The 48,868-nt window shown below is 40.3% G+C and carries 59 protein-coding genes (1 of these 59 running past the window's edge); 8 read left to right on the forward strand and 51 right to left on the reverse strand.

The genetic code is table 11. The features are described 5' to 3' along the window. From dapF to V7654_RS11275, 8 genes are all read right to left on the reverse strand, one after another. On the reverse strand, positions 1 to 296 hold the 5' portion of the coding sequence (dapF, locus tag V7654_RS11240) for a diaminopimelate epimerase (protein WP_335430418.1). The gene continues 685 nt to the left of window position 1, outside the view; the window shows 296 of its 981 coding nt (coding positions 1-296); its start codon is at positions 294 to 296; the stop codon falls past the left edge of the window. 131 nt (positions 297 to 427) lie between these two features. Then, positions 428 to 709, reverse strand: a complete 282-nt coding sequence (locus V7654_RS11245) for a four-helix bundle copper-binding protein (protein WP_335430482.1) — start codon at positions 707 to 709, stop codon at positions 428 to 430. 134 nt (positions 710 to 843) lie between these two features. Next, positions 844 to 1,659 (reverse strand): hypothetical protein, encoded by an 816-nt coding sequence (locus tag V7654_RS11250; RefSeq protein ID WP_335430419.1) that lies wholly within the window; start codon positions 1,657 to 1,659, stop codon positions 844 to 846. An 89-nt stretch (positions 1,660 to 1,748) separates the two neighbouring features. Next, positions 1,749 to 3,137: a S8 family peptidase gene (locus tag V7654_RS11255; protein ID WP_335430420.1), complete on the reverse strand. Its 1,389-nt coding sequence runs from the start codon at positions 3,135 to 3,137 to the stop codon at positions 1,749 to 1,751. Positions 3,138 to 3,421: 284 nt separating this feature from the next. Further along, positions 3,422 to 4,201 carry an ABC transporter permease gene (locus V7654_RS11260; RefSeq protein WP_335430421.1) on the reverse strand — a complete coding sequence of 260 codons (780 nt, stop codon included), beginning with the start codon at positions 4,199 to 4,201 and terminating at the stop codon, positions 3,422 to 3,424. After that, on the reverse strand, positions 4,198 to 5,106 hold the full coding sequence (locus tag V7654_RS11265) for an ABC transporter ATP-binding protein (RefSeq protein WP_335430422.1): 909 nt from the start codon (positions 5,104 to 5,106) through the stop codon (positions 4,198 to 4,200). Before V7654_RS11265 ends, V7654_RS11260 begins: the two co-directional genes overlap by 4 nt. After that, positions 5,106 to 5,306: a PLD nuclease N-terminal domain-containing protein gene (locus V7654_RS11270; protein WP_335430423.1), complete on the reverse strand. Its 201-nt coding sequence runs from the start codon at positions 5,304 to 5,306 to the stop codon at positions 5,106 to 5,108. The genes V7654_RS11265 and V7654_RS11270 overlap by 1 nt, the downstream gene beginning before the upstream one ends. Positions 5,307 to 5,404: 98 nt before the next feature. After that, positions 5,405 to 5,725, reverse strand: coding sequence for a DUF4870 domain-containing protein (locus V7654_RS11275; protein WP_335430424.1), 321 nt, complete (start codon positions 5,723 to 5,725; stop codon positions 5,405 to 5,407). A 187-nt stretch (positions 5,726 to 5,912) separates the two neighbouring features. On the opposite strand from V7654_RS11275, the gene V7654_RS11280 reads away from it, so the two are divergent. After that, positions 5,913 to 7,037, forward strand: a complete 1,125-nt coding sequence (locus tag V7654_RS11280) for an amidohydrolase (protein WP_335430425.1) — start codon at positions 5,913 to 5,915, stop codon at positions 7,035 to 7,037. A 291-nt stretch (positions 7,038 to 7,328) separates the two neighbouring features. Then, the gene (locus V7654_RS11285) at positions 7,329 to 7,889 is read left to right on the forward strand and encodes a GNAT family N-acetyltransferase (RefSeq protein ID WP_335430426.1); all 561 of its coding nucleotides are present in this window, start codon (positions 7,329 to 7,331) and stop codon (positions 7,887 to 7,889) included. A 39-nt stretch (positions 7,890 to 7,928) separates the two neighbouring features. Here the strand turns inward: V7654_RS11285 and V7654_RS11290 are convergent, their stop codons facing one another. From V7654_RS11290 to V7654_RS11300, 3 genes are all read right to left on the reverse strand, one after another. Then, positions 7,929 to 8,093: a hypothetical protein gene (locus V7654_RS11290; protein ID WP_335430427.1), complete on the reverse strand. Its 165-nt coding sequence runs from the start codon at positions 8,091 to 8,093 to the stop codon at positions 7,929 to 7,931. Positions 8,094 to 8,407: 314 nt separating this feature from the next. Continuing rightward, a complete protein-coding gene (locus tag V7654_RS11295) occupies positions 8,408 to 8,551 on the reverse strand; it encodes a DUF2639 domain-containing protein (RefSeq protein WP_335430428.1) in 144 nt (47 codons plus the stop codon). Positions 8,552 to 8,686: 135 nt separating this feature from the next. Continuing rightward, positions 8,687 to 9,463, reverse strand: a complete 777-nt coding sequence (locus tag V7654_RS11300; protein ID WP_335430429.1) for an SDR family oxidoreductase — start codon at positions 9,461 to 9,463, stop codon at positions 8,687 to 8,689. A 177-nt stretch (positions 9,464 to 9,640) separates the two neighbouring features. Here V7654_RS11300 and V7654_RS11305 point away from each other — a divergent pair, with 177 nt between their 5' ends. Continuing rightward, entirely contained in the window at positions 9,641 to 10,108 is a 468-nt protein-coding gene (locus V7654_RS11305) for an Hsp20/alpha crystallin family protein (protein ID WP_335430430.1), read from the forward strand. A 150-nt stretch (positions 10,109 to 10,258) separates the two neighbouring features. On the opposite strand, the gene V7654_RS11310 is transcribed toward V7654_RS11305, so the two are convergent. The 11 genes from V7654_RS11310 to V7654_RS11360 form a co-directional block, all read right to left on the reverse strand. After that, on the reverse strand, positions 10,259 to 10,975 hold the full coding sequence (locus V7654_RS11310; RefSeq protein ID WP_335430431.1) for a CAP domain-containing protein: 717 nt from the start codon (positions 10,973 to 10,975) through the stop codon (positions 10,259 to 10,261). A 423-nt stretch (positions 10,976 to 11,398) separates the two neighbouring features. Then, the gene (locus tag V7654_RS11315) at positions 11,399 to 11,863 is read right to left on the reverse strand and encodes a FixH family protein (RefSeq protein WP_335430432.1); all 465 of its coding nucleotides are present in this window, start codon (positions 11,861 to 11,863) and stop codon (positions 11,399 to 11,401) included. Positions 11,864 to 12,001: 138 nt separating this feature from the next. Then, positions 12,002 to 13,405, reverse strand: a complete 1,404-nt coding sequence (locus V7654_RS11320; RefSeq protein ID WP_335430433.1) for a sensor histidine kinase — start codon at positions 13,403 to 13,405, stop codon at positions 12,002 to 12,004. Beyond that, complete coding sequence (locus V7654_RS11325; protein ID WP_335430434.1) at positions 13,402 to 14,082, reverse strand: response regulator transcription factor; 681 nt, start codon at positions 14,080 to 14,082, stop codon at positions 13,402 to 13,404. The genes V7654_RS11320 and V7654_RS11325 overlap by 4 nt, the downstream gene beginning before the upstream one ends. A 3-nt stretch (positions 14,083 to 14,085) precedes the next feature. After that, entirely contained in the window at positions 14,086 to 15,057 is a 972-nt protein-coding gene (locus tag V7654_RS11330; RefSeq protein ID WP_335430435.1) for a YncE family protein, read from the reverse strand. A gap of 149 nt (positions 15,058 to 15,206) precedes the next feature. Then, positions 15,207 to 15,491, reverse strand: coding sequence for a hypothetical protein (locus V7654_RS11335; protein ID WP_335430436.1), 285 nt, complete (start codon positions 15,489 to 15,491; stop codon positions 15,207 to 15,209). A gap of 314 nt (positions 15,492 to 15,805) precedes the next feature. Beyond that, on the reverse strand, positions 15,806 to 16,099 hold the full coding sequence (locus tag V7654_RS11340; RefSeq protein WP_335430437.1) for a rhodanese-like domain-containing protein: 294 nt from the start codon (positions 16,097 to 16,099) through the stop codon (positions 15,806 to 15,808). Between the two features lie 21 nt (positions 16,100 to 16,120). Next, positions 16,121 to 16,486, reverse strand: a complete 366-nt coding sequence (locus V7654_RS11345; protein WP_335430438.1) for a rhodanese-like domain-containing protein — start codon at positions 16,484 to 16,486, stop codon at positions 16,121 to 16,123. Positions 16,487 to 16,604: 118 nt separating this feature from the next. Beyond that, on the reverse strand, positions 16,605 to 16,868 hold the full coding sequence (locus tag V7654_RS11350; protein WP_335430439.1) for a metal-sensitive transcriptional regulator: 264 nt from the start codon (positions 16,866 to 16,868) through the stop codon (positions 16,605 to 16,607). Between the two features lie 11 nt (positions 16,869 to 16,879). Next, positions 16,880 to 17,206 carry a sulfurtransferase gene (locus tag V7654_RS11355; protein ID WP_335430440.1) on the reverse strand — a complete coding sequence of 109 codons (327 nt, stop codon included), beginning with the start codon at positions 17,204 to 17,206 and terminating at the stop codon, positions 16,880 to 16,882. 190 nt (positions 17,207 to 17,396) lie between these two features. Beyond that, positions 17,397 to 17,678: a hypothetical protein gene (locus V7654_RS11360; RefSeq protein ID WP_335430441.1), complete on the reverse strand. Its 282-nt coding sequence runs from the start codon at positions 17,676 to 17,678 to the stop codon at positions 17,397 to 17,399. Positions 17,679 to 17,788: 110 nt separating this feature from the next. On the opposite strand from V7654_RS11360, the gene V7654_RS11365 reads away from it, so the two are divergent. Continuing rightward, on the forward strand, positions 17,789 to 18,028 hold the full coding sequence (locus V7654_RS11365) for a DNA alkylation repair protein (protein WP_335430442.1): 240 nt from the start codon (positions 17,789 to 17,791) through the stop codon (positions 18,026 to 18,028). Positions 18,029 to 18,180: 152 nt separating this feature from the next. Here the strand turns inward: V7654_RS11365 and V7654_RS11370 are convergent, their stop codons facing one another. The 8 genes from V7654_RS11370 to deoD form a co-directional block, all read right to left on the reverse strand. After that, a complete protein-coding gene (locus V7654_RS11370; protein ID WP_335430443.1) occupies positions 18,181 to 18,984 on the reverse strand; it encodes a hypothetical protein in 804 nt (267 codons plus the stop codon). Positions 18,985 to 19,420: 436 nt separating this feature from the next. Further along, the gene (locus V7654_RS11375; RefSeq protein WP_335430444.1) at positions 19,421 to 19,600 is read right to left on the reverse strand and encodes a hypothetical protein; all 180 of its coding nucleotides are present in this window, start codon (positions 19,598 to 19,600) and stop codon (positions 19,421 to 19,423) included. Positions 19,601 to 19,662: 62 nt separating this feature from the next. Further along, positions 19,663 to 20,577, reverse strand: coding sequence for a CobW family GTP-binding protein (locus V7654_RS11380; RefSeq protein ID WP_335430445.1), 915 nt, complete (start codon positions 20,575 to 20,577; stop codon positions 19,663 to 19,665). A gap of 88 nt (positions 20,578 to 20,665) precedes the next feature. Next, positions 20,666 to 22,168, reverse strand: a complete 1,503-nt coding sequence (locus V7654_RS11385; protein ID WP_438825286.1) for a S41 family peptidase — start codon at positions 22,166 to 22,168, stop codon at positions 20,666 to 20,668. Positions 22,169 to 22,306: 138 nt separating this feature from the next. Then, positions 22,307 to 22,513, reverse strand: a complete 207-nt coding sequence (locus V7654_RS11390; protein WP_335430446.1) for a cation transporter — start codon at positions 22,511 to 22,513, stop codon at positions 22,307 to 22,309. A gap of 25 nt (positions 22,514 to 22,538) precedes the next feature. Next, positions 22,539 to 24,935, reverse strand: a complete 2,397-nt coding sequence (locus tag V7654_RS11395) for a heavy metal translocating P-type ATPase (RefSeq protein ID WP_335430447.1) — start codon at positions 24,933 to 24,935, stop codon at positions 22,539 to 22,541. 440 nt (positions 24,936 to 25,375) lie between these two features. Beyond that, positions 25,376 to 26,236 carry a M15 family metallopeptidase gene (locus V7654_RS11400; RefSeq protein WP_335430448.1) on the reverse strand — a complete coding sequence of 287 codons (861 nt, stop codon included), beginning with the start codon at positions 26,234 to 26,236 and terminating at the stop codon, positions 25,376 to 25,378. 175 nt (positions 26,237 to 26,411) lie between these two features. Beyond that, the gene (gene deoD / locus V7654_RS11405; protein ID WP_335430449.1) at positions 26,412 to 27,116 is read right to left on the reverse strand and encodes a purine-nucleoside phosphorylase; all 705 of its coding nucleotides are present in this window, start codon (positions 27,114 to 27,116) and stop codon (positions 26,412 to 26,414) included. Positions 27,117 to 27,300: 184 nt separating this feature from the next. Between deoD and V7654_RS11410 the strand changes: the two genes are divergently transcribed. Then, positions 27,301 to 27,432, forward strand: coding sequence for a hypothetical protein (locus V7654_RS11410; protein WP_335430450.1), 132 nt, complete (start codon positions 27,301 to 27,303; stop codon positions 27,430 to 27,432). A 59-nt stretch (positions 27,433 to 27,491) separates the two neighbouring features. On the opposite strand, the gene V7654_RS11415 is transcribed toward V7654_RS11410, so the two are convergent. After that, entirely contained in the window at positions 27,492 to 28,262 is a 771-nt protein-coding gene (locus tag V7654_RS11415; RefSeq protein WP_335430451.1) for a sporulation protein, read from the reverse strand. Between the two features lie 159 nt (positions 28,263 to 28,421). Next, complete coding sequence (locus V7654_RS11420; RefSeq protein ID WP_125480955.1) at positions 28,422 to 28,595, reverse strand: YozD family protein; 174 nt, start codon at positions 28,593 to 28,595, stop codon at positions 28,422 to 28,424. A gap of 134 nt (positions 28,596 to 28,729) precedes the next feature. Here V7654_RS11420 and V7654_RS11425 point away from each other — a divergent pair, with 134 nt between their 5' ends. Next, entirely contained in the window at positions 28,730 to 28,900 is a 171-nt protein-coding gene (locus tag V7654_RS11425; protein WP_335430452.1) for a hypothetical protein, read from the forward strand. Here the strand turns inward: V7654_RS11425 and V7654_RS11430 are convergent. The 16 genes from V7654_RS11430 to V7654_RS11505 all read right to left on the reverse strand — a co-directional run bounded on the left by V7654_RS11430 (position 28,897) and on the right by V7654_RS11505 (position 45,065). Beyond that, complete coding sequence (locus V7654_RS11430; RefSeq protein WP_335430453.1) at positions 28,897 to 29,595, reverse strand: hypothetical protein; 699 nt, start codon at positions 29,593 to 29,595, stop codon at positions 28,897 to 28,899. The two genes, V7654_RS11425 and V7654_RS11430, sit on opposite strands and share 4 nt — an antisense overlap. Positions 29,596 to 29,852: 257 nt before the next feature. Beyond that, positions 29,853 to 30,074 (reverse strand): YozE family protein, encoded by a 222-nt coding sequence (locus tag V7654_RS11435; RefSeq protein WP_335430454.1) that lies wholly within the window; start codon positions 30,072 to 30,074, stop codon positions 29,853 to 29,855. Positions 30,075 to 30,465: 391 nt separating this feature from the next. Beyond that, positions 30,466 to 30,657, reverse strand: coding sequence for a hypothetical protein (locus tag V7654_RS11440; RefSeq protein WP_251480598.1), 192 nt, complete (start codon positions 30,655 to 30,657; stop codon positions 30,466 to 30,468). 176 nt (positions 30,658 to 30,833) lie between these two features. Further along, entirely contained in the window at positions 30,834 to 31,115 is a 282-nt protein-coding gene (locus V7654_RS11445; RefSeq protein WP_335430455.1) for a YokU family protein, read from the reverse strand. Between the two features lie 11 nt (positions 31,116 to 31,126). Continuing rightward, positions 31,127 to 32,557 (reverse strand): lysine 2,3-aminomutase, encoded by a 1,431-nt coding sequence (gene ablA, locus V7654_RS11450; RefSeq protein ID WP_335430456.1) that lies wholly within the window; start codon positions 32,555 to 32,557, stop codon positions 31,127 to 31,129. A 216-nt stretch (positions 32,558 to 32,773) separates the two neighbouring features. Continuing rightward, positions 32,774 to 34,171 (reverse strand): sigma-54 interaction domain-containing protein, encoded by a 1,398-nt coding sequence (locus V7654_RS11455; RefSeq protein WP_335430457.1) that lies wholly within the window; start codon positions 34,169 to 34,171, stop codon positions 32,774 to 32,776. A 53-nt stretch (positions 34,172 to 34,224) separates the two neighbouring features. Beyond that, the gene (gene ablB / locus V7654_RS11460; RefSeq protein ID WP_335430458.1) at positions 34,225 to 35,091 is read right to left on the reverse strand and encodes a putative beta-lysine N-acetyltransferase; all 867 of its coding nucleotides are present in this window, start codon (positions 35,089 to 35,091) and stop codon (positions 34,225 to 34,227) included. Positions 35,092 to 35,159: 68 nt separating this feature from the next. Then, on the reverse strand, positions 35,160 to 36,581 hold the full coding sequence (locus V7654_RS11465) for an aldehyde dehydrogenase family protein (RefSeq protein ID WP_335430459.1): 1,422 nt from the start codon (positions 36,579 to 36,581) through the stop codon (positions 35,160 to 35,162). Between the two features lie 11 nt (positions 36,582 to 36,592). Continuing rightward, positions 36,593 to 37,921, reverse strand: a complete 1,329-nt coding sequence (gene gabT / locus V7654_RS11470; RefSeq protein ID WP_335430460.1) for a 4-aminobutyrate--2-oxoglutarate transaminase — start codon at positions 37,919 to 37,921, stop codon at positions 36,593 to 36,595. 14 nt (positions 37,922 to 37,935) lie between these two features. Beyond that, positions 37,936 to 39,210, reverse strand: a complete 1,275-nt coding sequence (locus V7654_RS11475) for a peptidase (protein WP_335430461.1) — start codon at positions 39,208 to 39,210, stop codon at positions 37,936 to 37,938. A 14-nt stretch (positions 39,211 to 39,224) separates the two neighbouring features. After that, positions 39,225 to 39,890, reverse strand: a complete 666-nt coding sequence (locus V7654_RS11480; protein ID WP_335430462.1) for a 3-oxoacid CoA-transferase subunit B — start codon at positions 39,888 to 39,890, stop codon at positions 39,225 to 39,227. Beyond that, positions 39,875 to 40,585: a CoA transferase subunit A gene (locus tag V7654_RS11485; protein ID WP_335430463.1), complete on the reverse strand. Its 711-nt coding sequence runs from the start codon at positions 40,583 to 40,585 to the stop codon at positions 39,875 to 39,877. The genes V7654_RS11480 and V7654_RS11485 overlap by 16 nt, the downstream gene beginning before the upstream one ends. Next, positions 40,569 to 41,930, reverse strand: a complete 1,362-nt coding sequence (locus V7654_RS11490) for an aspartate aminotransferase family protein (RefSeq protein ID WP_335430464.1) — start codon at positions 41,928 to 41,930, stop codon at positions 40,569 to 40,571. The genes V7654_RS11485 and V7654_RS11490 overlap by 17 nt, the downstream gene beginning before the upstream one ends. A 228-nt stretch (positions 41,931 to 42,158) precedes the next feature. Then, on the reverse strand, positions 42,159 to 43,139 hold the full coding sequence (locus V7654_RS11495; RefSeq protein ID WP_335430465.1) for a S66 family peptidase: 981 nt from the start codon (positions 43,137 to 43,139) through the stop codon (positions 42,159 to 42,161). 66 nt (positions 43,140 to 43,205) lie between these two features. Next, complete coding sequence (locus V7654_RS11500) at positions 43,206 to 44,672, reverse strand: NAD(P)/FAD-dependent oxidoreductase (protein WP_335430466.1); 1,467 nt, start codon at positions 44,670 to 44,672, stop codon at positions 43,206 to 43,208. Between the two features lie 228 nt (positions 44,673 to 44,900). Then, positions 44,901 to 45,065 (reverse strand): YjcZ family sporulation protein, encoded by a 165-nt coding sequence (locus tag V7654_RS11505; protein ID WP_335430484.1) that lies wholly within the window; start codon positions 45,063 to 45,065, stop codon positions 44,901 to 44,903. Between the two features lie 215 nt (positions 45,066 to 45,280). Between V7654_RS11505 and V7654_RS11510 the strand changes: the two genes are divergently transcribed. After that, the gene (locus tag V7654_RS11510) at positions 45,281 to 46,372 is read left to right on the forward strand and encodes a GDSL-type esterase/lipase family protein (RefSeq protein ID WP_335430467.1); all 1,092 of its coding nucleotides are present in this window, start codon (positions 45,281 to 45,283) and stop codon (positions 46,370 to 46,372) included. A gap of 74 nt (positions 46,373 to 46,446) precedes the next feature. Beyond that, positions 46,447 to 47,052, forward strand: coding sequence for a DUF502 domain-containing protein (locus V7654_RS11515; protein WP_335430468.1), 606 nt, complete (start codon positions 46,447 to 46,449; stop codon positions 47,050 to 47,052). Positions 47,053 to 47,098: 46 nt separating this feature from the next. Here the strand turns inward: V7654_RS11515 and V7654_RS11520 are convergent, their stop codons facing one another. From V7654_RS11520 to msrA, 3 genes are read right to left on the reverse strand one after another with little or no spacing between them, the layout of a single operon-like run. Continuing rightward, positions 47,099 to 47,599, reverse strand: coding sequence for a PTS sugar transporter subunit IIA (locus V7654_RS11520; RefSeq protein WP_335430469.1), 501 nt, complete (start codon positions 47,597 to 47,599; stop codon positions 47,099 to 47,101). 21 nt (positions 47,600 to 47,620) lie between these two features. Beyond that, positions 47,621 to 48,064: a peptide-methionine (R)-S-oxide reductase MsrB gene (gene msrB / locus V7654_RS11525; RefSeq protein WP_335430470.1), complete on the reverse strand. Its 444-nt coding sequence runs from the start codon at positions 48,062 to 48,064 to the stop codon at positions 47,621 to 47,623. 5 nt (positions 48,065 to 48,069) lie between these two features. Then, positions 48,070 to 48,603 carry a peptide-methionine (S)-S-oxide reductase MsrA gene (msrA, locus tag V7654_RS11530; protein ID WP_335430471.1) on the reverse strand — a complete coding sequence of 178 codons (534 nt, stop codon included), beginning with the start codon at positions 48,601 to 48,603 and terminating at the stop codon, positions 48,070 to 48,072. Positions 48,604 to 48,868: the final 265 nt, after the last annotated feature.

Below are 48,868 nucleotides of genomic sequence, written 5' to 3' on the forward strand. Positions count from 1 at the left end.
ATTATTGCTTCATCTTTACCGAGCTTTTCACAAACATATCTTCCGGCACAGCGAAGACCGTTCCCACACATTGAGGCCTCGGTACCATCTGAATTAAAAATGCGGTATTGAGCGTCTGCTACGTTGCTGTTACGAATAAACAAAATGCCATCGGCACCGAGTGAAGTATTTCTGTCACAAAGCGCCAAAGCCAAATCCCGTCTTTTAAAATCGTCCAGTTTATAGTTTCCTTCGGTCTCGTCTATAAGTAAAAAATCATTATTAGAACCATGGCATTTTATCAAATCGATTAACATATTCCTGCCCCCAAATTCCATCTTTATATTACAAGATGCCACAAATGATGGATTTGTTCAATAAGGAACTCTATTTTTAAAGACAAATAAAAAGACCAGCATACGCTGCTGGTCCTGTAACATGATATTTTTTAAGAAACCATATTCCTGCACGCCTCTGCACATTTGAAGCATGTATCCGCACACCTTTGACAATGTTCATGGTCATGCTGCTTGCATTCATTTCCGCATGTCTCACAAATTTCTGAGCACAATCCACAAATCTGTTTGACGAAATGGCTGTTTGTCTGCATCGCTGTTACAGCCAAGCCACAAATTTCAGCACACTCTCTGTCTAATCTGATACACTCAGCCATCATTTTCACATTCTCTTCTTTCAAGCAAGAATCAAAACATACATTACAAGCTTCAATTCACTCTATGCATGCCTGAATACAATCTTGATATTGCTGATTCAACATAAAAACATTACCTCCTTGAGTATCCTACTTATTTGTTAACCTAAATACTCGGAGATAAACGGCTATATCAAAAATGGATAAATATTCTAATGATTATAGTATTCGTAATAATGCGCCACTGCCGCAAATACAGCAAGCCGTTCGGAAGTCGATAAACTATAATCAAACGTCAAAACCGGGGTATTGGCATCAATAAAAAATTGTGACCACTCCAGCGGCATCCACCCTTTTTGAAGCTTAAAAGCCTCTCTGCCATTCGCATTCATGAAAAATAAATCGGAACTCAACCCTTTTGACCCCTCTAGTTTTAATTTTTTTCCACCCTCTACTATAGCAGTACCTGATTTCTTTTGTGGATAAAAGAAACCATCGATCTCACCTTTATCGTTAACCAGCTTTGTTTTTTTAGGATCACTTAGCAGCCGTCCAATCAGCTGCCCATGCGCATCATAAATCCCAAGCTGTTTCGCCATCCTTTTATCGATAAAATAAGGTATTATCCAGCGCCATAGCTTTATTTCAATCTCTTTCAATTCACCTGCCAGCATGCCATCAGGTGTAAAAAATAAAAGCCTTATTGCAGGGGCAGGCGCAAAGGCGATCATTAAGTGATTTTGCGATAAAAGATTCTTTTCGTCGTAAAGACTTATCGATTCCTTGCTTTCTTCTGATCTGTTTCGATATAAAAGATAGCTATTATATTGAAAAAAACATACAGACAAAAACGGAACTGCAACAACCAGAAACGGGATATCCCAGGAAAGCAGGAGGCTGACAGTAAAAATAATGGAGAGCATTCCTGCGGAAACAATAGAACCGTTTAATCTGATATTAGCTGCCTGCTGATAATATTGCTGGATATTCATATCTATTATCTCCTTGAAGAAAATCTGTTTCGTCATATAAAGTCTATTAAACAAGGAGCAAATTCATTCTATTTTTTCGACAGAATGAAAAGACGGACAGGATGTTCCTGTCCGTCTCCTAACTATTATTTCAAGTTCAACGCATTAACTGCATTAATCAATCCATGGCCAGCCTTTTCGTCGTAGCCAGGCTGGAATACATCCTCAGCAGATTGTTGGATAATCGCTTTTACCTGTGCCGGTGAAATATTATCCTTTCCGTGTTTCGCGATGATTACCCCAGCTAGAGCAGCAGTTTTCGGGGCAACCATTGATGTTCCGCCCTTTCCACCATATCCGTGTCCAATCACTTCTTTTGTTTTGGGATCTAGTAATGGAACTGTACTCCATGCAAGATAGCTATTATCTCTGCCTGCACCAGTAGCTGGGTCGTAGTTAGGTCCTAAATCTCCACCAGGAGCCATTACATCAATTTTACCAACACCGTAGTTAGAGTAAAATGCTAGATTTTTCAATGCTCCTCCGGCGGAGACTCTGATCATTGTCTGGCTGCTTGGGCTTCTATGTGTTGCACCCTTATCCTCACCGGACAGTTTTCCGGGGCTGCTCAAGTCCAGCGCATTGTTTCCAGCTGAACCAACAACAGTAACTCCCTTTTGAATTGCATACTGGATCGCGCGGTTGAACAAATGTACATCTGCCACGATATCTTTTGTCGCATAATCTGGATTTTGGAACCAGTCATATCCGCCAAGTGACATATTTACAACATCGACATTATCATCTGCTGCCGTCATTAAAGCATCAGCGATATGTGCGGTTTCCGCTCCGCCTGTTGGACCAAATACACGATATGAAGCAACCTTCAAATCAGGACCCACTCCGAGGGCTTTACCTTTCGCAGCAATCGAGCCTGCAACATGTGTTCCATGGCTATTCTGATCGATTGGATCATTAAACCCGGGAACAAACGACTTCCCGCCTGCGTAGTTATCTTTTAAATCTGGATGGTTATAATCAATTCCTGTATCTATGACACCAACAACGATGTCATCTCCAGATAGCGGTTTTCCAGTACCTCCAGGTAGATTCCATGACGCTCCGTCATTTGTTACTTGTTTAATGTCCCACATATATTGGTTGTAAAAATCAGCACCTTCTGTAAGTTCTTCTGCTGCAACAGTCTCTGCTTCAATTGTTTGTTCAGGGTAAACAATATTCTCTGCACCAGCCTCTAAAACTAGCGAGGACTTCTTGACTTCATTCAAGAAGTTAGCATTTTTAGAAGTTACCTCCACAGCACCAAGCTTGTCCAATTTATCTTCTATTAGTCCGCCAGCCTTTTTGATTGCATCTGCATATCCGTCAGGAAGACCCTGTTGATCCTTAAATATGACTAGATATTTATTTCCAGAAGTTTCTGCTTCACCTTTGGTAATTCCGGCATTAAAAATGGTAGCAGCACCTAAAAGTACAGCTAGCGTACCTGCATAAAGTTTTTTTCTCTTCGACATAATAACCCTCCTTTTTTCTTAATTTTCATTATATTTAAAATTTTAATTTTCTCAATATAGTTTTATCGACACTTCAACTGCTGATATAGCAACAAATTTAGGTATATTTTATTATTAAATTTGAAATATTCTCCCTGGCGATAAACTAGCAATAAGGTGAAAGAATCATTTATCGATTCAAAAAAATAAATATTTCGACAATTCATGATTTAAAAACAGTTCTTACATCCTATCAAAATATTAAAAAACCTGATCCAAAAAGGACCAGGTGCAGAGAAAGAAATTTAACCCGCAAGTTCCTTGCTTTTAAAAACAGTAACTGCAGAAGCTAGCAACAAAATGATCAACAAGAACGTAATCCCAGTGGCAAGCCAGATTTCATCTGGCCAGGCATCCAAGACAAGTACTTCAGAAGCGTACTGCAGCAGCTGTGTTGGACTCCACTGCATCAAATGTGAAAAGGTACTTCCAATCAGATTGATTATGATAATAATAGCAAGGGAAACGGCTCCCGCAGCTCCAGGTTGAATAAAAATCGAACTAAAGAAGATAACGATCGTCACAACGAACGCAATCCAGAGACCATATAAACTAAAAGCTGACATAAAATCACCAAATGGAATGAAATCATATAAAACTCCTGTATAATACCAGCTAGCCAATAAACCTAAAAACAAGGAGAGCAACATTATTAAAAGGGCACTGGCCCATTTAGAAGAAATGTAGGAGATATGCGAAACTGGTTTAACGAGAATCAATTGAGCTACTCCGCTTTTCCTTTCGCCAGCAACCATTCCCATGGTAGATAACGCAATGATTAAAATACCGAATGTCTGATATTCTCCCAAACTCATGGTAAATACTTCATTGGCAGAGGGTTTAGGAATTTCAATGACTGCTCCCTCTGGTAAACCTCCTACAGAATCCAGTATTTGAGGCATATAAAATGTCGTCAACGGGTCGATGACTCCAAGCAAAATAAAGGATACCGAGATCCAGATCCATTTATAATTTCTTGCCATCTCCAGTAATTCTTTATTTATAAGGGTAAACCACTGATTCATTTTCCCACCACCTTCATAAAAACATCCTCCAGACTGATCGAACTGATTTCATATTTATACAACGGCCAATCATTTTGCACTGCCATGTTCAGGACCAGCCCTTTTACTGCATTGAGATCATTCACAAAAATACTCGCTTTATTACCTTCTATTTGTATGGAGATTACTTCAGGATGATCAGTTAAAGTACTTAAGTGAACCTCTGGGCTTACTTGGAATACAAGGTCAATTTTTGACTGCTGGTATTTCTCTCTAAATTCGTCCATCGTCCCGGATTCTATGATTTCACCTTTATGCAAGAATAAAATGCTCTCACACACTTCCTCTGCGTCATTAAGGATATGAGTGGAAAATAAAACGGTTGCTTCCTGTTTTAGCTTTTCCAGCAGCTCGAGTATTTCTCTTCTTCCGAAAGGATCGAGGGCAGAAACAGGTTCATCGAGCATAATTAATTTGGGTCTGTGAATAACCGCTTGTGCGATCCCCAGACGCTGCTTCATCCCGCCTGAGTACTTGCTTATTCTTCTGTTCCTCGCATCTGTAATACCTACCAGCTCAAGAAGCTCATATGAACGTTGTTTAGCTTCCCTGGTGCTTAATCCTGATAATTTACCAGTGTATTCCAAAAATTCACTCGCTGTCATCCACTCATAAAACACTGGGTGCTGCGGAAGATAGCCAATCAACTTCCTGATGTCATCTCTCTTCTTCTCACCTTCGAAACAAATCCTGCCATGCGAGGGCTTTAATAATCCTGATAGCATCTTAAGAGTGGTTGTTTTGCCAGCACCATTGGCACCAATCAACGCTACGCATTTTCCCGCTTCAAGTTCAAAGTTGAGTCCTTTTATCACCTTAGTATCTTTAAAGCTTTTCTCCAAATTCTCCACATGGATTAATGCCATTAATGATTTCTCCTTCCAAATACGAAATACAGGATTGGTCCGATGATATTGACCAGCAGTATGACGATTGCCCAAATCCATTTAGGTCCATTGGTTTTTTCTACTTTTATTAAATCAACCAGTGCAACGATTAATAAAATTGCCTGTATGACAAGAATAGGAGCGATCAAAGCCCAGTTCATCGTTTCTAATAATTCCATAATGAATTCCCTCCCCGTTTGATCCTATCCATTAGACGCACAAGGATAAAAAACGTTCACAAAAAAAATCCGGCACTTGTATGCCGGACTTCCTTGCTTTATAAAAGCCTAAAAATAAAGGGAATTCTGTACTCCTGACCTTCATAGGCCTTAATCGCTCCAACAACGGTGAATACTGCTCCAAGCACTCCTACTATCCACAGCATGAATACTCCAATCAGAAAGATAACGAGAATTCCACTCACAATTCCATAAACAGTATAAGAAATAAAAAAGTTCATATATTCTCTTCCATGGTAATCAATATAGCTGGAATCGTCCTTCTTAAGTAGCCAAATTATCAGCGGTCCCAAGAATGCAGTAAAAAAACTAATAACATAAATCCCGGCAGCCAGAAGCCGTTCATCATTTTTGGGCATATTCATTTCCCCTTCCAAATTCTTATATCTAACTTTACGGAACATAACGAAAAAAGTTTCATAAAATTCACGTTTTCATCTTAAAGAAGGTGGATTGGGCACGAGCCTATAAAATTTTTCTGCAATGGTGTCAAAAACACGCAAAACTGATAAAATGATAAAAAAACTTCATAGGATAGGATATAAAATGAACCGAATTTTACTTAAGAATGCAAATGTAATACCAATAACTACTGATCCAAAGTCTAAATGTGATGTCCTCATACAGGAAGGAAAAATCTCGAAGATTGGATATGACATTGCTATGGAAGCAGGAGATAAGGTCATTGACTGTACTCATGGTTATTTGCTTCCCGGTTTTATAGATGTCCATACCCATTTAGGGCTTTATGATGAGGGAACTGGTTGGGCAGGTAATGACGCAAACGAAACAATTGAACCGATGAGCCCTCATGTAAGGGCAATCGACGGTGTCTATCCGCTTGATCCTGCATTTGGGGATGCGATTAAATATGGAATTACCACCGCGCATGTCATGCCCGGAAGTGCAAATGTCATTGGTGGAACTACTTCAGTCATAAAAACGGCAGGTAAAAATATCAAAAATATGATCATTCAAGAGACTGCAGGATTAAAAATTGCGCTTGGAGAAAATCCAAAGAGAATCCATAGTATGGGAAACAAGGATTCAATTACTCGGATGGGAATTATGGGCATGCTCAGGGAAGCTTTCTATGAGGCAATGAAGTCAGATAACCCTGACTCTCTTAGGGTACAGCCATTATTAAAGGCTTTAAAAAGGGAAATACCTGTCAGGATTCATGCACATCGTGCAGATGACATCATGTCAGCCATCAGATTTGCACAAGAATTCAATTTGGATATACGGATTGAACACTGTACAGAAGGTCATCTCATTGCCGAAGAACTAGAAGGATTAAATTTAAAAGTATCTGTCGGTCCAACGCTTACCCGCCGATCTAAAGTGGAGCTCAAGAACAAGAGCTGGAAAACCTATCAGGAATTGACAAATCATGGAGTCGAAGTATCTGTAACGACAGACCATCCATACACCCCAATCCAATACTTGAATGTCTGTGCCTCAATCGCTGTACGTGAAGGATTATCGGAACAAAAAGCGCTTGAAGGCATTACAATTTTTCCGGCTAGGAATCTCCGTATTGAAGAGCGTGTAGGCAGTATAGAGTCTGGAAAAGACGCTGATTTAGTTTTGTGGAGCCATCATCCATTTCATTTCAGTGCCAAACCAATATGGACAATGATAGAAGGCCAATTCGTTTATCGAGAATAGTCGAAAAGCCTCAAAACACGTGTAGATTTTTGGCAAAAAAACGCAAAAAAAAATGGTGAAAAACCTATTTTCTTTTTCATTTTTTTTTAGTATGATACTCTTTGGAAACAAGATATTAAATAATTTAATAAATGATAGTGATTAGGGAAGGCAAATGGTGCGCCACCAGTATCCTGGTTCTAGTGGGTTCGATTCCCACCCCGAAATTTTTTAGCAATACAAAAAATTTCGAGGGTGGCCGTGTTGTTACATTCGCACGGGATAAGACTGCCCTGCTTTGGAGGGATACAAATGCTCAAAAGACGTGATGTTCATGATAGTCATGAACTATTTGAGCTAATGGTGCATCCGGAGGTCTTCCCTTTTGTGCGCCAAAAAGCTTATTCTTATGATGAGTTTGTTTTTATTACAAAACAGACAATTGAAGCTGAAGAAAGAGGCGAGCTGATTTCTCGCACCATATTGGACGAATGGGGAACCCCTATTGGGACAATTAATCTTTTTGATGTTCAGGAAGGTGCTGGCTTTTTAGGTACATGGCTAGGTAAGCCCTACCATGGGAAGGGTTATAACAACTTGGCGAAGGATGCATTTTTTCAGGAACTTTTTTATGAGCTTGGGTTGGAAACGATTTTCATGCGCATAAGAAAAGTAAATATCAGGTCTATTAAAGCTGCTGAAAAACTTCCATATGTAGTAAAGGCTAATGAAACTCGACAGGCAATCTACGAACAGCTTAATGCTAATGGAGATATTTATGACCTTTATGAAATTCCTAAAGACCAATATACCTTGTATTTAAAAAGAACGGTACCGCACGAAGAAGAGAATGTACAATTGCTTGAAGCTTAATAATAAATCTAGAAACCGCCCTGTCCATCAGGGCGGTTTTTAGTTCATTGGGTCCTGAAGATTCAATTCAACCCGGTCTGATAATGAAGCTTCCGATAAAAATACTTCAAGTTCGTCATCTGTTAAGGTTTCATACCTTCCGTCTTCAAAGAAAATCTGTGTCTGGTTTGGATTGATCCTATTCAAATTAAATCCTGTTCCCATCTTTATCACTCCTCGCTTAAAAACGCAGCTAGATTTCCGGGTGGCATTTAACAAAATCATAACAATTATTAGATAATTTATTGGGGTATTTTTTATTTGATACTATTTTGCCCATCATTTCTGCCATTATTCTTTTTTATTTATTCATTTATAACTTGCCTGTTGCTTCAGTCTCAATGGCATCGCTTAGCAATTCAGAAGAGTATCGCTGCCTTTTGCTCCAATCAACAGGTGCTAAAAATCAACAATGACCTTTAACACAGACTAAAAAATATATACTGAAAAGAAATAAGTTTACATAATAATATTATTATCTATTTCTTTGATAGTTCGAAATATAAGCTTCGGACTACAAACGTCTTATATAATTCAAGTTTCCGTTTTTCAATTGGATGCTTAGTGATTCCCATTTTCTTCAATTCCTTAATATACCATCCTTTTGACCCTTCATAAGCCATGTTTGAGCCCTCCTAAAATGGTTTTTCTACCCATTTATATGCAGCACAGGAACGAAGATTGACGGTCTCAATTTGGTAATGGACCTCAGAAATGGGAGAAATCAAAAAAACGCCTGAAAATGGCGTTTTTAATTGTCATATTCCCCTATAAATTTTTCCGAGTACGTCTTTGCCACCCGTTACTGGAATAACGCTGCCTGTGATAAAGCTGGAATTTTCATCTGCAAGGAAACTGATTACTCTTGAAACATCTTCTCCAGTACCTGGCCTGCCAACTGGTACTGAATCATCCTTTTCTTTTAAGGATTCAATAATTTCCCTTTCCTTCCATTCTCCAATAATATCACCTGGACACACCATATTAGCGGTAATGCCATACTCTGCCTCCTCTAGCGCGATTGTTTTCGTTAAAGATGCAAGGCCTGATTTTGCAGCAGCAAAGGCTGATCTGTATATCCATCCGGGGGCAGATTCAACACGGTCAAAACCTACGGTAATAATCCTTCCCCATTTCTGTTCACGCATATAAGGAATAAGCAGGTTTGATAGATAGAAAACCGCATTTAGATTCCCATTGATTAAGTAATCCCACTCCTTGATCTCATAATCCGCCATTTTTTTTCTTTCAGAAATATATGGACCTGCGTTATGGACGACAATATCAATGGACTTGAATACCTTAAGGGCTTCCGAAACAAGATTTTCGCAATCCTCATACAGGGTGATATCACCTTTAATACATATATTTTTTGTACGGTATCGACTAGTTAATTCAACGGCAAGATCTTCTGCTTCATTCTTGCTGCTCCGAAAATTAATGATTAAGTTAATCCCTTCGGCCGCAAGCTGCATTGCTGTACGTCTACCTATACCGGTTGCACCTCCGGTAATTAGAGCAGTTTTATTTTCCACAACCTGTACCCCTCAATTTATTAGATTCACTTATCCCTATACTAAAAAGAAGCTAGCAGATTTGCAACTTTTAGCTAATTTACAGACAGTTTAATTCATTCACCATTATTAACAGCTGGGCATGTGCTTGCATAGGATATCAATATCGAAGTTGGTCTGCTGGAAAGGCGGGATAATATGTTTCCGTGGAATTTATTACCATTTGATCAGAAATCACAGAAAAAGTTTATGGAAATGAAGCCGGATGAAATTGAAAAATATGTACAGCAAATGATGGGAAAGGTATTTCAGCCCAACATGAGCGGAGCGCTCAAGCCTGAAGAATGGATAATGGAGATGGAAAGAAACACAAAGGATCCTGTGAAATCCCCAAACCGTCTACAGGCAGAAATATTCGAAACACATGATTTCATTTTCATCAGACTGCCACTTAAAGAAGAAGCCTGGAAGACGCAAATGAAATTGTATTATACCTCAAACCAAGTCATCATAGAACATATACCAGAGGTATCTGATAAACACACATTGATTTTGCCAGCTACCGTGAAGAGAAAAGGGGCATCCGCAACACACCGGGATGGAGTTCTGGAGCTAAGATTGCCGAAAAATGTGGATTTGCAGTTTTCCGAAATAGATATTCTGTGAATATGCAGGTCAATTACGTGCATGCTAATAAAAGGATGTTTTCGCTTAAATAGTTATTTCCTATTTGGGTTTGTTCATGAAGCACACAAAAACCCCCAATATAAAGAAAAACAGCCCTAATCTAGGGCTGTTCTCCTATTTGAGTAATTATTATTTACTGATGAACATTTGAGTCCAATAGTTGCCTGATGCAACATGTCCTACACCGATATGAGTATAACCTGAGTTAAGAATGTTTGCACGGTGGCCTGCACTATTCATCCAAGCTTTTACTACTGCTTCTGGAGTTGGCTGGCCCATAGCGATGTTTTCACCAGCTGAACGATAAGTGATACCAAACTTCTTCATCATGTCAAAAGGTGAACCGTAAGTTGGACTTGTATGGCTGAAGTAGCCTTTGCTTTGCATGTCTCTAGACTTTTCTCTTGCTACTTTGCTCAATGCTGTGTCAAGGGCAAGCGGTTTCAAACCGTTTTTAGCTCTCTCTTGATTCGTTAATTCAACCACTTTTTGTTCATATGCACTTACAGCTGTATTTGTTGGTGCAGCTGCTGGCTGTTGTGCAGGTGCTTTAGCTGGCTGTTGTGCAGGTGCTGTTGATGGTGCCTTTGCTGGCTGCTGAACAGTTGTTGGTGCAGGAGCTTTAGCAGGCTGTTGAACAGTTGTTTGAGCAGGTTGCTTCCAAGTAAATTGGTAGTTGTTCAAATATTTTTGAAGAATACTATTAATTTGTTCATTACTTAAATTTCCACTTTGATAATAGTAAACTTTTGATTGAACTGTCGCTGCATCTGCTTTATTCATTACAGGATTTGCTGCTAGTAAGGCTGCAGCTGCCGCAATTGATAGGATCATTTTTTTCTTCATTCTCGAATTCCTCCCGAAAATTTAGTTTGTCTCTCTCTTGCATCCTAATGATAACACGGCTTTTTTGTAATAAACCTGGATGTTATTGGGAAAACTACTATTATCCTAATATCAATAACAGGAAAAAATTGAAAGCAGATAGAAAGCTAGATTTTTCAAGGGATTGAGAGCAATTTAATGTCTTCCACTATATTTGATGGATTTTCCAACTTATTAGTGCCTTAACCAGCTATACCAGAAATGGGTAAAAAGTCGTGATTGACAGCTTTTATAACGCCCTTGTAATATTACAATCTTTACTCTAGCATGACAAAAACTAAGTAATATTACACAAAAAAAGCGGCCTAGGCCGCTTTCAATAATGAATTTTCACAAAACAGATCTTTTTTATTCACAAGTAACAAAGAATTCGAAAAAACTTGACTAATGTCCACTACGTTCTTCCTCTTCCTTAGAATCCATTTCCATATCTGCTGAATTATTATCTTCTTCAGGTTCACTAGGATTTCCTACTATAAATTCTATTTTTGGCATATTGTGCATGCTTCTCGCGGATACATGAGAAATAATATAGTAAGTTCCCTCTTCTATGAAGGATTTTTTAAGTCTGTAGATGCCATTTTCACTATGTACTGCCAAGATTTTTTCATGATTTTCATCTTGAGATCGCCAAATTTCAAACTTTACTTCGTCTGCATCCTTCACTTCTTCGGATCCATATGTGACTTTTGCCTCGAAGGTTATTTCTTCATTTACCTCTGCTTTCTCCGGAGTAGCTGTCAGCTGCACATCAAGAAATTGAGGCTCTTCTTCCACACCTTGCTGAGAACAGGCAACTGAAATAATACCTGCAAATATAATGATCAGTATCATCCAAATTTTTTTCATTTAAGTTATATACTCCTTATTTATGTTTAATCATATATTTTGAATGTCTTGGCTGTGTTAAACTTGACTGTTGATTTTTGCTTCAACTACGAAAAACTTTAACACAGCCAATGTGTTAGAAATCGAATTAGCCCTTATTTATATAAGTACAATAGGGAAATAAATCTTTACCGTTGTTCCTTCACCCAGTTTGCTGACGATTTCCATTTTCCCCTCATGCAATTGTACTATTTTATCAGCAATGGCTAGTCCCAGGCCGGTTCCTCCGTCTGCCCTGGACCTTCCTTTGTTGACTCTGTAGAAACGGTTCGTGAGGTTTTTAATGTCCTCTTCTGGAATGCCAATCCCAGTATCTTTTATTTCCAACAGGCAGCCATACGAGTGCTTTGAAAGTCTAATGCAGATTTCGCCTTCACAATCTGTATAACGGATTGAATTGTCGATGAGGTTTTGGAAGATCTGCTCCATCCTTCCCTCATCGCCATTGATTATAATATCCGGATCCAGTTCAAGGGATAAGGCTATCTTTTTTTCGCCAAGAGCAGGACCATATTTGATAATAAAGTCCTCTATTAACTGAGCGAGAGAGAAAGGGCTTTTAACAAGTTTATATTCATCCGCATCCAGTCTGGATAAATCAAGGAGATCAGCGACTATTTTCACCATCCTGCCCGCTTCTCTGTTGATAAGCTTCAAATACTTCTGTTGTTCAACTGAGTTTGTAATCATTCCCGTTTCAAGAGCCTCGCTATATCCTTTTATATAACTAATTGGTGTCCTAAGTTCATGTGAAACATCCGCAAGAAATTCTCTCTTTTTTTCATCTTCTTTTTGTATGGATTCAGACATATGATTAAACGCTCTAGCCAGCTGGCCAATTTCATCTTTCGATTGGATGTCTACCCTTGCTGAATAATCTCCTATAGATACCCTTTCGGCCGCCTCCTTCATAGCAGCAAGAGGCCTCGTAAGCTTGTGGAGCATCTTGAACCCAAGAAAGGCAGCTATTACGATGAATGTCACTCCTCCTATTAGCCAGAGAAACGAGAAATCTACCGTCAATTCTGATATTTTGGCCAGAGGGACATATAAGTAGATAATTCCTTCAAGCCTGCTATTATCAAGAAGAGGAATTGCCACCGAAAGGATTTTTCTGCCAAACCTCTCTTCAAAGCCTGATTTAAACACAGGCTCCCCGTTCAAGAGCTGTTCACGCTCTTCCTTGCCAATCAAAGTTGAGTAATCAATAGCGTAGGGCAAACAGGCGCTGAGCTCCTTGGGATTGCTTACCAGGAAGACTTCAGATTCAGATTTCTCGTTATACCATTCAATCCTTTCTTTGAGCTCATTCGTCAATGGCCCCCCAGAATAATCACCAGCCAGCCTGTTTCCTTCCTCAATAAGGGATTTCTCAACTATATCTACATAAAGCTTTTCATAAAAGAGATATGATAATAAAAATGAGTACAACACTGTAACTAAGATAGTAGCAGTAACCGTCAGCCATAGTTTTTTAAACAGGCTATCCGAAAAAGAAGTCATGATTCCGGCACCTCAAATTTATAGCCCACACCCCAGATTGTTTGGATATAGTCCCCAGTTCCCAGCTTCATTCGAAGAGTTTTTATATGGGTATCAACCGTTCTTAAACTCCCTTGATAATCCATACCCCATACGAATTCCAACAGTTGTTCCCTGCTTAAAGCATGCCCCTGGTGCTGGACAAGAAATACAAGTAATTCGAATTCTTTCAGTGTAAGAGCAATTGCATCACCTTCAACACTAACGCTTCTGCCTTTTTTATCAATCGTTATTTTTCCAAGACTCACTCTTTCTTCATCATATTTGGCATGGGCAGTCCGTCTTAGTACTGCATTAATTCTTGCAACAAGTTCACCTGGGCTGAAGGGTTTTACGATATAGTCATCGCCGCCAAGCTGCAGCGCTCTCACTTTATCCCATTCTTCCCCTTTTGCAGATAAAAAAATGATTGGAACCTGCGAGAACGCTCTAATCTTGCTGCCAACGACATATCCGTCTTCAAAAGGCATCATGATATCCAAAATCACCAAATCAAAATTCTTTTCCCGCATGCTTTTTAAGGCCTCTGAGCCATTTGAGGAGTGAACACAGCGGAAACCCGAATTTTCAAGATACATTTGAACAAGATTGCGCATATCTTCTTCATCGTCAATTATCAGAACATGAATGGGATTCACTTTTTATCTCTCCCTTGTAACTATTTGAAACGGTCCTTTTCCAACACTAACCGTTTTTTCGATTTTTAAATTGTCCGGATTCACAATATATAAATCATTGCTGTCATAGCCAGCAATGAATAGCTTATTATCAAATAACTCAATTTCGAATGGATTTGCCCCTACTTTTATTGAAGCCTTTATTTCTCCATTCTCTCCTAATTGATATAACATGTTAGATCCATGGCTTAGCACGTATATGCTGAGCTTATTCTTAATAAAATTGACTGGCATAGCAGCCGCAGCAATTTCTTTCTTCAATTTACCGCTCTTTAGGTCATAAACGTGGATACGTTCTTCCACCGTTGTACCTTTTCCATGGCCGCCAATCCATAATTCGCCTTTTTGCTGGTTCAGTAGTCCGCCGGCTGCTGCAGCGTGAATCTCAAAGCCTGGCAGCTTTTCTTTATTCTCCAAGTCAATAATGCTCAACATTTTATGATTGAAACTCATTACGTACAGTTTTTGCTCATCCTCAGCCTCAAGTATTGTCAAAGGATCTCTTTCCGTTTTGATCTCTTTTATTTCTTTCCCTTCTAGGCTGTAAAATCGGATACTATCTCTTTCCTGATCAGCAAAAGCGATTTCCGAACCATTATGAACTAACATTCCGTTTACGATTCCTTTACCAGTTTCCCAGGACTCGATTTTCTTCCCTTTGCTTAATGAATACAAATCTACAGATTCCAGCGTATTTCCATAAAGCAGCAAAGTATCTTTATTAGGAAAGATCATGCCACCTACATATGGCCTGTCTACTTTCCAATCAGGAAGCATCATATCCTTGTCCAAATCGTAAAAAGATATTGTCATGTCTTTTATGTTGACTGTAGAAATAAAAGTCGATTTACTCGGAATAGGCTCAAAAGTATCAAACGAACAGGCTGATAAAAATATAGTGAAAGCTGCTGTGACCAGCATGAAAATTTTCTTCATATTTTACTTCCTTTCTTTCACTAGTATCTCATAAAATTATATCTGTAATTTGTGATAAATCTATGAAATCGAATCCCAGTGACCTCTAACTTTCTGCGCATAAATAAAAATGCTTGCCATTTAAAACGGCAAGCTTCAAATATGTATCATTATTTTACCAGACTAGGCTTTTTAACTGCGATTTCTTTTAATTCTTCAGTAAGTACCTCCAGCTCCCATGGACTGTCTGACTCAATAATCAATTGGCCAAACATTAACATAATCTTAAAAAAAGAATCATGGAAGCCACCTTTAAACTGAATGGTATCAACTGATACCAAGCAATTAAGATCATTTTCTTCAATCCAGCATCCTTTAACGAGAACATTAAAGATTCTGTCGAAAGATACTTCTTTTTGCACAAGTTCTAACTCCACGCGGCTAAAAGCTGACATCAGAATTCCTCCTTGCTGCTAATTGTCGAAATCTTCTTTCCTTTATTTAACCATTAGCTTATGAGGCTTGCAACAAATTTATATAAATGTGGATTTTTTAATAGAATGTCTTTAGATAGGCTCTGTTAACCATAACTGTTGATTTCCGCTCCAGGCACTAGCTTTCCGCGGGGCGTCAGATGAGCCCGCAGGAGTCTTCGCGCCTTCCACTACAATCAACAGGTTTTAAAAACAACATTGACCATTAACAAAACCTTTAGAAAAGAGCAAAAAAATAGAGACAGTCTGGCTGCCTCTATCGACTGTAATTCTTTTTATTGTGTAGGACCCTGCCAGGACATCATACCGCCCTGCATGTTAATGACATCAAAACCTTGGTAATCAAGGAACTGGGTTGCTCTTGAACTGCGGCCGCCTGAACGGCAAACGATAACGTAGGTTTTATTCTTATCAAGTTCATTCATTCTGAACTCAAGAAGACCAAGTGGAATATGTATAGCTCCCGGAATGATCCCTTCTGCTACTTCACTTACTTCGCGAACGTCTACTACTTCAAATTCATTTTTTCCTAATCCATTTTGAACTTCTACAGGTGTCATTTGACGCATTTTTACTTCCCCCTTAAGTTTTTACCAGGCGCTCATGCCGCCCTTTACATTTGTGATATTTTTAAAACCGGCTTTCTTTAACAACTTGCTGGCCTGGCTGCTGCGCATACCGCTCTGGCAAATCACTACAACATCTTTATCCTTTGATAACTCGCCAGTTCTGTTGCCTAATTGTTGAAGTGGTACGTTTTTGAAGCCTTTGATATGGTTGCCTTTGTATTCTCCAGGAGTTCTCACATCTATGAATTGTGTTCCAGCCTGCTTTGTTTTCATCATATCGCGCAGCTGATCTGTTGTGATATTATTAACTCCCTTGGTTGGTGCCAGCCTGCTCCAAAGAAACGCTGCTGCGAGAATTACAATCAAAACGTTAATTACTACATCCATTCTTACGCACCTCTTTATTTGAGTTTTTATTTTCCAAAGAATTCTTTACAAGTGTAAATCTAATACCCATACTGGTATTTTAAATTACAAAAATGAACTTCTCAAGAAAAGACATAGATTATTTTCTGCTCTTGACAAGTAGTTCTACTGCTTCATTTACTGCCTGGGAAGTTTCCCTGCCTTCATGCAAATCGTTAATTAGGCATTGCTCAAGATTTCTGCTGACAATTAAAGCAATAGCCCGGTCAACTGCTGAACGAATTGCTGAGAGCTGAGTGACTACAGATTTACATTCATCCTGCTCTTCAATCAGGCGAATACTTCCTCTTACTTGACCTTCAATCCTTTTTAAACGATTTAAAATCTCTTTATTGTACTCCATTTTGCCACCTCCTATTGTGATGGGCCTGTAATCGTATATCCTTTTACATTGAAACCATATTTTTTTAGGAGTCTTGCACCAAAATTCTTTTCGACTTCGTTGGAGGCAATGATGACAATCTGCTGGTCGGGTATTTCTTTTCTATATCTTTTTAAATATCCGCAAGGAATATTGATGGCTCCAATGAAAGGATTATTTGCTGAGTCTTGATAATCACGAAGATCAACAAAAACAGCATCCTTTTCCTTAGGATCAATAGCAGGCACATTTCTTACTGGAACATATCGGTTGAAATATAAAGTAACTAAAAAGAGACTGATGATAAAACTTGTGAGCAACTACTTTTCACCTCTTATAATATCTTGTTCATTAGTGAACTTATAACAACTATAATATACCATAAGGGGTATAAATGCAATAGAAATACACTATTATTTTATATATATTCTTTAAAATTCCGATGAAATAAAAAGGAGGAAAAATATCAGCTTCCCCCTATTACCTAGTAACATTTTTCTTTCTATATTCTTATTCTAAGCTGTTTTTAATTTCTTCTGCCTGCATTATGTGCAATTGAATAAGCAAAATTTTACTTTCATTAGATAAAGCTGATTCAACGATTCTCTTTGTTGCGAGAAAATATTTTTCCATTAACGTCCTTCTTGCTCTTGGGTGTGAGTTTTCATCTCTTAAATCTCTCGCAATTGCTTCTTTAAGAATAAAGTCTGGACTTTCCTCTGCCTCCAATCTCCGGTTATTCCATATTTCCCTGTATTCCTTCAATAATTTATCATATAGTTCTGTTTGCATAGTTTCGCCTCCTGCTTCAAATGGCGGTACAAACCCACTCTAGTATATTTACATAAATCTGCTTTACTTTGCAAAAAATAAAACTAAATTACAAAAAAGGAGAATGCATAATGAGTACCCCATACAGATGTCCTAATTGCAAAACAAACCGTACAAGATTCAATATGATTACACAAGTACCACAAGCAGTTAAATTAAACCCACAATCTGGAGAAGTTGTGGAACAATACTCTAATGACCAGCTTGAACCTTTCCATCTCCCTTATCGGGGGCCAGAATTAAAAATACAATGTGCTGCTTGTGGATTGATAGAAGATGAAAAAACCTTCGCAAAGTTTGGCGAGCATTAATCTCTTTAAATGATTCTTTTTTAAATATGAGTACGTTTTTGAAATCAATCTCCATTTCCATTATGATACAAAGTTACTATACAAGGAATGCTTTTGTGGTTGGTTTAATTTAGGAAAACAAAAAAAGCTTGAGTTTTTTCTCAAGCTTTTTTTCATTTTGCAGCTTTAATTCCATTATCTTTAAGAAACTGTACAGAATCTATCTTCCATTGCTCGTTGGGCATAAATCGTACAAGTTTTATTTGGCCCGTAAAATTCTTGCCGCCCCCCCCTTTTATTTGCCAGTTAATTTCAACTGGGACAGAAAGTGTTAGCTCGTCCGTTAAATCCTCATGGGGCAATATTTCCATTCGGGATATTCTTATATTATCAATCGTTGGAAGTATGGTATCCCAGTCCTGCTCCTGTAGGGTTATATAGGAAATAATTTTTGGATCCTGCTGTTTGATTCCTGCAATAAAGGCGTTAACCAAGTCATATGGATCAGTTTGTTCCAGGTACAATTCAAGCTTACCGCCTGCCTTTAAAATCATTAACTTATGGGAGAGGTCCATAAAATTCGTTCTATGAGTAGTACTTCCGTAAAAATGGATGCAAAAATGACCCGGAAAGTTATTTTTCAACGCCCCTCCGCCATGAGGCATACCGTGCATGGAAGCAGCTATTTTCATTTGTTCTTCTGAAATGACAATGATTGCTCGCCGCTTCCAGCTCCATTGACCATTATAGATTTTCTTCATGATTGCCGTATCTTCAGAAGTGAGTGGCTGTACATCCGCATGATTGCTCCCCGCTCTCCGCTGGACACGAAATTTCATACCCGTTTCCAAATCGACAACCGTGAACTTGCTGTATTTTGGAAGAATTTCATTGACTTCTTTCCATTGGCTCATATGAATCTCATGATTAGCTGATTGCTTTTTGGCTTCAATGCCATTTCCATTATTAATTAACAAGATGCTGAGTATAAAAAGTATCCTCATTGCTTTCATATCGCTCAACTCTTTTTCTTTGGCTTTAAAAAAATCACTACATGAAAGTTTTTGCGTTTTCTCTTTTTACTATTCAGGTTGGAAAATTTTTTAAAAAGGCTGTTTTCGTAACAATTGTTGTTATTGTTCCTTGTTGCTTCTTAAAACCAACCGTATATAAAAAAAGCGGATTAAATGGTTCTCGGAGGGCTCTCAAACCATGTTTTTTCCATTTTAAGTCCTTTTAGCAAACGAAGAGGCCTTATTGAGTACCTGTTTTTCCAATATCAGTTCTTTCCGGTAACCAAGAGGCCTTATTGGTTACCTCTTTTTCCAATATTTGTTCTTTTAGGTAACCAAGAGGCTTTATTGGTGATCTCTTTTTAAAAAAGAAAAAACCCAGCAATGCTGGGCTTAAGAATCAATCTTTTTTATGGTTTGAAACATATTCCTTAGCTTTATCGATTGCAATCGGAATAGCTTTACCATCTTCATAGTGCTCTTCAGTAATTAGAGCATTGGCAATCTCGATTGCTTTTTCACGTACTTCTGGGTCTAAATTCTTCATTGATACTGGGTAATCATTCTTTGTCCAAGGCATGACATTCATCCTTTCCATCGAAGATACTATGTTTTACCCAGTGTGCAGTTAATGAAACAGGATTATACTTCTATGCCACGCAGCTTTGTTTCTATTCCGCTCCAATCTGTAACCTGGCCAATAAAAACAAGGTTTAGCGGCATTTTCATATATTCCTTCATATAAAGTGGCATGCCATATGAATATTGGAATAAATCCGGATACTCCGAATGACTGAATAATATGTAGCCCTTAATCCGATAAATCGAATCTGGCAGAGACCGTAAAAAGGCTTCAAAGTCATTTTGTCTTACAGGCTTCTTAAATTGGAATACAAAAGTGCTCAATCTCAAATAAGTTTGAACATGTGCCTCTTTTCTATCGGTTTTTTTAGAAGCTGACATCGTTTGTAGCATATTCATTGGGATTTTTGAGAATGAACTTAAAATGCACTTTGCCTTTGGGTTTAAAGACTGAATATCCATGTTTATTTTTGCTTGTTCAGCTTCAGTCATCATATCCGATTTATTGACGATCACTATATCAGCATGCTTTACCTGCTCAAGCAAAAGCTGCTGCACTTGAGGATTAAATGTATTCCTGTTTAACCACATTGTGCCATCAACCGTAGTCACAATCCCTTTCATTTCAAGCTTTTCAGCAAACAACGGAGATAGCACTGCATCCAGAACTTCAACCGGATGTGCCGCCCCAGTTGTTTCTATGTAAATTGCATCAAGGCTATTTTCAAAAAGTAAGCCCTGCAGCTGGGATTCAAGTTTATCCTGGATTGTACAGCAAATACATCCTCCCAAAAGCTCTTTTAAGGGCACATCTGTCTCTACAGCATCTGAATCTATTGATACATTTCCAAGTTCATTCATCATCACAGCAATGGCTCTGTCAATAGATTTTTCATGCTGTAAAATCTGCTTCAATAACGTGGTTTTTCCCGTGCCAAGGAATCCGGATAGGATATAAACCTCTGTCTTTTTCATTTATATTTCCACCTAACTTTTTTTGTATAGAACATGGAAAATCTCCAGCTAGTGCTGGAGATTCTTTTTTAAAAGCTATTTCATCTAATTATTTATTCATTTCCTGCTTCAGCACTTCCACTGCTTTTTTTATTTGCGGATCTTCGTTTTTAATCTTTTCACGAAGCGAATTCATCAGCTCAATTGTTGAAGTACCTTTTAATACTCCATTTTCTTCAAGCTTCTTTGATTTTTGGAATGCGATAACAGCCGCTTTTGTCTTTTCATCAAAGAATCCATCTTCTCTTCCAGAATTAAAGCCAAGAGCTTTAAGCATTTTTTGTGCAGCTTTGACTTGTTCAGATGCAACAGAAACTTTTAACTCAGCTTCCGGATCGATGAATGGTAATGAAGCATATTCGGGCAATAGTACTTCATGGTCTGGCTTGATCCCTTTTTTATGAATCCAATTCCCCTCAGGTGTCAGCCATTTATCAGTCGTGAATTTCATGTTGGATCCATCCGAAAAATCTTCTGCTCTTTGGACAGTTCCCTTGCCAAACGATTTTTCTCCAACAAGTGGTACACCAGCTGATTCACTTACTGCCCCAGCGAGTATTTCGGAAGCACTTGCGCTTCCTTTATCGATGACCACGACCAATGGGAGATTGTTATTATTCTTGTTCTCAGAAGCATATTCCTCAACATGACCTTTTCGGTCCTCCACTTTGAACAAGATCTTCCCCTCTGGTACGAAGAGGCTGGAGATTTTGATAGCCTGATCTAACAAGCCTCCTGGGTTTTGCCTTAAATCAAGGACAATACCTTTCATTCCTTGTTTTTGCATATCATTCAATACATCTACTAACTCAGTTGCAGTGTTTTGTGAGAAGTTGGTTATCTGCACTTTAGCAATACCATCTTCAAGCATTTCACCATAGACTGTTTCAATCGGAATCGTATCACGAGTAATCGTTACATCCACCGGCTGCTCTGCACCCTGGCGTAGAATCGACAATTTGACATCTGTTCCTTTTTCTCCTCTTATCAATGCCACTGCTTCGGTAGAGCTCATTCCCTGAAGACTCTTTCCGTCCACAGACAGAATTTTGTCCTCTGGCTGCAGCCCTGCTTTTTCAGCAGGCGACCCTTTTAGAGGAGTAACGATGAAAATATTTCCTTCTCGCTCCTGGATTTCGGCACCAATTCCTTCAAAGGAGGAAGAAAGGCTTTGATGGAAACTCTTTGCGTCATCCTGGCTCATATAATCAGAATATGGATCATCAAGGGATTCCATCATCCCGTCTATGGCACCATTGATCAGCTTTTCCTGATCAACATCCTGATAATAATCATTTTTTAATGTGTCATATGCATCATACAGTTTTGCAAATTCTTCGCGTTCCCTGATAACCTGCACTGCGGGCTTGTCTTCTCCGAAAGCAAGCGCAAAGGTAGTGATACCTGCTGTTAAAAAGACTAGAAAAAACAACAGCATTGCAAAGTGGAACTTTTTAATCCGAAGAAAACTGTTTTTGGTCTCTGCCTCTGGTGTCTTTTCTGGACTGTTAATTTCTTCTTTGTTTTCTTCATTAATATTCTGCTGATCCAACCCTTTTCACCACTTTCAAATCTAGCTTAAAATCCTTAATGATTAGGATAACATTTTTATAATAAAATTAACAGAAAAATAGGCACGGTATCTGGTACATAAAAAAGCAGCGGTCTTAAAGACCGCTGCTTAAGCATTCTATTCTACATCATAACCTTGATCTTCTACTGCCGATTTCATTTTGCCAACTTCTGCTTTTGAAGCGTCATATTCGACTTCGGCAGTGCCTTCTGAAAGGGAAACGATTACGCTTGCCACTCCGTCAACACCCATTAAAGCTGTTTTAACTGCCTTTTCGCAGTGGCCGCAAGTCATGCCGGATACTTTTAACATTGTTTTTTCCATATAAATCTTCCTCTCATTTTATAATTTATAACTTAATCCGCTTCAATCGAAGGGAATTAGTCACTACAGAAACTGAGCTAAACGCCATTGCTGCCCCTGCAAGCCAAGGGGCTAATAAGCCAAGAGCAGCAATGGGTATTCCTGCTGAATTATACGCCAGCGCCCAAAACATGTTTTGGCGGATGTTTTGCATCGTTTTCTTGCTCAAATTAATCGCTTTCGGGATCAGCGTCAGTTCTCCGCCAAGGATTGTCAGGTCAGCTGCCTCGATGGCCACATCGGTTCCTGTACCGATCGCAATTCCGATGTCAGCAATTGCAAGTGCCGGGGCGTCATTTATACCATCTCCAACCATCGCAACCTTCTTGCCCTTAAGCTGAAGCTCTTTTACATGATTGGCTTTTTCCTCTGGCAAGACCTCAGCAATTACATGCTCAATACCAACCTGGGCAGCAATCGCCTTAGCTGTACGGGTATTATCCCCAGTCAGCATATAGACTTCGATACCAAGACCCTTTAGTTCTTCTATAGCTTTCTTTGCTGATTCTTTGACAGTATCTGCGACAGCAACAATTGCGTTTACTTTGTAATTGATCGCTATCATCATTGCTGTCTTGCCCTGTGTCTCCAATTGTTCCAGCCTATGTTCATATCTCTCGAATTCAATGCCTTCTTTTGACATTAGCTTTCGTGTGCCTACAAAGACTTTTTCACCATTCATCACTGCTGTTATGCCGTGGCCTGGAATAGCCGAAAACTCATCTATTGGCAGGAACTCTACATTTTTTGCGGTACCGTACTCCACGATTGCGTCTGCAAGCGGGTGTTCGGATGCTTTTTCTGTGGATACAAGATATTGAAGTACTTTACCTTCGTCTCCAAAAAAGTCAAGGTCCGTTACACTCGGCTTTCCTTTTGTAATTGTACCCGTTTTATCAAGAACAATAGCATCTATTTTGTGAGTAGTTTCTAAATGCTCTCCGCCTTTAAATAATATGCCGTTTTCTGCGCCTTTCCCTGTCCCCACCATAATAGAAGTCGGGGTCGCAAGCCCTAGTGCACAAGGACATGCTATGACAAGTACGGCAATAGCTGTTTCAAGAGCGGATGCAAAATCTCCTGGAGTTACTGCAAAATACCAAACCATGAATGTGACAATTGCGATTGCGACCACTACAGGAACAAAAACCCCGGAAATTTTATCGGCAACACGCTGGATCGGCGCCTTGCTTCCTTGCGCTTCCTCTACAACTTTAATGATGCCAGCTAAAGCGGTATCTTTTCCAACCTTTGTTGCGGTCATGGTTAGCGTTCCATTTTTATTGATTGTTGCACCAATTAAAGGATCACCAGATGCTTTCTCAACAGGTATGGATTCTCCGGTAATCATTGCTTCATCGACTGCTGATTGACCCGATACGACTTTTCCATCTACTGGAATCTTTTCACCAGGTTTGACGATAATTGTATCGTTCACTTTTACATCTTCAATTTGAATTTTGATTTCCTGCCCATCTCTGATTACAGTCGCTTCCTTAGCCTGAAGGCTCAGCAATTTTGAAATTGCTTCTGTTGTACGGCCTTTTGCTAAAGCCTCAAACAACTTCCCAACTAAAATCAATGTAATCAGGACAGCACTCGTTTCAAAATAAAGATGAGGATGGTAGTGCGGGTTTCCAATTGTTTTTATCGCTTCCGCCAGACTGTAAAAATACGCTGCAGATGTACCGAGCGCGACAAGCACATCCATATTGGCACTCTTGTTTTTAAGCGATTTATAAGCACCGACATAAAACTGTCCGCCGATATAAAATTGCACCGGTGTCGCTAACAATAGCTGGAACCTCGGATTCATCAATAATTCAGGCATCGGAAGCCCAGTGTCCCATGGCGCATGCCCAATCATTGTATAAAGAAGTGGAAGAGATAATAGAATTGAGATCCACAGCTTTCTCTTCTTTGCGTTGATTTCTTCTTCCTTTTGCTGTGCTTTTGCTTCACGCTGGACTTTTTCCTTTGCGTCATAGCCAAGGTTCTGAATTTTGCCGATTATTTTTTCTGTTGACAGAATGGCACTGTTATATTCGACAGAAGCCGATTCAGTGGCAAGATTGACATTTGCGGAAACCATGCCAACCATCTTGTTAAGGACCTTTTCGATCCTTGTGGAGCATGCAGCGCAGGTCATACCAAAAACGTCCAGATCCACCTTTTCATTTCTGATCCCGTACCCCAGATTGTTAATTTTATTAAATATATCGTCGGGATTTATTTTATCTGGTTCATATGTGACTGAGGCATTTTCCATTGCCAGATTTACTGTTGCCTCTACCCCGTCCATTTTATTGAGGATTTTTTCAATCCTTGTTGAACAGGAGGCACAGGTCATACCGGTTATGTCGATGCTTATTTGTTCTTTCAAGCTCTACACCCCGCTTTGTTTTCCGATGATATATCTACATTATCGGATTTGTTAATCTTTCTGAACATTTCCGCTCCAGCATTCTTATCAACAACATGGAGCTTTATCATAAGTAATCACATACACTTAACTTTAAGATTAATAATTATTATAATTTTACTATACCCCTGTATAGTATATTTATCAACTGAAAAAAATTGTTTTTTTTGTTAGTTTACATCTTTTTATGGTTTCATCAGTAATAATTGTCACATTTCAGATAATCCTATAACCCATAACTTACAACAATTCTTTTCCCGCCTGGCACCAAACAGTTCTATTCAAGCTTTATAAATGTGCATTGTCAACTTTTTACCGCATACAGATATAGATAAATTTAACGGGAAAATTTTCCCGGAAACAAAAAGAGCCTGCCACCAAGCTGGCAAGGCTCTCACTTATTAGATTTTTTTCACATTATCGAAGTATTCTTCCAATGTCCACTTGTTTTTATAGATCTCCGTAGCAGCCTTGATGCCAACATAACGGAAATGCCAAGGCTCGTACATATAGCCGGTAATGCCTTCCTTGCCTTTTGGGTACCTTAAAATAAACCCATATTCATGTGCATTGTGAGCTAGCCATACACCTTCTTTAGTTTTAGCGAATTGCTCATCAAGATTAAAATCATTTGTGCTGCTGGAGATATCCATTGTCAATCCGGTTTGATGCTCACTGCTTCCCGGTATCGCTACTGCTTCGAGGGCTTTTTCCTTGCCAACTCTTTTAATTTCAGCATTAAAAATTGCATCCTGGCGTCCATATGACCGATACCCTGAGACAGCGGCTAATTCGATTCCATCGTTTTTCGCCCCTGTAAACATTTTCTCAAGGGCAACAGCAGCCTCTTGTCTCATCAAGCTTTTCTCAAGTTTCTCCTCACCAAACGAGAAAAGTACATTAGGGCGGACTAAATCACTCGGGATATAGTTTGCCGGCAGCCCAAATACTTTATTAACAAGGGATAATATATTTTGTGGATTTTGGATAACATTTCTGCCATCTGCATTTTGAATGACATTGAAATATGCGGCTTCCAGCGTCAGTTCATCTTCAGCAGGCTTGTCCACATTCTCTTCATTTCCACTCATGTTATCTTCTTGTGGATTTGTTTCACTAGGTATATTCTCTTGTTCGTCGGCCTGCTGTTCTTGTCCAGCAAATTTTTCTCCAATGTAAGGTATCTTTTTTAAATAAGTTTCTGCAGGGGCACAGCCTGCCAACAATAATGGCAAACAGCATAATAGTAAAATCTTCTTCATTTTATCCACCAATCTTTAGCTTTCTTAGGCAATAACACCATTCTATCATTTTTCAAAACAGTTTCGTATGGCCTTTTTTCCCATTCACATTCTTTTTAATTATGCCTGTAAAATAATGCTTGCAAACTTGCTTATGGAAAAACCCTTTCCACAAGGAAAGGGTTTTCATGATAATTTACTCTTTAATTACTGCTTCAAGTGCAACTTCAATCATATCGTTGAAGGTTGTCTGACGTTCCTCTGATGTAGTTTCTTCACCTGTAAGGATATGGTCACTAACAGTAAGGATTGATAGAGCCTTGCGATCGTATTTAGCAGCCAAGGTGTATAGTGCCGTTGTTTCCATTTCTATCGCGAGAATTTGGTATTGTGCCCATTTTTCTAGTTCAGCATTATCGTTGTAGAACTGGTCAGCAGTGAAAACATTCCCAACTTTAAGGTTCAAGCCTTTTTCCAAACCTGAATTATACGCTTTATATAGCAGGTCGAAGTTGGCGGTTGGAGCAAAATCCACACCGCCAAATGTCATGCGGTTCATCTGTGAATCAGTAGAAGAGCTCATTGCAAGGATGACGTCCCTAACTTTTACATCCTTTTGAATGGCACCGCATGTACCTACACGCACGAGGTTTTGTACATTATAGCTATTCATTAGTTCATTAATATAAATTGAAATAGAAGGAACGCCCATTCCAGTACCCTGAACTGAAATCCTTTTGCCTTTGTATGTACCAGTGTAACCGAACATATTTCTTACTTCATTATATAGCTGTGCATTTTCAAGGAAAGTTTCAGCAATATATTTCGCTCTTAAAGGATCGCCAGGAAGCAATACCGTTTCTGCAATTTCATTTTCTTTAGCACCAATATGTACACTCATAATAAAATCCTCCATCCTATGGGTTGCTACTACAAAACTATACCATAATATAGCTGCTCAGGAAAATCTTCAGATTCATGACAATTTTGTAGAAGGGAAAGCTAGAAATAGCTTAGCCAATGCTATTGCAAAAAATTCCTTAACATTGTTTTTGAAAAAATAAGGTTAAAAAGGAGAATGAAGAATGGGAAAGAAGCACCGCAACCGAATCAATTCACCTAAGAAAAACAATCATATCCCGCCTGAAGCAATCATCGCCGAGCAGGAAGCACACGGAAAAGAATATTCCGCAACTGGCCGTAAAAGCAAGGCATAGAAAAAAGACGATGGAGCTCTTTTAGCTTCATCGTCTTCTTCCATTCAGTTTATCAACATTTAGCAATAACGCTCCACTGCAACCTGGATTTTTTGCTTTAATGATGGAAGGTCTGAAACGTGGACAGTCATCCGGACATAGGATTCATCCATTCCCATTGCTTCTGAAAGGAATCCGCCAAGTCCTTTTGCCCTGCGGTCCACTTGCATTAATACTTCAATTTCATTTTCATTTCTTGGATAAAAATTAAGCTCTAATTCATCAATCCTGCCTCTAAAAGGACCTGCAACCGGCACAAACTCGAACTCTTGGACAAATGGCAGATGTCTGCGGAGATGTCTAGGTGCCTCTTCGCATTCCGCCTCTCTCAAGCGGAAGCCCAGGTCGCTGACTGCATTAAATATCCCATCCATCACTGGGTTAGGAACAACGGTTAAATAATCCTTATCAGTAGGATCAACAGCATTTTTAATGTCTAGTCCAGTTGTTACCCAAACTTTAGTCCTTCCCATTGACAAAGGCATTTCCATTGGAAGCCTGAATGAAAACGGAATTTCTTTTGTTTCATTTTCCTTAATCATGAAAGACTGAGTCAGCCTGAAACGATCAATTTGAGCAGTTGCAGTGTATTTTTTATCATCTGATTCCTTTATATATGTTGTATGTAAGCTTAGATAAATATCATCAATATTTTGTTCTGTGCTGCCGCCGCGAATTTGAACCACGCCGCGAACCTCTTCGCCTGGCATAACCCGATCTTTTTCTAGCCTTGTATCTACCTTCGCTGCACCGATTCCTACACTAGAGAACACTTTATTAAAAAACGACATTTGTTTTATCCTCCTTAAATTCTTTTTTGGATTCATGATTATGTATACGTTTATCCTTTCTTAGGGTTTCACAATTCTGAAATTTTTTTTTTGCTCTATTGGTAAGCACCACAATAAAAAAGGCAGACCCAGTTGAATCCACCTTTAAAAAATTAAGTTCTAGTCTATGTCCTGCTCTTCATCGATAATGCACTTTTCTATCAGGTATTCAAAAGTGATATCTGCCATTTCCTCAAGTTCCTCTTCCGTGGGAACGTATCCCCTTTTTACAAGTTCATGAAAGAAAAATTCAGCTATTTCCTCTGTATCAATAAAAACCTCAATCTCTTTCACAGATTCGCCCCCCTTAATTCAAATGTATGTGAAGCATGCCTGTTTCATGCCAAGCATAGGCTAAATTTTTGTATAGGTTCTAACTAAATTGGACAGGCATAGAATGAATTAAACTTATCAAGGAGTGGATTCGTTTGGAGAGACTGGGTACCCTGGCTGAAATGTTTGTGGAGGATGTAAATAAAGAAGACAGTGCAGTACTTGAATTATTCGAAAATATATTGGACTTTTTATTTAAAATCATTTTAGTGGCCGGAATACCATTCTTGCTTTATGTTCTGCTCCAGTTTTCCAACTTGTTTTAAACATGGCTTTTTCCATCATTATTGACGAGGATCGATAACTTGCGCAGTATTACTCTCATAACGTGAGCATATTCTTCATCATTAAACCATTTATATAAAATTCGATAATCGTTATAAATATCAAGCAGATTATCAATGGTGGTTCTTCTTTGGCTGATTTTCCGCAATTCTTCCTTTTCGCCTGAACGTGACGCTGAAGGTTTTTTCTCAAGGTTGACCGATGGCTTCACCTCTTTGTTAGCGGAAAAGAGCAGGCCCAATTTCTGGATGAATGTTTCGGCACTTTCCGAGTCCGCAACAAGCGTCAATTCTTCCTCACCAGCTTCAAGCCATTCGCCATCTTTAATCCTGGAAAGTTCGTAAATAACATCTTCCCAGGCATCCTCTTTATATCTCCAAATTTCTGTCCTGAATCCCACAACCTTAAACAGGTCTGAACCATACCCTTTAACCTGGACCAAATCCCCGAAGAAGTATTTGTATTCGATATCGATTTGCTCCTTTTCAAGAAGCTTACCATCATATTCGGAGAGCATCTGTAAACTGGTTTCCAAATACAGACCCTCACTATTGTTTATCTCATATACATGAAGTCCGTCGAGCCACTTTACATCTGTCACTTTCCCCACAGTCCCATAAATAGTGATCACGACTGTATCACCGATGTTAAATTTAGGTTGCTTCCGTTTTTCCATTTCCTCCATCCTCTCAACGATGAGTCGTGAATTGTGATTACAACAGTATATGCATTATTCTGAAAATCGTCACGCCCAGATGAAAGGAAGGAAATATTGTTTTTAGAAAATAATAAAAATGGTTTAAGAGATGCAAATGCAAAAGTAGTTCATCCCTGATATTCACTAAATTGCTGATGCAAAATAGAAAATCGTTAAATTCTGTAAGAAATAAAAAAACTCCTGAACACGAGCACAGGAGCATTAAAAAGATCAATTCAGCTTTCTGAAATCAGATATAATTCCCATGCATCATCAAAAACAGTCATGCTTTTCAAATAGTGGCCGTTCAATTCAAGATACGAACTGACTTCATGATAGTCAGTGGCATTTTTAGGGAAAGCGAGATCATCGTAAGCATCATTTGCAAACGTACTGATTGCATCCTTTGGAGCTGTGGTTCGATACTTCATCAAAAAATGGTAAAAGCTTTTATACATATATGAACGCCTGCCTATTGGTAAAATTGTTGAAGAAATGCACTTTTCAAATACTATAACGGATTGTGACCTTGCGCGTCTACCTTAATGCTAGAGAAGAAAATCAGTTTCGCACCATCCTAGCACAATAATCCAGGTGTAACATACGGTAATTTTTTTAGAATAGCTGTGTTAAATAAGACTGTTGATTTCCGCTCCAGGCACTCGCTTTCCGCGGGGCGTCTGGTGAACCTCCTCGTCGCTTGGCTCCTGCGGGGTCTCACCTTGGCCGCTGATCCCGCAGGAGTCGAGTGCCCTCCGCTTTAATCAACAGGTGCTTAAATCAACCTTGAACTTTAACACAGCTTTTAGAATAAAAAGAGCACCTTCAACTTAGAAGGTGCTCTTCTGCTTATTGCCACCTGGACGATTTCGCCATTTCCAGCAGCGCCCAGATGATATTGAACATCAGGATCGCGACCGTAATCGGAACGGCATGGAGCCAATTCATTCCGAATTTTTCCTTAATCAGTCTTACATAATATCCGCACATAAACAGGACAAACATTGCCGCAACTAGCATGATTGTTAAAGCGATATACATATACTCACCCTTTTCCCATTTCGATACTCCCCAGTCTATTATAATTAAGCAGAGGGATCATGATAAACGGGAATGGTGAAACTTTTGTGAATTATATACTGGTAAAAGTATGTTTTATCACATTGGTATTTTGGTTTTGATAACAGTCTGTTACTGGAATCGTCAATCTCAATACTTCAAGATGAAAAATCAAAGTAATTTCGTTTGAGCAGCCTTGGCTGGGACATAAGTTCTTCAAACGTGATTACTTTATTAAGATTTTTTGTATTGATTAAAAATAACTGATCTTCAATTTCTTTTGTAATCAGTTCTGTTTGGTAGGTCATTTCACAATCGAGGCAATGGACTGCCGGTGTTTCATCGATTTGGATTGCCCTCGAGCCATCTGGCAGCTCCCAGAATACTCTGTCGGTGATTCCTTTGATATTACCGCTGCTGCACCACTCACAATTTTGCATCAGACCACCCCCTAATCTTTTGAAGATGGGACCGCCCCTTGCCCATCCACTGCTTCAATTGTTTTGTTTTGCTGCGACATAAATTTCTTTTCTTTCAGTTCATCCCGTTTTTCACGCTTATCTTTCAATGATGCATGATTAGGATCGACCTCATATTGTTCCCTCCGATCAAGGCGGCGCAGGCCTTCTGGAATAAGGTTGAATTCACTATCATTCATAATTGCGGCAATCCCAGTATTTGATTTCTTGTTTTCATATTCAGGATAAACTTGTTTAAAGTAGCCTTCTGCTCTCCCAGGCACATAATTTTCAGGCTCCGGATAGGAGGTAATGACTCCTTCAAAGTTACGGAGAACTACTTTTTCAGGACTCTGGGAAATCAGGTAATTCGGCTGCAAGGAAATTTTTCCGCCGCCTCCAGGAGCGTCGACTACAAAGGTTGGAACTGCGTAGCCGGACGTATGTCCTCTTAAACCTTCGATGATCTCAAGACCCTTTGTCACTGGGGCACGGAAATGTCCGATGCCTTCGGAAAGGTCGCACTGGTATATATAATATGGCCGGACTCGTATTTTTACGAGGTCATGCATGAGCTTTTTCATGATTGGGACGCTGTCATTAATACCTGCAAGAATAACGGATTGATTCCCGACCGGAACGCCCGCGTTTGCAAGCATTTCACATGCATGCTTGGAATCTTCGGTGATTTCGATGGATGTATTGAAATGTGTATTAAGCCAGATAGGATGGTATTTTTTGAGGATTGAACAAAGCTTCTCTGTAATTCTTTGAGGAAAAACAACTGGTGCCCGAGTTCCGATCCTGATGATTTCCACATGATCTATTTCGCGCAGATTTTTTAAAATATATTCAAGGATATTGTCATTGATCAGCAGCCCATCACCGCCAGAGATTAATACATCCCGTACTTCTGGAGTTCGGCTGATGTAATCGATCGCTGCATCGAGCTGTTTCTTTGCCACACCCATTCCGATTTGTCCGGAAAATCTTCTGCGTGTGCAATAGCGGCAATACATGGAGCATTGATTCGTAACAAGAAATAAAACCCTGTCAGGATAGCGGTGAGTCAAACCGGGTACAGGAGAATCCTCATCTTCATGAAGTGGGTCTTCAAGATCATACTTCGTTTTATAAATTTCCTTTGAAATTGGGACGGATTGCATCCGAACCGGACAGCGGGGATCATCTGGGTTCATCAATGATGCATAGTATGGCGTGATATTCAAGGGAATGGTTTTCGTGGAGATTCTGACTCCTTCTTCTTCATCAGGTGTAAGATTGATAACTTTCTTCAAATCCTCAAGTGTCCTGATTGTGTTTGTCAGCTGCCATAGCCAATCATTCCACTGTTCGTCTGTAACATCCTTCCACAGTTCGATGTCCTTCCAATGTCTTGAAGGTTTATATAAAGATTGTTTCATCTGATTTCCCCCTTAAGTAATTTGCACATATAACTAATGCAAGTTCCGTGCCAAAATTACCGATTGTTCAGAAAAATCAATAAAATCCTTATATACCTTAGGTTGGGAAGAATTTTGTGTTAAATATCCCCCTCAAAAAAGAAAATAACCTGCTGAAATTCCGGCAGATTAAAAGAATCATTATTTAGTTGCAGAGAAGTAATCCGCAAAAATATCTCATAAATTCAACTTTTTTAATTTGTATTGTAGTGTCTGTCTAGGAATATCAAGAAGCGCAGCTGCTTTCTGGATATTTCCATTACAAGCTTCAAGAGCATCTGTGATGAGTTCCAGTTCAAACTCCTTAAGCTGCTCCCTTAAAATGAAGGAGTTGCTTCTTGCCGGCTTAATGATTTCATCCATGGTTGTAATTTGCTTGAGCATCACCGGTAAGTCATATTCGGTCAGGACCTGGCCCTCGCAAACATTCATCATGTATTCGATCGTATGCTTGAGTTCCCTAACATTCCCCGGCCATTGATGCCGTAAAAATACTGCCGTTACATAATCATCTAATCCTGTTAACTGTTTTCTGAGCTTCTTATTATAATAGCCGATAAAGATTTCGGACAGATACAAAATATCCTCTTTCCTCTTTCTTAATGGCATCAATTCGAACGTAAGAACATTTAAACGATAAAACAAATCTGTCCGCAGCTGGTTTTGTTCCATCGCCTTTCCGGGATAAACATTCATCGCGGAAATGACCCTGACGTTGACAGAGATCACATTGGTGCTGCCTACTCTCCTAACCGCTCCATCCTCAAGGACGCGAAGGAGTTTTGCCTGAAGGTCAATCGGCATCGAATTCAATTCATCCAGAAAAAGTGTGCCGCCATTAGCTAGTTCAAATAGACCCGGCCTGTCCACCGCTCCCGTGTAACTACCTTTTGACGTTCCGAACAAGATGCTTTCCAGCAAATTTTCCGGAATTGCTGCACAGTTTTGCGCAATAAAAGGTCCTTCTGAGCGACTCGAGGCATTATGGATCGACTGGACAAAGAGTTCCTTCCCTGTTCCGCTTTCTCCAAATACGAGAATCGGAGAATCAGATTTTGCCAGTTTCTCAGCCTTCTGCTTAATTTGTGCAAAATACTGGTTATTTGTAAGCATATCACTGAACGTATACGCAGCCTGCTGCTTAAGTGCTTTCCCGCTGCGATGCTTAAAGCTTTTCTGGACCTCCACCAGACGTTCAGAAAGCTGTTTGATCCGCGAATAATCCTTGGCGATTTCCACCGCGCCAATCAAATCCCCCTGAACAAAAATCGGCAGCGTGGTGTTGACTGTTTCAATTTTCCTCCCATGCAGGTTGACGAACGACTGAGTCTCATTATAGATGGGCTTTTTTGTCTCGATTACTTTCAGAAGCGTGCTCGATTGCTCGTTTAAGGATGGAAAAACTGATAACAAAGGCTTGCCGATGACCTCCTTGATATCTAGACCATCATGCTTTGCCGCCACTTCATTATAAAATATCGTGATTCCCTCTGTATTCACGACATGGATTGCTTCATCAATGCATTTTAATATCGCGCTCAATATTTCTTCCGTTACATCGGAAATTGAATTCATACTCATCACACTCCCATATTAAGTATATGACAGTGTGCCGAAAAACTGTCTTTTTACTGCCTAAAATTTGGCGGTGATACCAAATCTTTCACCCATACATTCATATTTTCAATTTTATCATAAATAAAAACATTGTTCACAAGTCTCCCCCTGTAGGCATAGCCAAGCTGGTAAAGAACAGCATTCATACCAAATGACAAAGCCCTGGCAATAGAGTAGGCACAATAAATTCCGTTTTCGACCAGCTCCTGTTCAATCCGCTCAAGGAGTATTTTCATAAGGCCATGCTTCCTGTGTTCTTTAAGCGTCGCACAATCAGTCAATTCTGCATTTTTATAAAATATATTCACTTCCGCTGAGGCGGCGCTTACCACCTGTCCATCATTGATAAATCCGTAATAGACTGTACCCTCCTGCATTGTTTTGACAATGTAATCAGGATTATCTAGTGGAGTCGGGTAAATTTGAAAAACAGATTTATATAGTTTCGAGAGACCGGTTGCGTCTGATTCACCCATTTTTTTAAGAATATATGCTATTGGAGGAGCGATTGACTGGGAGGGTTCCTTCAAATGATAAACGCTTTTAATAATTCCATCTTCCTCGGTCCAATGGGTGCTAATTTTCCTTTCATCTGTTAAGAATTTTGAAAAGAAAAAGCAATCAGAGCCTAGAAAATATCCATCAATGCTTGCTTCAAATCTGTAGCCGCTTTCGAGAAGCTGGATGAAATGTTCTTTTCTTCCCTTAATGATCATTTTGTCTGCCTTTTCATTCACCGCGATTTTTTCTGCCTTTTCCAAGATGCTTAATAGATTACCCAAATAATCATCGACCCTTATCCGGCGGTTCTGTTTGTCTAAGTACACCTTCATTTTGTATGTCTTTTCATTCACTTCCAAGGTTTTACCTGGGTGCATGCACAGACTCCCCCCTTACTGATTTTATAGCTGAAAAGCCTGACCTTTGGGCCAGGCTGCTAGTCCTATCAATCAAGCTTAAATGAAACAAGTTTCAGCTCGGTCATTTCCTCAATTGCGTATTTGATCCCTTCACGGCCGGTTCCGCTCATCTTCACTCCACCATATGGCATATGGTCAACCCTGAAGGTAGGAATGTCATTGATCATGACACCGCCAACATGAAGCGATTTGGAGGCTTTAAAAGCCTTGTTTAGGTCTTTCGTATAAACCCCTGCCTGCAGCCCGAACTGAGAATCATTGACTTGGGCAATTGCCTCATCAAATTCTTTAAAAGTATTGATATGCACCACAGGCGCGAATACTTCCTTACATGAAATCTTGTCAGTTACTTTTGCATTAAGTAATATTGTCGGGTTCAATACCTGTTGGTCACTGTCACCTCCAAGTGCGAGCTCAGCTCCATTTTCTATTGCAGCTTGAATCCAGGACTTTGCCCTCGTTACATCATCCGAACTGATCATGGCAGATATATCCGTATCTTCATTCAGAGGATTTCCTACCTTGAGCTTCTTTGATTCCTCAATAAATAAAGCAGTAAATTCTTCGGCGATTGATTCATGGATAAAAATCCTCTGTATTGAAATGCAAACCTGTCCCTGATTTGAGAAAGAGCCAGTTACTATTCGGGGCATCACTTTTACCAAGTCAGTTCCCTCATCGACAATTAAGGCGGAATTCGAACCAAGTTCGAGAGTTACCTTCTTTAAACCAGCATTCTCCCGAATATATTTTCCTACAGCAGGACTTCCAGTGAAGGTCACTTTCTTCACCCTGTCATCTTTTATTAAAACATCACCGACACTTTTGCCGCTTCCAGTCACCACATTCAGCGCCCCCGCAGGCAAACCAGCCCTGTGGAAGTAGGATGCGATTTTATATGCAGACAAAGGTGTTTGGCTGGCAGGCTTAAGAACAACTGAATTACCTGCAGCCAGCGCTGGTCCGACCTTGTGTGCAACAAGATTCATTGGAAAATTGAACGGCGTAATCGCTGCAATTACTCCAAGGGGTTCTTTCACAGTATATGCTACCCGTCCTTCACCACCAGGAGCGGCATCAAGAGGAATCGTTTCTCCGTGAATCCGCCTTGCTTCCTGAGCGGCAAAGCTGTAAGTCATGATTGTGCGGTCCACTTCTGCACGAGCCGCTTTTAAAGGTTTTGAGGATTCTTCAGCTATAATCCTTGCACACTCTTCACGGTCCTCTTGTATGAGATCTGCGACCCTCTGCAGGATCTCAGCCCGTTTGTACGCTTCCATTTCCGCCATGGTCTTGGCGACAGATTCAGCTGCATCAATAGCACGCAGGACATCACCATCGCTAGCCACTGCAACTTCAGCGATCTTTTCGCCATTAAACGGATTATTTAGCGGAAAATATTTTTCCGCACCTACAAATTCTCCATTAATCCATAATAATTGTTTCATCATATATCCTCCTATTGCTTGCAGCAATCAAGAATTGCCGCTTCAAGTACCTCAAATCCTTCTTTGATTTGCTCATCAGTAATGACGAGAGGAGCCAGAAGCCTAATTACATTTCCATACAATCCAGCACTCATTAAAATTAAACCTTGCTGATGCGCCTTATTAAGTATATCCTGGACCAGCTTCGAATTTGGTTTTCCTTCTCTGTCAAAGAACTCAATAGCGCACATTGCGCCAAGCGAACGGACATCGCATTTCATTTCAGACCTTTCAGCAAGCTTTCCGAACTTTTCCTGGAATTTTTCGCCAAAAGAGTTTGCTTTTTCAAGAAGCTTCTGTTCATCTATCATTTTAACTACTTCAATCGCTGCGATACAACCGAGAGGGCTTCCGCCATAAGTTCCGCCAATTTCCCCGATGCCTGCGGAGTCCATGATTTCCGCCCTGCCTGTTACGGCACTGATCGGCAGTCCTGCCGCAATTGATTTTGACATAGTCATCAAATCAGGGACTACTTCAAAATGTTCGATTGCAAACATTTTCCCTGTCCTTCCAAAGCCCGTCTGGATTTCGTCTGCAATGAACAGGATTCCATGCTGTTCACAAAGCTTTTTCACACCTTGAATGAATTTTTTTGATGGGATGTTGAATCCGCCTTCTCCTTGAACAGGCTCCAATATAACAGCAGCAATTTCCGTTGGCGGAACCTCGCTTAGGAAGAACGTTTCAAATTTTTTCATTAAATAAGCATCAAGTTCATCAGGTGTCATGCTGTTGTCTTGAGAGTACACAGGATAAGGCCATTTATATGTTTCAGGTGCGAAGGGGCCGAACTGGTATTTATAAGGCCTGACCTTGCTCGTTAGGGACATCGCCATATATGTCCTGCCGTGGAATCCACGTTCAAATGAAATAATCCCTTTACGGCCTGTGTATTTCCTGGCGATTTTTACTGCATTTTCTACAGCCTCCGCTCCGCTGCTTAAGAAGAATGTTTTTTTATCATTTCTGCCAGGAGTAATTTTGTTCAACAGCTCTGCCAGTTCTATATAAGGTTCATACATCATGACATGGAAACACGGATGGAGATAGCGATTGATTTGCTCGTGGAGCGCCTTAACGACGGTTGGCGGGCAGTGGCCGACATTAAGCGTACCAATTGCTCCGGCGAAATCAATGAACGTGTTTCCATCTACATCTGTCAGTAACGCCCCTTGCCCATGTTCTGCGAATGTCTTAATAGTGTTGAACGGTCCAGTTGGAACGTTCTTCTCTTTTCTCTTTAGCAAATCCAGTGCCTTTGGTCCTGGTATTGCAGTTTTTATTTTTATATCTCCCACTAGATGGTTCCCCCTCACTTTGATTCAGTGACACCACACCACTCTAAGAGCGTCAATGCAATAATCTCTGCTGCGTCAAAAACATCTTCCAGCCTGATATATTCATTTGCCTGATGTGCAGTTTCTGTTACTCCAGGACCAAAGACAATGACAGGCACCCCTCCCACCTTTGATAGAATACCTCCATCGGTTGCCCAGGGTGAAGCTTCGATAAGCGGGAAGATTTGTTTCACATATTTATAACTCTCTGCAAAGACTTGGATAAGTTCATGTTCAGGATCGAGGTCTCCTGGCAGCCAGCTTGCGCCGAACCATTCAAGCTCAGGCTGATTTTCTCTTAGCCATGGATCCGCATCACAAAGCCTGGATAAAGCATGCTTCATTTCCTGTTTGGCGTTTTCTTGCGTTTCATTCGGAGCAACGCCCATTCTGCCTTCGATTATCGCAAGATCAGGTACAGAAGAAGGCCAGTCTCCTGAATGGATTTTCCCAATATTGATCGGAATAGGGATTGGAATGCTTTGAAAGAATGGATCTGTTATCTTTTCATTTCTTTCGGACTCCAACTCTCTCAGTCTATCGATTACCAGCATCGCTTTTTCTATTGCGTTAACCCCTTCATACCTGGTTCCTCCATGGGCACCTTTTCCTTTTACAGAAATCCTGAACCACATCGACCCTTGCTGTTTGGGAAATACTTTAAAGTTGGTTGGCTCTGGAATAATCGCACCGTCTGCCTTATAGCCGCGCAAAACGGCTGCCAGCGTACCGGCACCTCCGCTTTCTTCTTCTATGACACTTTGAAATATAACATCGCCCATCAAATGTATCCCGGAGTTTTTGATAGCTTCCATTGCCATTAACAGGGCAGCTGTGCCACCCTTCATGTCAGTTGCTCCCCGTCCATACAATTTGCCGCACTCGATATGACCGCTAAATGGATCCCGTTCCCAATCATTTGGATCCCCAGCAGGAACAACATCGATATGTCCATTTAAGATCATGGATTTACCGCCGCCTGTCCCTTTCATAACCCCGATGGCATTCGGGTTTCCTGTGAAGTCCTTGCGGTCAGAGCAAAATGCAGGATGTGAAATCAGGTCTTCACCGCCGATTTCCCAAATATCCATTTCAAGACCAAGCTCTCGGCATTTTTCGATGATGACTGCCTGCGCTCCGCTTTCCTTTCCCCTAGTGCTCCCCTCCTGGACAAGCTTTTGCAATAAACGTGTACCCCTGATTCTATTTTCAGTAATGTAACTCCGCACTTTTTGCTCAGCAGAATGCACGATATCAGCTCCTTTTAATATTCGATGACTCGGATGTCTTCTGCGATGGAAAAATCGCAAGCCGTTTTTGCAGCAATCTCTGCAACTGAATGTGGAGCAAATCTCTCAGTCAAAGTTAATGAACCTTCTATTATCTTAAAAACAGCAAGGTCAGTGATCACAATGTCTACACAATTTGCTGCTGTCAATGGCAAAGTACAGGATTCTACTATTTTAGAAGTTCCGTTTTTGTCTATGTGGTTCATTAAGACTGCTACTTTCCTTGCCTTTTGGGCCAATTCCATGGCTCCGCCCATTCCTGGTATTTTCTTTCCAGGAACAATCCAGTTTGCAAGATCCCCTTTTTGGCTTACTTGCAATGAGCCAAGTATGGTAAGGTCAACCCTTCCTTTTCTAATCATCCCGAACGCTACTGCACTATCACAGTAGGACGCGCCTGCAAGTACCGTAACAGGAAAACCTCCGGCGTTGCATAAATTTTCATCCTCAAGATCCTTTTCAGGAGACTCTCCCATTCCAATAATTCCATTTTCTGCGTGAAACATGACATTCAAGTCTGAAGGAAGGTGATTGGGAACAAGTGAAGGTATGCCGATCCCTAAATTGACAACCATTCCTGAAGATATTTCTTCGGATGCCCGCCTGGCCATTCTATTCCTGAGATCTACTCCCATGCCCATTTCCAATTCACTCCTTCTGAAGGAATAACCATATCGACAAATACTCCAGGTGTCACAATTTCTTCGGGATCAAGGCTGCCAAGAGGAACGATTTCCTCAGCCTCAGCTATGGTGAAATTCCCTGCCATCGCCACTAGCGGATTCGTATTCCGAGCACTTTTATCAAACACAAGATTTCCATACGGGTCAGCCTTCTTCGCATAGACGATTGAAACTTCTGCAGTCAGAGCTGTTTCGACCAAATAGTCCCTGCCGTTCAGATTCATTGTCTTTTTGCCTTTTGAAACAAACTCATGGTCGACACCTACATCGGTTAATATTGCACCAAGCCCCATTCCGCCAGCCCTGATTCTTTCCGTTAATGTTCCCTGAGGCGAAAACTCCACTTCCAATTTCCCCTTAGTCATCAGCTCGCCAGCCACTGGGTTGGAACCGATATGTGAAGCGATGATTTTCTTAGCCCTTCCCCGGCTGACGACTTTCCCAATTCCAATTTCAGGAAAACCGGTATCATTACCAATCAGCACAAGGTTTTTAATGTTTTTGTTAAGAATACCGTCAATAAGGCTCGGCGGAGAACCGACTCCTCCAAATCCACCAAACATCAGTGTCATTCCATCGTGAAAGTGCTCCATCGCTTGCTCCAGTGTTCCAATTTTACCGAATGGATTTTCCATTTTAGTTTTCAACTCCATTTCCTTCTGGCAACCCTAGTATTTTATATGCTTCAGCAAAAGTGGACTTCAGCAGGGAAACCAACTCATCAATCTCCCTTTTGGTAATAGTCAAAGGCGGTGAGATGATAATTGCGTCCCCAGACAGGCCATCGAGTCCAGAGCCAGCTGGATACAGCAGTATCCCTTTTTCTCTTCCGATTTTCACAAGCATGTCGGTTAGTTTTACGCTTCTTTCGAACGGTATTTTTACTTCAGGAAACTTGACGAATTCCAGTCCAATCAGCAATCCCTTCCCCCTTACTTCACCGATAAAGGGGAACAGTGACTTCAGTTTTCCAAGTTTATTTCTCAAATAAACTGCCTTTGAATCTACATTCTTTAAAATCTCGTTTTTTTCCAAATATTCAAGAACGGCAAGCGCGGCTGCGCACGATTGCGGATTGGCGCTAAGTGTATGACCGCTCATCACGATTTTTGAACCATTAATAATTGGCTCCATGACACGGTCGCTCGCCATTGTCGCTGCGATTGGTGCATATCCTGCTCCCATTCCTTTTCCAAGGGCCACAATATCAGGAATTACATCCCACTGTTCGCAGGCAAGCATCGTTCCCGTCCTCCCAAATCCTGTCATTACTTCATCAGCAATAAACAATATATTGTTTTCCTCACAGATTTTTTTAATTGTTTTATAGTAGCCTTCCGGCGGAGAAATCGCGCCACCTGCCGCCCCGATGACGGGCTCTGCGATGAAAGCAGCAATATGATCAGCACCAATTCTTTTGATTGCACCCTCGAGTTCTGTCGCGCATATATATCCGCATTCTGGTGCAGTGCTCTGATAAGGGCAGCGATAGCAATAAGGAGGTGATATCGATGGAAATTCCTCAAGCAGCGGAACAAACCTCGCCCTTCTCCCAGGATGCCCGGACATCGACAAAGCTCCTAGCGTAATTCCGTGATAGCTGATCCATCTTGACAGGATTTTTGTTTTTGACCTGACTCCCTGTTCCTGCCAGTATTGGATAGCAATTTTCAGCGCGGTTTCGGTTGCCTCTGAACCGCTGTTTACAAAGAAGCTCCAATTAAGATCGCCAGGCATGCTGTCAGCAAGTTTTTGAGCCAGACTCTCTGCTGCCTCGCTGGTGAATTGTGACCTGTAGACAAATGAAACTTTCTTGGACTGTTCATGCATCGCTAAAATGATTTCTTCCACCCCATGTCCGATGTTTGCTGTAACAGCCCCGGAAGAAGCATCAAGATATTTTTTTCCTGCTTTGTCAAAAAGGTAGACTCCCTTTCCATAGTCAATCTCTGGGTAGCTTTCATCCAGGGCAGGTTTGATTAAGTAGGACGGCTTCATAATCTCACTCCATTTCACCGCATTCGAATTAATAAAGTTTGGACATTCTGTAAATTGTATGAATTGAAAGCATGAATCTTTCGTAGAGATGAAAAATTTCACCATGCCAAGGAGGATTAGAACCTTTTTAAAGGCTCAATACGTAACCTTTGTTCATTGGATAAAATAATATTTCTATAAAAAACGCAAAAAAGACACCTTCAACAGGTGCCTTAGCTTAGTCAATTATTATTCTTTTTGTTCAATGAATATTTCAGTCTCGCCAGCAAAAGCTTTTACCGTTGCAACAGCCCCGATTGGTACAGTTGCGAACGGATGGACATGGCCAATATTCACGTTTGCAATGACAGGTATGCCCTTAAGTTCTTCCTTGCTTGTGATAATCTTTCTTAAAGCTTCCTCAGTGATATTAGAATTATTTTGGAAACGTCCGATTAACAAGGCTTTAATTGAACAAGCATCAGGGAGATGCAGCAATGATTGAAGATCTCTGTCAAAGCTTCTAGAATGACTTTCTTCGTCTTCCTCGATAAATAGGATGCTGTCCTTAAGGGAAGGCATGAATTCTGTCCCCTGAAGCAGGTTCATTGTGCAAAGGTTGCCGCCGATTATCTTCCCTTCGGCTTCTCCCTCCTGTAAGATTGAATACCCACTTTGTTCGTGGAAGACCCGATTTTCCTGGTCAAGATACCATGCATCGTCAGACCAAGATGCTGAAGGATTTATTTCATATGGAGCGTCGTTTGTGACAGCATCCAAAAATGATTCTAAGGTGTATTCAAACCCATGCTTTACGCCAAAGCTGGAAAGGTGGGGACCCGAATAAGTTACAAGGCCTGCTTTGTGATAGATTGCCAGCTGTAAAGCGGTAATATCACTGAATCCGCAAAAGACCTTTGGGTTAGCAGCGATCAGACGGTAATCCATATACTTTAAAAGCTGGTTGGAATTGTAGCCACCAATCGCGGTTAAAATACCTTTTACATTTGGATCCGCAAATGCTTCATGCAAATCCTCAATTCTTTCAGATATCGAGGAACTGAAAAATTCATCATGCGCATCTGCATTTTTCCCAAAAGTCACTTTGAATCCTAAGTTTGTTAACCGTTCTACTGCAAGATCAATTTGTGCTTCCTTTAATATAATCATGCTGGTTGATGGTGCAATAATCCTGATTTCATCCCCTGGTGCCAATTTGGGTGCAAACATTGTCTCCCCGCCTCTTCTCTATTTATATAGTTATTTTAACAAAGAAGAAGCAGAGTGTATGCAAGTTTAAACGAGTGCAGGTTCCGTTTTCTTGCCTGCTTTTGACTTTTCAATAATATCTGTAGCGATCCAAACGCCACATGCACTTGCCTGGGCTAGTCCCCTGGTGATTCCAGCTCCGTCACCGCCGACATACAGGCCATTTATTTCTGTCTCGAACCTGTCGTTCAGCTTTGGTCTGGCAGAATAGAATTTTGCTTCCACACCATAGAACAAAGTGTGTTCAGAGGCAAGACCAGGAGTGACTTGATTCAATGCTTCAGTCATTTCAATCAAGCTTTTAAGCGTATTATATGGAAGGACAAGGCCTAAATCTCCCGGAACAGCTTCCTTCATAGTCGGCTCTAAAAATCCCTCTTTGATTCTCTTTTCCGTGGATCTGCGTCCTTTTAATATGTCGCCATACTTCTGGACAATCAACCCGCCATTCGAAAGGCTGTTGGCTAAGCGTGAAATTTCGTGTGCAAACTCATTCGGCTTATCAAATGGTTCAGAGAATGTATGGGAAACGAGCAGCGCAAAATTAGTGTTCTGGCTTCCCAGTTTAGGGTCTTTATAGGCATGCCCATTAGCCAGCATGATTCCTGAATGGTTTTCTACTACCACATGGCCAGAAGGATTGCTGCAGAAAGTCCTGACCGTGGTCCCAACAGATGTATTAAAAATGAACTTGCCTTCATATAAATGCTCATTAATTTCTTCCATAACTACATTTGATGTTTCAACCCTAACGCCGATATCGACCTGATTGTTGATCATCTTTAAGCGTCTTTTTTTGAGTATCTGCGTCAGCCACTTTGATCCATCTCGACCTGGTGCTATAACGACCTTATCCGCATAGATTTTTTCTCCGCTCTTCAGTTCCACTCCCAAGACCTTGTGTCCGGCTGGAGTTTTTTCAGTAATAAGATCCTCAATTTCTGTCTTGAAAGCCATTTCGATTTTATCTTTTAAGTATTCAAATATATCCTTTAAGATTTCCAGATTTTGTTCAGTTCCAAGATGGCGCACTTGTGCCCTGAGGAGCTTCAATCCTGCCGCATAGCCCCTGCGTTCAATATCACGAACTTTGTCTGTCATCGGATCTGTTATGCTTTCGGTCGCCCCGTGTTTAAGATTGATTTGGTCAACATATTTAATTAGTTCAACAACTTTTGAATCAGGAAGATAATCTGTCATCCAGCCGCCAAACTCACTTGTAATATTGAATTTCCCATCAGAATAAGCTCCTGCTCCGCCAAATCCGTTCGTAATTGAACAAGCTGGCAAACAGCCTGCAAAATCCTTTTTTCCTGCCGGCGGCGGGCATTTTTCTATTTTCTTTTGTAAAATCGGGCAGTTTCTTTTATAAATATCGTGCCCTTTATCGATAAGCAGAACGTTCGCTCCAGGCATTTTTAATGTTAATTCATAGCATGTAAAAATTCCTGCTGGTCCTGCTCCAACGACGATTACATCATAGTTTGAATTCATTTAAGTATCCCCCGCCAAAATGTTTTTTTGCTTAACCCTTGGTAAATATAACAAAAATACGATATCGAGTCAACGTTAGTTACGAACTTTACAATAAATAAGTTTTCTAATGTTCGTGTTTTTTTAACTGACTATATATTCTTAAAACTAAAAAAAGACTGCCAGCAGCTGCGGCAGTCTCTCATACTCAAAATGATTCTATATAATCTTTGTCAGCGTTTTGCCGCATTACCAGATGTGGGTGCAGCAGGCACCGATGATGATTAACAAAATGAACAATACTACGATTAAAGCAAAACCGCAACCGCCACCATAACCGCAATGTGCTCCTCCTACTCCAGCATAAGGGTAACCTGGATGGCAGAAACTACCTTGGACGCCTTGAACCGGCAAAGGGGCATTATCATATCCGTACATTAAAACCACTCCTCGTTTGTTTTTGAATTGCTTTCCCTTTACGTTATGATATGGGTACTTGACCCGTTTGTGCATTTGCCTATTTTTTTAAATTTATGGATTGTTAAAATAATTAAATAAAACTCTTTTCTTTAGTAAGGAAATAAGGTAAATATGTGATATGCGATTGTTTTCGAAGGAGTTATCCCATCATGAATAATACAAAAATTAGAATCTTAAGTGTAATAATTCTGACCGTGGTTATCTATATAATGATTTTACAATCTGAACATTATTTATCAGAGGATCTGAACGTATATGAAAAGATTGAGGTAGGTGACCCGTTCAATTACTTAATTATTGGGGACAGCATTGGCAGGGGGGCTGGCGCGGAAAGAAAGGAATTGCGATGGTTCAATCAGCTTGAGGTACTAATAAATGATTATTCGGGCTCAAGAGCCATGCGCCATTTGGTGGTTCAAAGCGGTGCAACGGCATTCGAAGGACTTTACCAGCTGCAAAGCTCGCCAAAACTACAGAATATGGACCTGATTTTTATCGTTTTTGGTGAAAATGACCGAAAATTCATGGAGCCTGAGGAATTTACTTTTTTCTATGAGAAGCTTATAAGAAATGCAAAAGAGCTGAATAAAGACGCAGAGATTATTACTATTATCGAAAGTCCTTTGAAGCAAGAACCATTTGCGGACGCGATTAAGAGGATTTCTGTCCACTACGGGGCTAAATGCCTTGATATGAGAATTCCTTTTAAAGAATCTGGTATGCTTACGGAGCATCTCACTTCCGATATGGTCCACCCAAATGGGAATGGATATCGGCTGTATGCCAATTCTGTCTTTGAGTTAATTAAAGAGAATATCAGGAATGAAGCCGACATTGCGGTTTACCCAAAATCTTTAACAAAGAATGATTTCTTTTTTCTGGCTGAAAAAGCGGATATTGCAGTAAATAACGGCTTTATAGCTGATGTTGGAAGCTATGTCAGCAGGAAGCCTGGAGATTACCTCGAATATGAATTCGATGGTCCAATCCTCGGGGTAAATGTCATCCGAAGTGAAGTCGGCGGGATGATGAATGTCTATATAGACGGAGAATATGTCAGGACGCTTTCCACATGGTGGCCATTTGCCCGGGAACGGCACTTGTATATTGCAAGCGGTCTGGAAGATGGTCACCATTCAGTCAGATTCGAAGCAATTGAAGATGTTTCCACAAAAAACACTTCGCAGAATTCTTTGCTGCAAATTATTTCGATCATTGTAGCTAAAGAAAAAGAAAGTTAATAAGAAAGTTTGATATTGAAATATTCCCTGAAAAAGAGTATGTTACTTCCATACTTAAGAATGAGGAGCACCACATGAAAAGTTTATTGAAGAATTTTATCAATGGGATCCTGACTATCGTCCCAATCATTCTGGTTGTCTATGTAATATATAAAACCTTCATGTTTTTAGACAGCCTGCTTGGAAATGTGCTGAAGCCACATTTTCAAGATAGTTATATTCCGGGGATTGGCCTTCTGACCACATTGATTCTGATTACCATTTTGGGATGGCTATCCACCCGCTTCATTACCGGAAGCATTATTAAACTGATTGACAGACTGCTTGAGAAAATCCCTTTTGTCAAAACGGTGTATTCAGTCATAAAAGACACGGTACATTCTTTTCTGGGCGAAAAGAAGTCCTTCTCAAAGGTGGCATTGGTTACCGTTCCAGGAACAAATATGAAAAGCCTTGGTTTTATCACAACCGAAAACCTGGAATCCTTCTATGAACCCTTATCCAAGCATGTAGCTGTGTACATTCCGCAAACTTTCCAGGTAGCTGGTTTCACCTTCCTGATCCCTAAAAATGATATCGAAATTATTGATGTGAAGTCAGAAGATGCAATGAAGTTCATCCTTTCAGGCGGAATGACTTCAAAGAATACAGATAGCACAAAAAGTGAAAACAGCCGCTGAATGGTCAGCGGCTGTTTCCATTATATCCGTGGTTTTTTCGAACCGTTTAATTAAAAGTCACTTCCAGGATTGGAGTTGCTCCTCTTTCTACTTTGCCTTCGTTTAATACGTTTAAAGAGGCTGCTTGATCAGTGTTAGTGATGATAATTGGAGTTACAGTGCTTTTCGCCTTCTCACTGATTGTCGCCATGTCGAAGCTTACCAGCTTGTCTCCAGCCTTTACAGAATCACCTTGCTGTACATGGGTTTCAAAGCCTTCTCCCTTTAAAGAGACTGTTTCCAAACCAATGTGGATCAATATTTCCGCACCATTTTTAGCTCTGATGCCAACTGCATGCTTAGTCGGGAAAATCTGCATGATCTCTCCATCGACTGGTGATACTACAATCCCCTCTGATGGCTCAATCGCAAGGCCGTCCCCCATCATTTTTTCAGAGAATACTGGATCTGGTACAGAAGCGAGATTGACAGCATTGCCGCTAAGCGGTGCAAGAATCTGTATCGTTTTTACTGGTTCTTCTTTCTTTCCAAACAATTTCTTAAACATGAAATTCATCCTTCCATATTCCTATTTATCTTGATCGAGAAAGAGTTTTAGGTAGTCCTCATAGCCTTCTTCTGCTAATTTTTCCTTAGGGACAAACCTCAATGCCGCAGAATTGATGCAGTATCGAAGACCAGATTCACCTGGGCCGTCATCAAATACATGGCCGAGATGTGAATCAGCGGTTATGCTTCTCACTTCTGTCCGAACCATGAAATGGCTTAAGTCCTGCTTTTCAATGACTTCTTCCTCGTCGATTGGTTTTGTAAAACTCGGCCATCCGCAGCCGGCATCATATTTGTCGCGGGAACTGAATAATGGCTTTCCTGAGACAATGTCAACATAAAGTCCCTCTCTTAAATCATTCCAATATTCGTTTCTGAACGGTGGCTCCGTTCCGTTATTTTGGGTTACTTCATATTGCATCGGAGTCAGCCTTTGCTTTAACTCCTCCTGATTTTTCTTCATTATTCTCATTCCCCCCAGTGCCTCTGGATAAATGCTTCTCTCCCAGAACCTTTTTGATATGCATTGTATCTTTCAGGATTTTTTTTGTAAAATCCCTGGTGGTAGGTCTCAGCTGGATAAAAGCCCTTTGCTGGTATAATCTCCGTTACGATTGACTTTGAGAACCGGCCGCTTTCTGCCAGGTCCTTTTTCGATTCTTCAGCCTGAATCCGCTGCTCTTCACTATGATAAAAAATAGCCGTTTGATACGAACGCCCGCGATCGTAGAACTGGCCTCCTGCATCTGTAGGATCAATCTGCTGCCAAAACAGCTCAAGCAGCTTACTATAAGGATATACAGCTGGATCAAATGTGATCTGAACTGCTTCATAATGTCCAGTTGTATCTGTACAAACCTCTTCATATGTAGGATTTACTGTCGTGCCGCCAGTGTAGCCGGATACCACACTTATAATCCCTGGCTGCTGGTCAAATGGTTTAACCATACACCAAAAGCAGCCTCCTGCAAATGTGGCAAGCTCCTGATTATCCTTTTCCATAATAACACCTCTTCCTTTAGGGCTTCATTCGTACGAAAAAGCACTCTACTCAAATACTTATTCCCTATTGTATAACTTTTAAAGCAAAAAACACATTCAGAAGCTTTTTTCTAACACATCAAAAAACCTCTTCCGAAGAAGAGGTTACATCAAGTAGACAAACTCGATGAAAATCGTGGTTGTCTACAGGATGTTTTATTTAGTTTGGATGGTAAATAGGGCTGTTGATTTTCATTCCAGACGCTTCGCTTTCCGCGGGGCTGGC

Origin of the sequence: Bacillus sp. JJ1609 (assembly GCF_036967045.1) — a bacterium.
GTDB lineage: Bacteria > Bacillota > Bacilli > Bacillales > Cytobacillaceae > Mesobacillus.

What these genes read in the sequence shown, in the direction of transcription:
- V7654_RS11480 (WP_335430462.1), bottom strand. Translation starts at nt 39,890, where the DNA reads ATGGGCATGGGAGTAGATCTCAGGAATAGAATGGCCAGGCGGGCATCC.
- V7654_RS11315 (WP_335430432.1), bottom strand. Translation starts at nt 11,863, where the DNA reads ATGAAAAAAATTTGGATGATACTGATCATTATATTTGCAGGTATTATT.
- V7654_RS11255 (WP_335430420.1), bottom strand. Translation starts at nt 3,137, where the DNA reads ATGTCGAAGAGAAAAAAACTTTATGCAGGTACGCTAGCTGTACTTTTA.
- V7654_RS11380 (WP_335430445.1), bottom strand. Translation starts at nt 20,577, where the DNA reads ATGAAAAAGACAGAGGTTTATATCCTATCCGGATTCCTTGGCACGGGA.
- V7654_RS11500 (WP_335430466.1), bottom strand. Translation starts at nt 44,672, where the DNA reads ATGAATTCAAACTATGATGTAATCGTCGTTGGAGCAGGACCAGCAGGA.
- V7654_RS11445 (WP_335430455.1), bottom strand. Translation starts at nt 31,115, where the DNA reads ATGCAAAATTGTGAGTGGTGCAGCAGCGGTAATATCAAAGGAATCACC.
- V7654_RS11285 (WP_335430426.1), top strand. Translation starts at nt 7,329, where the DNA reads ATGCTCAAAAGACGTGATGTTCATGATAGTCATGAACTATTTGAGCTA.
- V7654_RS11250 (WP_335430419.1), bottom strand. Translation starts at nt 1,659, where the DNA reads ATGACGAAACAGATTTTCTTCAAGGAGATAATAGATATGAATATCCAG.
- V7654_RS11295 (WP_335430428.1), bottom strand. Translation starts at nt 8,551, where the DNA reads ATGGCTTATGAAGGGTCAAAAGGATGGTATATTAAGGAATTGAAGAAA.
- V7654_RS11400 (WP_335430448.1), bottom strand. Translation starts at nt 26,236, where the DNA reads ATGAAGAAGATTTTACTATTATGCTGTTTGCCATTATTGTTGGCAGGC.
- V7654_RS11305 (WP_335430430.1), top strand. Translation starts at nt 9,641, where the DNA reads ATGTTTCCGTGGAATTTATTACCATTTGATCAGAAATCACAGAAAAAG.
- V7654_RS11415 (WP_335430451.1), bottom strand. Translation starts at nt 28,262, where the DNA reads ATGTCGTTTTTTAATAAAGTGTTCTCTAGTGTAGGAATCGGTGCAGCG.
- V7654_RS11360 (WP_335430441.1), bottom strand. Translation starts at nt 17,678, where the DNA reads ATGCAAACAGAACTATATGATAAATTATTGAAGGAATACAGGGAAATA.
- V7654_RS11345 (WP_335430438.1), bottom strand. Translation starts at nt 16,486, where the DNA reads ATGGATGTAGTAATTAACGTTTTGATTGTAATTCTCGCAGCAGCGTTT.
- V7654_RS11465 (WP_335430459.1), bottom strand. Translation starts at nt 36,581, where the DNA reads ATGAAACAATTATTATGGATTAATGGAGAATTTGTAGGTGCGGAAAAA.
- V7654_RS11350 (WP_335430439.1), bottom strand. Translation starts at nt 16,868, where the DNA reads ATGGAGTACAATAAAGAGATTTTAAATCGTTTAAAAAGGATTGAAGGT.
- deoD (WP_335430449.1), bottom strand. Translation starts at nt 27,116, where the DNA reads ATGAGTGTACATATTGGTGCTAAAGAAAATGAAATTGCAGAAACGGTA.
- V7654_RS11375 (WP_335430444.1), bottom strand. Translation starts at nt 19,600, where the DNA reads ATGCCTTGGACAAAGAATGATTACCCAGTATCAATGAAGAATTTAGAC.
- V7654_RS11455 (WP_335430457.1), bottom strand. Translation starts at nt 34,171, where the DNA reads ATGAATTCAATTTCCGATGTAACGGAAGAAATATTGAGCGCGATATTA.
- V7654_RS11490 (WP_335430464.1), bottom strand. Translation starts at nt 41,930, where the DNA reads ATGAAGCCGTCCTACTTAATCAAACCTGCCCTGGATGAAAGCTACCCA.
- V7654_RS11410 (WP_335430450.1), top strand. Translation starts at nt 27,301, where the DNA reads ATGGGAAAGAAGCACCGCAACCGAATCAATTCACCTAAGAAAAACAAT.
- V7654_RS11485 (WP_335430463.1), bottom strand. Translation starts at nt 40,585, where the DNA reads ATGGAGTTGAAAACTAAAATGGAAAATCCATTCGGTAAAATTGGAACA.
- V7654_RS11270 (WP_335430423.1), bottom strand. Translation starts at nt 5,306, where the DNA reads ATGGAATTATTAGAAACGATGAACTGGGCTTTGATCGCTCCTATTCTT.
- V7654_RS11290 (WP_335430427.1), bottom strand. Translation starts at nt 8,093, where the DNA reads ATGGGAACAGGATTTAATTTGAATAGGATCAATCCAAACCAGACACAG.
- V7654_RS11430 (WP_335430453.1), bottom strand. Translation starts at nt 29,595, where the DNA reads ATGGAAAAACGGAAGCAACCTAAATTTAACATCGGTGATACAGTCGTG.
- msrB (WP_335430470.1), bottom strand. Translation starts at nt 48,064, where the DNA reads ATGAAGAAAAATCAGGAGGAGTTAAAGCAAAGGCTGACTCCGATGCAA.
- V7654_RS11495 (WP_335430465.1), bottom strand. Translation starts at nt 43,139, where the DNA reads ATGTTTGCACCCAAATTGGCACCAGGGGATGAAATCAGGATTATTGCA.
- V7654_RS11275 (WP_335430424.1), bottom strand. Translation starts at nt 5,725, where the DNA reads ATGCCCAAAAATGATGAACGGCTTCTGGCTGCCGGGATTTATGTTATT.
- ablA (WP_335430456.1), bottom strand. Translation starts at nt 32,557, where the DNA reads ATGAAACAATCTTTATATAAACCTTCAAGACATTGGAAGGACATCGAA.
- V7654_RS11510 (WP_335430467.1), top strand. Translation starts at nt 45,281, where the DNA reads ATGAATAATACAAAAATTAGAATCTTAAGTGTAATAATTCTGACCGTG.
- V7654_RS11335 (WP_335430436.1), bottom strand. Translation starts at nt 15,491, where the DNA reads ATGTCAGCTTTTAGCCGCGTGGAGTTAGAACTTGTGCAAAAAGAAGTA.
- V7654_RS11390 (WP_335430446.1), bottom strand. Translation starts at nt 22,513, where the DNA reads ATGGAAAAAACAATGTTAAAAGTATCCGGCATGACTTGCGGCCACTGC.
- msrA (WP_335430471.1), bottom strand. Translation starts at nt 48,603, where the DNA reads ATGGAAAAGGATAATCAGGAGCTTGCCACATTTGCAGGAGGCTGCTTT.
- V7654_RS11260 (WP_335430421.1), bottom strand. Translation starts at nt 4,201, where the DNA reads ATGAATCAGTGGTTTACCCTTATAAATAAAGAATTACTGGAGATGGCA.
- V7654_RS11340 (WP_335430437.1), bottom strand. Translation starts at nt 16,099, where the DNA reads ATGCGTCAAATGACACCTGTAGAAGTTCAAAATGGATTAGGAAAAAAT.
- V7654_RS11440 (WP_251480598.1), bottom strand. Translation starts at nt 30,657, where the DNA reads ATGTATATCGCTTTAACAATCATGCTAGTTGCGGCAATGTTTGTCCTG.
- V7654_RS11320 (WP_335430433.1), bottom strand. Translation starts at nt 13,405, where the DNA reads ATGACTTCTTTTTCGGATAGCCTGTTTAAAAAACTATGGCTGACGGTT.
- V7654_RS11280 (WP_335430425.1), top strand. Translation starts at nt 5,913, where the DNA reads ATGAACCGAATTTTACTTAAGAATGCAAATGTAATACCAATAACTACT.
- ablB (WP_335430458.1), bottom strand. Translation starts at nt 35,091, where the DNA reads ATGCACCCAGGTAAAACCTTGGAAGTGAATGAAAAGACATACAAAATG.
- V7654_RS11435 (WP_335430454.1), bottom strand. Translation starts at nt 30,074, where the DNA reads ATGTATAAAAGCTTTTACCATTTTTTGATGAAGTATCGAACCACAGCT.
- V7654_RS11265 (WP_335430422.1), bottom strand. Translation starts at nt 5,106, where the DNA reads ATGGCATTAATCCATGTGGAGAATTTGGAGAAAAGCTTTAAAGATACT.
- V7654_RS11310 (WP_335430431.1), bottom strand. Translation starts at nt 10,975, where the DNA reads ATGAAGAAAAAAATGATCCTATCAATTGCGGCAGCTGCAGCCTTACTA.
- V7654_RS11330 (WP_335430435.1), bottom strand. Translation starts at nt 15,057, where the DNA reads ATGAAGAAAATTTTCATGCTGGTCACAGCAGCTTTCACTATATTTTTA.
- V7654_RS11365 (WP_335430442.1), top strand. Translation starts at nt 17,789, where the DNA reads ATGAGTACCCCATACAGATGTCCTAATTGCAAAACAAACCGTACAAGA.
- V7654_RS11520 (WP_335430469.1), bottom strand. Translation starts at nt 47,599, where the DNA reads ATGTTTAAGAAATTGTTTGGAAAGAAAGAAGAACCAGTAAAAACGATA.
- V7654_RS11515 (WP_335430468.1), top strand. Translation starts at nt 46,447, where the DNA reads ATGAAAAGTTTATTGAAGAATTTTATCAATGGGATCCTGACTATCGTC.